The sequence below is a fragment of the Pseudomonas sp. 382 genome, from assembly GCF_002759075.1.
In the GTDB taxonomy this organism is placed as follows: Bacteria; Pseudomonadota; Gammaproteobacteria; order Pseudomonadales; family Pseudomonadaceae; genus Aquipseudomonas; species Aquipseudomonas vlassakiae.
On the sequence record NZ_PEMX01000016.1, the window covers coordinates 52,295 to 109,965 of the forward strand.

At 61.8% G+C, this 57,671-nt stretch carries 50 protein-coding genes and 2 tRNA genes (2 of these 52 running past the window's edge); 32 read left to right on the forward strand and 20 right to left on the reverse strand.

The window, feature by feature from the left end; translation table 11 throughout:
• Positions 1 to 278 carry the 5' portion of an outer membrane protein assembly factor BamE gene (locus tag CQW31_RS18530; protein WP_054885652.1) on the reverse strand. 256 nt of this gene lie to the left of the window's left edge, so the window shows 278 of its 534 coding nt (coding positions 1-278); it begins with the start codon at positions 276 to 278; its stop codon lies off the left edge, out of view.
• Positions 279 to 375: 97 nt separating this feature from the next.
• Between CQW31_RS18530 and fur the strand changes: the two genes are divergently transcribed.
• Complete coding sequence (fur, locus tag CQW31_RS18535; protein WP_046788147.1) at positions 376 to 780, forward strand: ferric iron uptake transcriptional regulator; 405 nt, start codon at positions 376 to 378, stop codon at positions 778 to 780.
• 201 nt (positions 781 to 981) lie between these two features.
• On the opposite strand, the gene recN is transcribed toward fur, so the two are convergent.
• On the reverse strand, positions 982 to 2,655 hold the full coding sequence (gene recN, locus CQW31_RS18540) for a DNA repair protein RecN (protein ID WP_099815136.1): 1,674 nt from the start codon (positions 2,653 to 2,655) through the stop codon (positions 982 to 984).
• Positions 2,656 to 2,827: 172 nt separating this feature from the next.
• On the opposite strand from recN, the gene grpE reads away from it, so the two are divergent.
• The 8 genes from grpE to CQW31_RS18580 all read left to right on the forward strand — a co-directional run bounded on the left by grpE (position 2,828) and on the right by CQW31_RS18580 (position 13,254).
• Positions 2,828 to 3,400, forward strand: a complete 573-nt coding sequence (gene grpE, locus CQW31_RS18545; protein ID WP_143524237.1) for a nucleotide exchange factor GrpE — start codon at positions 2,828 to 2,830, stop codon at positions 3,398 to 3,400.
• Positions 3,401 to 3,504: 104 nt separating this feature from the next.
• Complete coding sequence (dnaK, locus tag CQW31_RS18550; protein WP_054885649.1) at positions 3,505 to 5,430, forward strand: molecular chaperone DnaK; 1,926 nt, start codon at positions 3,505 to 3,507, stop codon at positions 5,428 to 5,430.
• A 197-nt stretch (positions 5,431 to 5,627) separates the two neighbouring features.
• Complete coding sequence (gene dnaJ, locus CQW31_RS18555) at positions 5,628 to 6,746, forward strand: molecular chaperone DnaJ (protein WP_054885648.1); 1,119 nt, start codon at positions 5,628 to 5,630, stop codon at positions 6,744 to 6,746.
• A gap of 14 nt (positions 6,747 to 6,760) precedes the next feature.
• Complete coding sequence (gene dapB, locus CQW31_RS18560; RefSeq protein WP_054885647.1) at positions 6,761 to 7,564, forward strand: 4-hydroxy-tetrahydrodipicolinate reductase; 804 nt, start codon at positions 6,761 to 6,763, stop codon at positions 7,562 to 7,564.
• A gap of 328 nt (positions 7,565 to 7,892) precedes the next feature.
• On the forward strand, positions 7,893 to 9,029 hold the full coding sequence (gene carA / locus CQW31_RS18565) for a glutamine-hydrolyzing carbamoyl-phosphate synthase small subunit (RefSeq protein ID WP_010955364.1): 1,137 nt from the start codon (positions 7,893 to 7,895) through the stop codon (positions 9,027 to 9,029).
• A gap of 106 nt (positions 9,030 to 9,135) precedes the next feature.
• Complete coding sequence (carB, locus tag CQW31_RS18570) at positions 9,136 to 12,357, forward strand: carbamoyl-phosphate synthase large subunit (RefSeq protein ID WP_054885645.1); 3,222 nt, start codon at positions 9,136 to 9,138, stop codon at positions 12,355 to 12,357.
• Positions 12,354 to 12,836, forward strand: a complete 483-nt coding sequence (gene greA, locus CQW31_RS18575) for a transcription elongation factor GreA (RefSeq protein WP_082433603.1) — start codon at positions 12,354 to 12,356, stop codon at positions 12,834 to 12,836. The genes carB and greA overlap by 4 nt, the downstream gene beginning before the upstream one ends.
• Positions 12,814 to 13,254: a hypothetical protein gene (locus CQW31_RS18580; RefSeq protein ID WP_054885644.1), complete on the forward strand. Its 441-nt coding sequence runs from the start codon at positions 12,814 to 12,816 to the stop codon at positions 13,252 to 13,254. Before greA ends, CQW31_RS18580 begins: the two co-directional genes overlap by 23 nt.
• A gap of 135 nt (positions 13,255 to 13,389) precedes the next feature.
• Here the strand turns inward: CQW31_RS18580 and yhbY are convergent, their stop codons facing one another.
• On the reverse strand, positions 13,390 to 13,698 hold the full coding sequence (gene yhbY, locus CQW31_RS18585; protein ID WP_054885643.1) for a ribosome assembly RNA-binding protein YhbY: 309 nt from the start codon (positions 13,696 to 13,698) through the stop codon (positions 13,390 to 13,392).
• Between the two features lie 102 nt (positions 13,699 to 13,800).
• Between yhbY and rlmE the strand changes: the two genes are divergently transcribed.
• The 16 genes from rlmE to CQW31_RS18670 all read left to right on the forward strand — a co-directional run bounded on the left by rlmE (position 13,801) and on the right by CQW31_RS18670 (position 29,781).
• Positions 13,801 to 14,427, forward strand: a complete 627-nt coding sequence (rlmE, locus tag CQW31_RS18590) for a 23S rRNA (uridine(2552)-2'-O)-methyltransferase RlmE (protein WP_054885642.1) — start codon at positions 13,801 to 13,803, stop codon at positions 14,425 to 14,427.
• 201 nt (positions 14,428 to 14,628) lie between these two features.
• On the forward strand, positions 14,629 to 16,533 hold the full coding sequence (ftsH, locus tag CQW31_RS18595) for an ATP-dependent zinc metalloprotease FtsH (protein WP_099815137.1): 1,905 nt from the start codon (positions 14,629 to 14,631) through the stop codon (positions 16,531 to 16,533).
• A gap of 8 nt (positions 16,534 to 16,541) precedes the next feature.
• Positions 16,542 to 17,393: a dihydropteroate synthase gene (gene folP, locus CQW31_RS18600; RefSeq protein WP_054885640.1), complete on the forward strand. Its 852-nt coding sequence runs from the start codon at positions 16,542 to 16,544 to the stop codon at positions 17,391 to 17,393.
• A gap of 16 nt (positions 17,394 to 17,409) precedes the next feature.
• Positions 17,410 to 18,750 carry a phosphoglucosamine mutase gene (gene glmM, locus CQW31_RS18605; RefSeq protein WP_054885639.1) on the forward strand — a complete coding sequence of 447 codons (1,341 nt, stop codon included), beginning with the start codon at positions 17,410 to 17,412 and terminating at the stop codon, positions 18,748 to 18,750.
• Positions 18,751 to 18,816: 66 nt separating this feature from the next.
• Positions 18,817 to 19,572 carry a triose-phosphate isomerase gene (gene tpiA / locus CQW31_RS18610; RefSeq protein WP_099815138.1) on the forward strand — a complete coding sequence of 252 codons (756 nt, stop codon included), beginning with the start codon at positions 18,817 to 18,819 and terminating at the stop codon, positions 19,570 to 19,572.
• Between the two features lie 4 nt (positions 19,573 to 19,576).
• Positions 19,577 to 19,972, forward strand: coding sequence for a preprotein translocase subunit SecG (gene secG / locus CQW31_RS18615; protein WP_054885637.1), 396 nt, complete (start codon positions 19,577 to 19,579; stop codon positions 19,970 to 19,972).
• A 21-nt stretch (positions 19,973 to 19,993) separates the two neighbouring features.
• A tRNA-Leu gene (locus tag CQW31_RS18620) sits at positions 19,994 to 20,079 on the forward strand.
• Positions 20,080 to 20,179: 100 nt separating this feature from the next.
• Positions 20,180 to 20,256, forward strand: a tRNA-Met gene (locus CQW31_RS18625).
• A gap of 132 nt (positions 20,257 to 20,388) precedes the next feature.
• Entirely contained in the window at positions 20,389 to 20,847 is a 459-nt protein-coding gene (gene rimP, locus CQW31_RS18630; RefSeq protein WP_054885662.1) for a ribosome maturation factor RimP, read from the forward strand.
• A gap of 59 nt (positions 20,848 to 20,906) precedes the next feature.
• Positions 20,907 to 22,388, forward strand: a complete 1,482-nt coding sequence (nusA, locus tag CQW31_RS18635) for a transcription termination factor NusA (RefSeq protein WP_099815139.1) — start codon at positions 20,907 to 20,909, stop codon at positions 22,386 to 22,388.
• A 27-nt stretch (positions 22,389 to 22,415) separates the two neighbouring features.
• Positions 22,416 to 24,956 carry a translation initiation factor IF-2 gene (gene infB, locus CQW31_RS18640; RefSeq protein ID WP_054885635.1) on the forward strand — a complete coding sequence of 847 codons (2,541 nt, stop codon included), beginning with the start codon at positions 22,416 to 22,418 and terminating at the stop codon, positions 24,954 to 24,956.
• Positions 24,957 to 25,072: 116 nt separating this feature from the next.
• Entirely contained in the window at positions 25,073 to 25,471 is a 399-nt protein-coding gene (rbfA, locus tag CQW31_RS18645) for a 30S ribosome-binding factor RbfA (RefSeq protein ID WP_054885634.1), read from the forward strand.
• A gap of 3 nt (positions 25,472 to 25,474) precedes the next feature.
• Positions 25,475 to 26,392, forward strand: coding sequence for a tRNA pseudouridine(55) synthase TruB (gene truB, locus CQW31_RS18650; RefSeq protein WP_054885633.1), 918 nt, complete (start codon positions 25,475 to 25,477; stop codon positions 26,390 to 26,392).
• Between the two features lie 149 nt (positions 26,393 to 26,541).
• The gene (gene rpsO / locus CQW31_RS18655; RefSeq protein WP_003249971.1) at positions 26,542 to 26,811 is read left to right on the forward strand and encodes a 30S ribosomal protein S15; all 270 of its coding nucleotides are present in this window, start codon (positions 26,542 to 26,544) and stop codon (positions 26,809 to 26,811) included.
• A gap of 250 nt (positions 26,812 to 27,061) precedes the next feature.
• Entirely contained in the window at positions 27,062 to 29,167 is a 2,106-nt protein-coding gene (gene pnp / locus CQW31_RS18665) for a polyribonucleotide nucleotidyltransferase (protein ID WP_099815140.1), read from the forward strand.
• Between the two features lie 263 nt (positions 29,168 to 29,430).
• On the forward strand, positions 29,431 to 29,781 hold the full coding sequence (locus CQW31_RS18670) for a BON domain-containing protein (protein ID WP_054885631.1): 351 nt from the start codon (positions 29,431 to 29,433) through the stop codon (positions 29,779 to 29,781).
• A 78-nt stretch (positions 29,782 to 29,859) separates the two neighbouring features.
• Here the strand turns inward: CQW31_RS18670 and CQW31_RS18675 are convergent, their stop codons facing one another.
• On the reverse strand, positions 29,860 to 30,162 hold the full coding sequence (locus CQW31_RS18675; protein WP_099815141.1) for a putative quinol monooxygenase: 303 nt from the start codon (positions 30,160 to 30,162) through the stop codon (positions 29,860 to 29,862).
• 60 nt (positions 30,163 to 30,222) lie between these two features.
• On the opposite strand from CQW31_RS18675, the gene CQW31_RS18680 reads away from it, so the two are divergent.
• Positions 30,223 to 30,636 carry a VOC family protein gene (locus tag CQW31_RS18680; RefSeq protein ID WP_054885629.1) on the forward strand — a complete coding sequence of 138 codons (414 nt, stop codon included), beginning with the start codon at positions 30,223 to 30,225 and terminating at the stop codon, positions 30,634 to 30,636.
• 132 nt (positions 30,637 to 30,768) lie between these two features.
• On the opposite strand, the gene CQW31_RS18685 is transcribed toward CQW31_RS18680, so the two are convergent.
• From CQW31_RS18685 to dksA, 13 genes are all read right to left on the reverse strand, one after another.
• Entirely contained in the window at positions 30,769 to 33,705 is a 2,937-nt protein-coding gene (locus CQW31_RS18685; protein ID WP_099815142.1) for a DUF748 domain-containing protein, read from the reverse strand.
• A gap of 79 nt (positions 33,706 to 33,784) precedes the next feature.
• The gene (locus CQW31_RS18690; protein WP_099815143.1) at positions 33,785 to 34,654 is read right to left on the reverse strand and encodes an oxygenase MpaB family protein; all 870 of its coding nucleotides are present in this window, start codon (positions 34,652 to 34,654) and stop codon (positions 33,785 to 33,787) included.
• 42 nt (positions 34,655 to 34,696) lie between these two features.
• A complete protein-coding gene (gene acs / locus CQW31_RS18695) occupies positions 34,697 to 36,631 on the reverse strand; it encodes an acetate--CoA ligase (protein ID WP_099815144.1) in 1,935 nt (644 codons plus the stop codon).
• Between the two features lie 192 nt (positions 36,632 to 36,823).
• Positions 36,824 to 38,488, reverse strand: coding sequence for a glucose-6-phosphate isomerase (gene pgi, locus CQW31_RS18700; RefSeq protein ID WP_099815145.1), 1,665 nt, complete (start codon positions 38,486 to 38,488; stop codon positions 36,824 to 36,826).
• A gap of 142 nt (positions 38,489 to 38,630) precedes the next feature.
• Complete coding sequence (panC, locus tag CQW31_RS18705) at positions 38,631 to 39,494, reverse strand: pantoate--beta-alanine ligase (RefSeq protein WP_054885625.1); 864 nt, start codon at positions 39,492 to 39,494, stop codon at positions 38,631 to 38,633.
• A complete protein-coding gene (gene panB / locus CQW31_RS18710; RefSeq protein ID WP_054885624.1) occupies positions 39,491 to 40,291 on the reverse strand; it encodes a 3-methyl-2-oxobutanoate hydroxymethyltransferase in 801 nt (266 codons plus the stop codon). The genes panC and panB overlap by 4 nt, the downstream gene beginning before the upstream one ends.
• Before the next feature lie 262 nt (positions 40,292 to 40,553).
• Positions 40,554 to 41,033, reverse strand: coding sequence for a 2-amino-4-hydroxy-6-hydroxymethyldihydropteridine diphosphokinase (folK, locus tag CQW31_RS18715; protein ID WP_099815146.1), 480 nt, complete (start codon positions 41,031 to 41,033; stop codon positions 40,554 to 40,556).
• A complete protein-coding gene (locus CQW31_RS18720; protein WP_054885622.1) occupies positions 41,030 to 42,421 on the reverse strand; it encodes a polynucleotide adenylyltransferase PcnB in 1,392 nt (463 codons plus the stop codon). The genes folK and CQW31_RS18720 overlap by 4 nt, the downstream gene beginning before the upstream one ends.
• 810 nt (positions 42,422 to 43,231) lie before the next feature.
• Entirely contained in the window at positions 43,232 to 44,674 is a 1,443-nt protein-coding gene (locus CQW31_RS18730) for a sigma-54 dependent transcriptional regulator (protein ID WP_054885621.1), read from the reverse strand.
• A gap of 4 nt (positions 44,675 to 44,678) precedes the next feature.
• Complete coding sequence (locus CQW31_RS18735; RefSeq protein ID WP_176509684.1) at positions 44,679 to 47,654, reverse strand: sensor histidine kinase; 2,976 nt, start codon at positions 47,652 to 47,654, stop codon at positions 44,679 to 44,681.
• Complete coding sequence (locus CQW31_RS18740) at positions 47,638 to 47,814, reverse strand: hypothetical protein (RefSeq protein WP_003250005.1); 177 nt, start codon at positions 47,812 to 47,814, stop codon at positions 47,638 to 47,640. Before CQW31_RS18740 ends, CQW31_RS18735 begins: the two co-directional genes overlap by 17 nt.
• Positions 47,815 to 48,058: 244 nt before the next feature.
• Entirely contained in the window at positions 48,059 to 48,946 is an 888-nt protein-coding gene (gene gluQRS, locus CQW31_RS18745) for a tRNA glutamyl-Q(34) synthetase GluQRS (protein ID WP_099815157.1), read from the reverse strand.
• Positions 48,947 to 49,009: 63 nt separating this feature from the next.
• Complete coding sequence (gene dksA / locus CQW31_RS18750; protein WP_054885619.1) at positions 49,010 to 49,456, reverse strand: RNA polymerase-binding protein DksA; 447 nt, start codon at positions 49,454 to 49,456, stop codon at positions 49,010 to 49,012.
• 211 nt (positions 49,457 to 49,667) lie between these two features.
• Between dksA and CQW31_RS18755 the strand changes: the two genes are divergently transcribed.
• Together CQW31_RS18755 and sfsA are read left to right on the forward strand one after the other, a co-directional pair.
• Complete coding sequence (locus CQW31_RS18755) at positions 49,668 to 50,840, forward strand: pyridoxal phosphate-dependent aminotransferase (RefSeq protein WP_099815148.1); 1,173 nt, start codon at positions 49,668 to 49,670, stop codon at positions 50,838 to 50,840.
• Positions 50,841 to 51,554, forward strand: coding sequence for a DNA/RNA nuclease SfsA (sfsA, locus tag CQW31_RS18760; RefSeq protein ID WP_054885617.1), 714 nt, complete (start codon positions 50,841 to 50,843; stop codon positions 51,552 to 51,554).
• On the opposite strand, the gene CQW31_RS18765 is transcribed toward sfsA, so the two are convergent.
• Positions 51,544 to 51,861: a Rieske (2Fe-2S) protein gene (locus CQW31_RS18765; protein WP_054885616.1), complete on the reverse strand. Its 318-nt coding sequence runs from the start codon at positions 51,859 to 51,861 to the stop codon at positions 51,544 to 51,546. The genes sfsA and CQW31_RS18765 overlap by 11 nt on opposite strands.
• A gap of 148 nt (positions 51,862 to 52,009) precedes the next feature.
• Between CQW31_RS18765 and CQW31_RS18770 the strand changes: the two genes are divergently transcribed.
• The 4 genes from CQW31_RS18770 to CQW31_RS18785 are packed head-to-tail and all read left to right on the forward strand — an operon-like array spanning position 52,010 to position 55,586.
• On the forward strand, positions 52,010 to 52,885 hold the full coding sequence (locus CQW31_RS18770) for a hemin ABC transporter substrate-binding protein (protein WP_099815149.1): 876 nt from the start codon (positions 52,010 to 52,012) through the stop codon (positions 52,883 to 52,885).
• Positions 52,886 to 52,935: 50 nt separating this feature from the next.
• Positions 52,936 to 53,919: an iron ABC transporter permease gene (locus tag CQW31_RS18775; RefSeq protein WP_178075580.1), complete on the forward strand. Its 984-nt coding sequence runs from the start codon at positions 52,936 to 52,938 to the stop codon at positions 53,917 to 53,919.
• The gene (locus tag CQW31_RS18780; protein WP_054885613.1) at positions 53,919 to 54,686 is read left to right on the forward strand and encodes a heme ABC transporter ATP-binding protein; all 768 of its coding nucleotides are present in this window, start codon (positions 53,919 to 53,921) and stop codon (positions 54,684 to 54,686) included. The genes CQW31_RS18775 and CQW31_RS18780 overlap by 1 nt, the downstream gene beginning before the upstream one ends.
• A 12-nt stretch (positions 54,687 to 54,698) precedes the next feature.
• Positions 54,699 to 55,586: a ChaN family lipoprotein gene (locus CQW31_RS18785; RefSeq protein WP_099815151.1), complete on the forward strand. Its 888-nt coding sequence runs from the start codon at positions 54,699 to 54,701 to the stop codon at positions 55,584 to 55,586.
• Positions 55,587 to 55,787: 201 nt separating this feature from the next.
• On the opposite strand, the gene CQW31_RS18790 is transcribed toward CQW31_RS18785, so the two are convergent.
• Both CQW31_RS18790 and CQW31_RS18795 read right to left on the reverse strand, forming a co-directional pair.
• Complete coding sequence (locus CQW31_RS18790; RefSeq protein ID WP_099815152.1) at positions 55,788 to 56,063, reverse strand: TfoX/Sxy family protein; 276 nt, start codon at positions 56,061 to 56,063, stop codon at positions 55,788 to 55,790.
• Between the two features lie 248 nt (positions 56,064 to 56,311).
• Positions 56,312 to 57,671, reverse strand: partial view of a bifunctional aminoglycoside phosphotransferase/ATP-binding protein gene (locus CQW31_RS18795; RefSeq protein WP_054885610.1) — the 3' portion only. 203 nt of this gene lie beyond the right edge of the window; the window shows 1,360 of its 1,563 coding nt (coding positions 204-1,563); its start codon lies off the right edge, out of view; the stop codon is at positions 56,312 to 56,314.

Sequence of the window (57,671 nt, forward strand, 5' to 3'; positions counted from 1 at the left end):
ATGCTCATGCGCTCCTGCTGACGTGTGCCGCCACCAGGTTGCAGGCTGTACAGATAGTCCCAACGATTGGTGTTGAAAGTGTCCTGCAGCAGCGGGTTGCCCATGATAAACCTTACTTGCCGACGGGTCATTCCGGGGCGTAATTGGTCTATCATGTCTTGCGTGACGACATTGCCCTGCTGGATGTCGATTTTGTAAACCCCGGGAAACGAGCAACCGGCGAGTGCGAGCAGTCCCGCGAGGGCGAGGCTGTTTAGCAAGAGCTTGGTGTTTTGCATCGGTGGGCGACTTCCACTATCTTGGCTGGACAACGTAAACCCCGATCATACCCGTATTAAGAGAAGCTGCGAAGCAGCATCGGCGAGAAAGCTGACCATGGTTGAAAATAGCGAATTGCGCAAAGCCGGTCTCAAGGTGACACTGCCTCGAGTCAAGATCCTTCAGATGCTCGACTCGACCGAGCAACGTCACATGAGCGCCGAGGATGTCTACAAGGCGCTGATGGAGGCTGGCGAGGACGTCGGTCTGGCAACCGTCTATCGCGTACTGACCCAGTTCGAAGCGGCGGGTCTGGTGGTGCGCCACAACTTCGACGGTGGCCACGCGGTGTTCGAGCTGGCTGACGGCGGTCACCACGACCATATGGTCAACGTGGATACCAGTGAAGTTATCGAGTTCATGGATGCCGAGATCGAACGCCGCCAGAAAGAGATCGTGGCCGAGCATGGCTACGAGCTCGTGGACCACAACCTGGTCCTTTATGTGCGTAAGAAAAAGTAACGATTTAGCTCGTTATGAATGACAAAGGCGACCTTCGGGTCGCCTTTGTGCTTTGTAGGGTGCTGAATGCGTGTTGGCCTTGCTGGCCCTTTCGCGGTGGTTCGACGCTTCGATAAACCCGCTTCCACAGGGTCTGCACAGACCTTGAGCCTTGCGAAATCCTGTGGGAGGGGTTTACCCGCGAAGAGGCTGAAGGTGCTCTCAAGCCTTGCCGGAAACCACCATCTTGCGCGCATGGGCCAGGGATTCCTTGGTCAGGTCGATGCCGCCCAGCATCCGCGCCACTTCTTCGACCCGCTCGCGTTTGCCCAGGCTGGCGACTGCGGTGTGGGTGGTATCGCTGTTGCGCACTTTGTGCACGAACAGATGATGGTGCCCTTGCGCGGCCACTTGCGGCAGGTGAGTCACGGTCAGTACCTGGCCACGCTCGCCCAGGCGGCGCAGCAACTGGCCGACGATTTCGGCCGTAGGGCCACCGATGCCGACGTCCACTTCGTCGAATACCAGGGTCGGAATGCGCGAGGTCTGAGCTGTGATCACCTGGATCGCCAGGCTGATACGGGAGAGCTCGCCCCCGGACGCCACCTTGGCCAGGCCCTTGAGTGGCTGCCCGGGGTTGGCGCTGACCAGCAATTCGATCTGTTCCAGTCCGTGGGGTGACAGGTCGTTGCCTTCGTTGGGGGTAAGTTCGATGCAGAACCGCCCACCCGGCATACCCAGGCGCTGGATTTCCTGCTCCACGGCGACGGCCAGCTGTTTGGCTGCCTGCTGGCGCAGTGCGCTGAGCTCCTGTGCCTTCTGTTTATAGTGCTGGGCATAGGCGCCAAGTTCCTCGGTCAGGCGTTCGATCGACTCGTCGCTGGCGTTCAGGCCTTCGAGTTCATCCATCAGCTGTTGCTGCAAATGTGGCAGCTCAGTGGGGTGCACGCGGTGCTTGCGCGCCAGGGTGTAAATCGTGTCGAGGCGCTCTTCCAGGGCTTGCAGGCGCATGGGGTCGGCGTCGAAGTTGTCGAGGAAGCGATTGAGTTCGCCCACCGCTTCTTCAACCTGAATCTGTGCGCTGGCGATCATGTTGGCGGCTTCGCCCAGCGCACGCGGGGCGTTCGTTGCAGCGCCGAGGCGGTTGAGGCTGGCGGTGAGCGCGCTGAGCACATTGCCAGAATCGCTTTCGCTGCACTGGTCGATGACCTGGCGGCAGATGCCGAACAGGGCCTCTGCGTTGGTCAGGTTCTTGTGTTCCTGCTCCAGTTGTTCCAGTTCGTTTTCGCCCAGGCCGAGATTGTCCAGCTCTTCCAGCTGGTAGCTGAGCAGTTGGTGGCGGGCGCGTTGCTCGTCGCCGGAATTGCTCAGCCGCTCGAGTTCCAGGCGGGTCTGGTTCCAGCGTTTGGCGGCAAGCTGCACCTGGCGGGAGAGGTCGATGGCGCCGGCGTATTCGTCCACCAAACGGCGGTGGGTGTCGGTCTTCAGCAGTGACTGGTGTTCATGCTGGCTGTGGATGTCGATCAGCAGCTCGCCCAGCGCCTTGAGGTCGCCGAGCGGGCAGGGGGTGCCGTTGATGTAGCCGCGGCTGCGCCCTTCGGCGGTGATGACGCGGCGCAGAATGCACAACCCGTCGTTGTCCAGATCGCGCTCGGCCAGCCAGGCATGGGCTTCGGGGATGTCCACCAGGTCGAACGTGGCAAGGATGTCTGCCTTGTCGGTGCCGGGACGCACCACGCCGCTGTCGGCACGGTCGCCCAGGGCCAGGCCGAGGGCGTCGAGCATGATCGATTTGCCCGCACCGGTCTCGCCGGTGATCACCGACATGCCACGGGCGATTTCAAGGTCGAGGTGCTCGACGATGGCGTAGTTGTGAATGGACAGGTGCACCAGCATGGGGGCGGCTCCCGAAGTTCAGATCTGGTTATTTATACAGTACTTTTTTCTGCCCTGCCAATGCCCTCTGGCGGATTCTGTTGCGACCGGCAAAACCCACGTGCCCCTTGAAGCTGGTTTTTCCGGCCCCATATAGCCGGCAGACACGGCGAGCTTTGCTCGTACAACCGAAATTGCGGAGGAGAGACCCATGGCTGACGAACAGCTGAATGAACAAGACCTTAATGCCGAAGAGGCAGGTGCAGTGGATAACGGCGCCCGCGTTCAGGAGCTCGAGGAGCAGCTGGCCGCCGCCAAGGATCAGTCCCTGCGTGCCGCTGCCGAAGCGCAGAACAGCATTCGTCGCGCCGAGCAGGAAGTCGACAAGGCCCGCAAGTTCGCGCTCGAGAAGTTTGCTGGCGACCTGCTGCCGGTGATCGACAGCCTGGAAATGGCCCTGGCGCACCTCAAGCCCGACGACGAACAGGTCAAGAGCACGCGTGAAGGCGTCGAGCTGACCCTGAAGATGTTCCAGGACACCCTCAAGCGCTACAACCTCGAAGCCATCGACCCGCACGGGCAGCCGTTCAACCCTGAGCACCATCAGGCCATGGCCATGCAGGAAAACGCCGAGGTCGAGCCTAACAGCGTGCTCAACGTGTTCCAGAAGGGCTACCTGCTCAACGGTCGCCTGCTGCGCCCTGCCATGGTGGTGGTCAGCAAGGCGCCAGCGGCACCGCAACCTTCTATCGATGAGAAGGCTTGAAATCCTCCGGGGCATCCCCATCTAGGTGTCAAGCGTTCAAGTATTACCGCAGTTGGCCACGACCGTAGCCGCTGCCGCCAAATTCAAGTTTCGGGAGAGTAAACATGGGCAAAATCATCGGTATCGACCTGGGGACCACCAACTCGTGCGTCTCCATTCTGGAAAACGGTAACGTCAAGGTCATCGAAAACGCCGAAGGCGCGCGCACTACCCCTTCGATCGTGGCCTACGCCAACGACGGTGAAATCCTGGTTGGCCAGTCGGCCAAGCGCCAGGCCGTCACCAACCCGCACAACACCCTGTTCGCAGTGAAGCGCCTGATCGGTCGTCGCTTCGAAGAAGATGTCGTGCAAAAAGACATCAAGCTGGTGCCCTACAAGATCGTCAAAGCCAATAACGGCGACGCCTGGGTCGAAGCCAGCGGCAAGGAAATGGCGCCTCCGCAGATCAGCGCCGAAGTACTGAAGAAAATGAAGAAGACCGCCGAAGACTACCTCGGCGAGTCCGTGACCGAAGCGGTAATCACCGTTCCGGCGTACTTCAACGACAGTCAGCGTCAGGCCACCAAGGATGCCGGCCGCATCGCTGGCCTGGACGTAAAACGTATCATCAACGAGCCGACCGCCGCTGCACTGGCTTACGGCATGGACAAGGCCAAGGGCGACCACACCGTCATCGTTTATGACCTGGGTGGTGGTACCTTCGACGTTTCGGTCATCGAAATCGCCGAAGTCGACGGTGAGCACCAGTTCGAAGTGCTCGCCACCAACGGCGACACCTTCCTGGGTGGCGAAGACTTCGACATGCGCCTGATCGACTACCTCGTCGACGAGTTCAAGAAAGAGTCCGGCATGGACCTGAAGAACGATCCGCTGGCCCTGCAGCGTCTGAAAGAAGCTGCTGAAAAGGCCAAGATCGAGCTGTCCTCGGCGCAGTCGACCGATGTCAACCTGCCGTACATCACTGCAGACGCCACTGGTCCTAAGCACCTGAACGTGAAGATTTCCCGCGCCAAGCTGGAGTCGCTGGTCGAAGACCTGGTCAAGCGCACCATCGAGCCTTGCCGCATCGCCCTGAAAGACGCGGGCATCGACGCCAGCAAGATTGACGACGTGATCCTGGTCGGCGGCCAGACCCGTATGCCGATGGTGCAGAAGGCGGTTGCCGACTTCTTCGGTAAAGAAGCGCGCAAGGACGTCAACCCGGACGAAGCCGTGGCCATGGGTGCTGCCATTCAGGGCGCCGTGCTGGCCGGTGACGTGAAGGACGTGCTGCTGCTGGACGTCAGCCCGCTGACCCTGGGTATCGAAACCATGGGCGGCGTGATGACCGCGCTGATCGAGAAGAACACCACCATTCCGACCAAGAAGTCGCAGGTGTTCTCGACCGCCGACGACAACCAGAGCGCCGTGACCATTCACGTGCTGCAAGGCGAGCGCAAGCAGGCGGCGCAGAACAAGTCGCTGGGCAAGTTCGACCTGGCCGAGATTCCGCCAGCGCCTCGCGGCGTACCGCAAATCGAAGTGACCTTCGACATCGACGCCAACGGCATCCTGCACGTGGGCGCCAAGGACAAGGCCACCGGCAAGACCCAGTCGATCGTGATCAAGGCCAACTCCGGCCTGTCTGACGAAGAAATCGAGCGCATGGTGCGTGACGCCGAGGCCAACGCCGAGGAAGACCGCAAGTTCGAAGAGCTGGCCACTGCCCGTAACCAGGGTGATGCGCTGGTGCACTCGACCCGCAAGATGGTTGCGGACGCCGGTGACAAGGTTACTGCTGAAGAGAAGGCCGCGATCGAAGCTGCCGTGGTTGCCCTGGAAGCCGCTGTCAAAGGCGACGACAAGGCCGCCATCGACGCCAAGGTCGAAGAACTGTCCAAGGTATCGGCTCCGGTTGCTCAGAAGATGTACGCCGAGCAGCAGGCCGAACAGCCTCAGGGTGGCGCACAGCAAGCCGAGCCGGAAGCCAAGCACGATGACGTGGTTGACGCCGAGTTCGAAGAAGTGAAAGGCGACGACAAGAAGTAATCGTTGCCTGCTGTCGACCCGTTCACTGGTTGCTGCCGGTGAGCTGGTAGGATGTCGCCGCGCGGGGGCTTGCTCCCGCGTTGGCGTATCTGGAATTCGAGATTTTTTACAGCATTTGTCGGGGCCATTCGTGGTGTGCAGGCAGGTGCTGATGGCGCGGCGCAGATGCCTGACGCCCAACAAGGTGCAAATGACCTATGTCCAAGCGTGATTATTATGAGGTCCTGGGTGTCGAGCGCGGCGCCAGCGAAGCTGACCTCAAGAAGGCTTACCGCCGACTGGCGATGAAGTACCACCCGGACCGCAATCCGGGCGATAAAGAGTCGGAAGACAAGTTCAAGGAGGCCAACGAGGCCTACGAAGTACTGTCAGATGCGAACAAGCGTGCGGCGTTCGACCAGTACGGTCATGCCGGCGTCGACCCGAGCATGGGTGGCGGTGGTGCCGGCTTCGGCGGCGCCAACTTCTCCGACATTTTTGGCGACGTTTTCAGTGACTTCTTCGGCGGCGGTCGCGGTGGTGGACGTGGCGGTGCCCAGCGCGGCAGCGACCTGCGCTACACCCTGGAGCTGAACCTGGAAGAAGCGGTGCGCGGCACCACGGTCAGTATCCGCGTGCCGACTCTGGTCAACTGCAAACCGTGCGACGGCTCCGGCGCCAAGAAGGGGTCGACCCCGTCGACTTGCCCGACCTGCGGTGGCATCGGCCAGGTGCGCATGCAGCAAGGCTTCTTCTCGGTGCAGCAGACCTGCCCACGCTGCCACGGCCAGGGCAAGATCATCACCGACCCATGCACCTCGTGCCATGGCGAGGGCCGTGTCGAGGAATACAAGACCCTGTCGGTCAAAGTGCCGGCGGGCGTCGATACCGGCGACCGCATCCGTCTGTCCGGCGAGGGCGAGGCGGGCACCCATGGTGGTCCGACTGGCGATCTGTATGTGGTGATCAACGTGCGCGAGCACGAGATCTTCCAGCGTGACGGCAAGCACCTCTATTGCGAAGTGCCGATCAGCTACACCGATGCCGCACTCGGTGGCGAGCTGGAAGTGCCGACCCTCGATGGTCGCGTGAAGCTCAAGATTCCGGAAGGTACACAGACCGGCAAGCAGTTCCGCTTGCGTGGCAAGGGTGTCGCCCCGGTTCGCGGTGGTGGTGCCGGTGACCTGCTGTGCCGCGTAGCGGTTGAGACCCCGGTCAACCTGACCCGTCGCCAGCGCGAATTGCTCGAAGAGCTGCGCAGCTCGCTGGAAGGTGACAACTCGCCCAAGGCCAGCGGCTGGTTCGATGGCGTTAAGCGCTTCTTCGGCGATCTCTGACAAGGAAAATGGCTATGCGACGTATTGCAGTGATGGGCGCGGCGGGGCGGATGGGCAAGACCCTCATCGAAGCCGTTCAGCAAACCCCGGGCGCGGGGCTGACGGCGGCGATCGATCGTCCGGACAGCTCGCTGGTCGGGGCGGATGCCGGCGAGCTGGCAGCGCTCGGTCGTATCGGTGTACTGCTGTCGGACGACCTGGCCAAGGTTGCCGACGAATTCGACGTGCTGATCGACTTCACTCACCCGTCGGTGACGCTGAAGAACCTGGCGTTCTGCCGCAAGCACGGCAAGGCGATGATCATCGGTACCACCGGTTTTACCGCCGAGGAGAAGCAACTGCTTGCCGAAGCGGGCAAAGACATCCCGATCGTGTTTGCCGCCAACTTCAGCGTTGGTGTCAATCTCAGCCTCAAGCTGTTGGACATGGCTGCGCGGGTTTTGGGTGACGATGTCGACATCGAGATCATCGAGGCGCACCACCGGCACAAGGTCGATGCCCCGTCGGGGACCGCGCTGCGCATGGGTGAAGTGGTTGCCAATGCGCTGGGGCGCGATCTGCAGGAAGTGGCGGTGTATGGCCGTGAAGGCCAGACCGGCGCGCGTGATCGCCAGACCATCGGCTTTGCCACCGTGCGTGCCGGCGATGTGGTCGGTGATCACACCGTGCTGTTTGCTGCTGAGGGCGAGCGCCTGGAAATCACCCACAAGGCCTCCAGCCGTATGACCTTCGCCAAGGGCGCGGTGCGAGCGGCGCTGTGGCTCGATGGGCGCAAGCCGGGCCTGTACGACATGCAGGATGTGCTCGACCTGCGCTAAGCCGTTCGAGCGGTGCTGGCGTCTTCGCGGGGCGCGCCCGCTCCCACAGGATTTGTGCAAGGCTCAGGCTCTGTGCGGTCGTTGTGGGAGCGGGCATGCCCGCGAAGCAGGCGCCGCAAATGTCAGTCTGTCGCAATCATGTGTTTTAGAGGCACATATGCGGTAGACCGAAAACGCACTTTTCTGTAAGCTACAGCTTTAGTGTGTCCACTAAAAGCGCGCAGCGAATTGAATTCAGCACATGAAAGCGGGGTGACGTGTCCATACGTCACTCCGCTTTTTTGCAACCTGCGATCGCCCTTTCATGCTTGACTTACGGGAGGTCTTCTTGACAAAGCCAGCCATACTCGCCCTTGCCGACGGCAGTATTTTCCGCGGTGAAGCCATCGGTGCCGACGGTCAGACCGTTGGTGAGGTGGTATTCAACACCGCTATGACCGGCTACCAGGAAATCCTTACAGACCCTTCCTACGCGCAGCAAATCGTCACCCTGACCTACCCGCACATCGGCAACACCGGTACTACGCCGGAAGATGCCGAGTCGAGCCGTGTCTGGTCCGCTGGCCTGGTTATCCGCGACCTGCCGCTGCTGGCCAGCAACTGGCGTAATACCCAGTCGCTGCCTGAGTACCTCAAGGCCAACAACGTCGTCGCCATCGCCGGTATCGACACCCGTCGCCTGACCCGCATCCTGCGCGAAAAAGGCGCTCAGAACGGCTGCATCCTGGCGGGTGACAACATCAGCGAAGAAGCCGCCATCGCAGCCGCCCGTGGCTTCCCTGGCCTGAAGGGCATGGACCTGGCCAAGGTCGTTTCCACCAAGGAACGCTACGAGTGGCGCTCCAGCGTTTGGGAGCTGAAGACCGATAGCCACCCGACCATCGACGCTGCCGACCTGCCGTACCACGTGGTCGCCTTCGACTACGGCGTCAAGCTGAACATCCTGCGCATGCTGGTCGCCCGCGGCTGCCGCGTGACCGTGGTGCCTGCCCAGACCCCGGCCAGCGAAGTGCTGGCACTGAATCCGGATGGTGTGTTCCTGTCCAACGGCCCTGGTGATCCGGAGCCATGCGACTATGCGATCCAGGCGATCAAGGAAATCCTCGAAACCGAGATTCCGGTATTCGGCATCTGCCTCGGCCACCAGCTGCTGGCCCTGGCCTCCGGCGCCAAGACCGTGAAGATGGGCCATGGCCACCACGGTGCCAACCACCCGGTCCAGGACCTGGACACCGGCGTGGTCATGATCACCAGCCAGAACCACGGTTTCGCCGTTGACGAAGCCACCCTGCCGGGCAATGTCCGCGCCATCCACAAGTCGCTGTTCGACGGCACCCTGCAGGGTATCGAGCGCACCGACAAGAGCGCGTTCAGCTTCCAGGGCCACCCTGAAGCGAGCCCAGGCCCGACCGACGTCGCGCCACTGTTCGATCGTTTCACCGATGCCATGGCCAAGCGCCGCTGAGCATCCTGCATCAAGGCCCCGGGCCGGCTCACGCCGCGCCCGGAAGCGCCTGACCCAGATTGTTCAAGACGGCTTGCCGACTGACCCGCGGATTTGAGTGACAACCATGCCAAAACGTACAGACATCAAAAGCATCCTGATTCTCGGCGCTGGCCCGATCGTGATCGGCCAGGCCTGCGAATTCGACTATTCCGGCGCCCAGGCCTGTAAAGCCCTGCGCGAGGAAGGTTTCCGCGTCATCCTGGTGAACTCCAACCCGGCCACCATCATGACCGACCCGGCCATGGCCGACGCCACCTACATCGAGCCGATCAAGTGGCAATCGGTGGCCAAGATCATCGAAAAAGAGCGCCCGGACGCGGTACTGCCGACCATGGGTGGTCAGACTGCATTGAACTGCGCCCTGGACCTGGAGCGCCACGGCGTGCTGGAAAAGTTCGGCGTAGAGATGATCGGCGCCAACGCCGACACCATCGACAAGGCCGAAGACCGTTCGCGCTTCGACAAGGCCATGAAGGACATCGGCCTGGAGTGCCCGCGCTCCGGTATCGCCCACAGCATGGAAGAGGCCAATGCAGTGCTCGAGAAGCTCGGCTTCCCGTGCATCATCCGCCCATCGTTCACCATGGGCGGCACTGGCGGCGGTATCGCCTACAACCGCGAAGAATTCGAAGAAATCTGCACCCGTGGCCTGGACCTGTCGCCGACCAAAGAGCTGCTGATCGACGAATCGCTGATCGGCTGGAAGGAATACGAGATGGAGGTGGTCCGCGACAAGAAGGACAACTGCATCATCGTTTGCTCCATCGAGAACTTCGACCCGATGGGCGTGCACACCGGTGACTCGATCACCGTGGCGCCGGCGCAGACCCTGACCGACAAGGAATACCAGATCATGCGCAACGCCTCGCTGGCGGTGCTGCGTGAAATTGGTGTGGAAACCGGCGGCTCCAACGTGCAGTTCGGTATCTGCCCGAACACTGGCCGCATGGTCGTGATCGAGATGAACCCGCGTGTTTCGCGTTCGTCCGCCCTGGCTTCCAAGGCCACCGGCTTCCCGATCGCCAAGATTGCCGCCAAGCTGGCCATTGGTTACACCCTCGACGAGCTGCAGAACGACATCACCGGCGGCCGCACCCCGGCGTCCTTCGAGCCGTCGATCGACTACGTCGTGACCAAGCTGCCACGCTTCGCCTTCGAGAAATTCCCGAAAGCCGACGCCCGCCTGACCACCCAGATGAAATCGGTGGGTGAAGTCATGGCCATCGGCCGCACCTTCCAGGAGTCCCTGCAGAAAGCCCTGCGCGGTCTGGAAGTCGGCGCCTGCGGCCTCGACCCTAAAGTCGACCTGGCCAGCCCGGAAGCCGCCGGCATCCTCAAGCGCGAACTGACCGTGCCGGGTGCCGAGCGCATCTGGTACGTGGCTGACGCCATGCGTTCGGGGATGACCTGTGAAGAGATCTTCGCACTGACCGGCATCGACATGTGGTTCCTGGTGCAGATGGAAGACCTGATCAAGGAAGAAGAGAAGGTCAAGACCCTGGCGCTGTCGTCGATCGACAAAGACTACATGCTGCGCCTCAAGCGCAAGGGCTTCTCGGACCAGCGCCTGGCCAAGCTGCTCGGCATCACCGACAAGAACCTGCGTCGTCACCGCCACAAGCTGGAAGTGTTCCCGGTGTACAAGCGCGTCGACACCTGCGCCGCCGAATTTGCCACCGACACCGCCTACCTGTACTCGACCTACGAGGAAGAGTGCGAGGCCAACCCGTCGACCCGCGACAAGATCATGATCCTGGGTGGCGGCCCGAACCGTATCGGCCAAGGTATCGAGTTCGACTACTGCTGCGTACACGCTGCACTGGCGCTGCGTGAAGACGGTTACGAGACCATCATGGTCAACTGCAACCCGGAAACCGTCTCCACCGACTACGACACCTCCGACCGCCTGTACTTCGAGCCGCTGACCCTGGAAGACGTGCTGGAAGTCTGCCGCGTCGAGAAGCCGAAGGGTGTCATCGTTCACTACGGCGGCCAGACCCCGCTGAAACTGGCTCGCGCCCTGGAAGAAGCCGGCGTACCGATCATCGGTACCAGCCCTGACGCCATTGACCGTGCCGAAGACCGTGAGCGCTTCCAGCAGATGGTTCAGCGCCTGAGCCTGCTGCAGCCGCCAAACGCCACCGTGCGCAGCGAAGAAGAAGCCATCAGCGCTGCTGGCGGCATCGGTTACCCGCTGGTCGTGCGCCCATCCTACGTACTGGGTGGCCGCGCCATGGAAATCGTCTACGAGCTGGACGAGCTCAAGCGCTACCTGCGTGAAGCCGTACAGGTTTCCAACGACAGTCCAGTGCTGCTCGACCACTTCCTCAACTGCGCCATCGAGATGGACGTGGATGCGGTTTGCGACGGCACCGACGTGGTGATCGGCGCGATCATGCAGCACATCGAACAGGCCGGCGTTCACTCCGGTGACTCGGCGTGCTCGCTGCCACCTTACTCGCTGAGCAAGGAAGTGCAGGACGAAGTCCGCGTACAGGTCAAGAAAATGGCCCTGGAACTGGGTGTTGTCGGCCTGATGAACGTGCAGCTGGCCCTGCAGGGCGACAAGATCTACGTGATCGAAGTCAACCCGCGTGCGTCGCGTACCGTACCGTTCGTGTCCAAGTGCATCGGCACCTCCCTGGCCATGATCGCTGCCCGCGTGATGGCTGGCAAAACCCTGAAAGAGCTGGGCTTCACCCAGGAAATCATCCCGAACTTCTACAGCGTCAAGGAAGCCGTCTTCCCGTTCGCCAAGTTCCCAGGGGTTGACCCGATCCTCGGCCCTGAGATGAAATCGACCGGTGAAGTCATGGGCGTCGGCGACAGCTTCGGTGAAGCGTTCGCCAAGGCCCAGATGGGTGCCAGTGAAGTGCTGCCGACCGGCGGTACCGCGTTCATCAGCGTGCGTGACGACGACAAGCCGCAAGTGGCTGGCGTTGCCCGCGATCTGATCGCCCTGGGCTTCGAAGTGGTTGCAACTGCAGGCACCGCCAAGGTCATCGAAGCGGCAGGCCTGAAAGTGCGCCGTGTGAACAAGGTGACCGAAGGTCGTCCGCACGTGGTCGACATGATCAAGAACGACGAAGTGTCGTTGATCATCAACACCACCGAAGGTCGCCAGTCGATCGCCGATTCCTACTCGATTCGTCGCAATGCGCTGCAGCACAAGATCTACTGCACCACTACCATTGCGGCTGGTGAAGCCATCTGCGAGGCGCTGAAATTCGGTCCCGAGAAGACTGTTCGTCGCCTGCAGGATCTGCATGCAGGACTCAAAGCATGAGCATTACCAAGTACCCGATGACCGTCCAGGGCGCCCGCGCCCTGGAAGAGGAGCTGGCCTTCCTGAGCAAGACCGAGCGCCCACGCCTGAGCCAGGCCATTGGCGAAGCGCGTGAGCTGGGCGACCTCAAGGAAAACGCTGAATACCATGCTGCCCGTGAAGAGCAGGGCATGGTCGAAGCGCGTATCCGCGATATCGAAGGCCGTCTGCAGAACTCGGTGGTGATCGATGTCACCACCATCGCCCACACCGGCAAAGTGATTTTCGGCACCACCGTGGTGCTGGCCAACACCGAGACCGATGACGAAGTGACCTACCAGATCGTTGGCGAAGATGAAGCTGACGTGAAAATAGGCAAGCTTTCGAGCAGTGCACCGATTGCCCGTGCCATCATTGGCAAGGAAGAAGGTGACACCGTGGTGGTGAAGACGCCAAGCGGTACGGTCGAGTACGAGATTGTCGAAGTCAAACACATCTGACCGGCGCCTGCGGGCGCCATCCCTCGAGGGGATTCTCTGGCAACTGGCCCAGGTTTTCTGGGTCGGTGGCTTATGGGTGTTCCATGTAGGGCTGGTGCCGGCGCTGAAAGTCAGTGGCCTGGCACCTTTGCTGGTGCAGGACGTCGCCGGGCAGATCGACCGCTGGTTGATCGGTGTGGCGTTGCTTGGCTTGTTGACCCAGCTGGCGGTGCTGGCGAGGGTGGACGGCCTGGTGGCCTGGTGGCGGCAGTTTCGCGGTCAGATGCTGTTGTTGGGCTTCGCAGCCTGTGTAGGGTATTACACCTTGCGCTACGGCATCTCGGTCGGCGAGCGCTGGCAGATGTTCTGTTTTCTCGTGTTGGGCTTCTCCGGCATCGTGCTGGTGGCCCAACCGGTCCCGGTCAGGGCGCGCCGCTAGCCAGTACGGAGCCTTGTGGGAGCGGCCTTGTGTCGCGAAAGGGTCGCAAAGCGACCCCAGGATGTCAGCTTTATCGCAAATACCGCTGGGGCTGCTTTGCAGCCCTTTCGCGACGCAAGGCCGCTCCCACACCCGTCACTTGTAACGGTGGATGTTGGACAGCTGCTTGTTCGGCTGCGGATTCTTGCGATAGATCAGTGCCTTCTTGCCGATGGTCTGTACCAGTTCGGCGCGGCCGGCCTTGCACAGTTCGGCAATGACGACGGCGCGCTCTTCGCGATCTTCCGAGCGGATTTCGACCTTGATCAGTTCGTGATCGACCAGCGCGCGCTCCAGTTCGGCGATAACGCCTTCGTTCAAGCCGTTGCCAGCGACGATCAGGACCGGCTTCAGGTCATGACCAATGGACTTGTATTGCTTCTTCTGCTCGTTATTGAGCGGCATAATCTGACCCTTTCCGTCTGATTCTGTAAAATTGACCGGCATTTTACCCGAGGGCCACCGGCTCCGCCCAGTCAATCACGACGCATATCATCGAGGTGCCCCGTGGTACAACGTTCCAAAAGCAGCGCAAACTGGCTGCGAGAGCATTTCAACGATCCTTTTGTGAAGCAAGCGCAGAAGGATGGCTACCGTTCGCGTGCGAGCTACAAACTGCTGGAGATTCAGGAGAAAGACCGCCTGATCCGGCCTGGCATGAGTGTGATCGACCTCGGCGCGGCCCCCGGAGGCTGGTCGCAGGTGACCAGTCGTCTGATTGGTGGTCAGGGTCGCTTGATCGCCTCCGACATCCTGGAGATGGACTCGATCCCCGACGTGACCTTCATTCAGGGCGACTTCACGCAGGATGAAGTGCTGCAGCAGATCCTGCAGGCGGTCGGTGATTCGCACGTAGACCTTGTGATTTCCGACATGGCCCCCAATATGAGTGGTACGCCTGCGGTGGATATGCCGCGAGCCATGTTTCTCTGCGAGCTGGCCCTGGACCTGGCGACCCGCGTGCTCAAGCCGGGCGGGGACTTCCTGATCAAGATCTTCCAGGGTGAAGGTTTCGACATGTACCTCAAGGACGTGCGCAGCAAATTCGACAAGGTGCAGATGCGCAAGCCGTCGTCTTCGCGGGACCGCTCCCGCGAACAGTACCTGCTGGGCAGGGGTTTCAAGGGAGCATGAGGCGTATTGCGGGGTGGCTGATAGTTAATTCCAATCGGCTGCCCCGTCTGGATTGTCCGAACTTCGTGTAGTCTAGGTTTCACAAAGGGTTACAGACGGTGCCTGCGGATGCGTAGGTAATGTAGTAAGTTAGGGCGATGAATATCATGCGAGGCACGGCTGCGTCGTGCGCCGGCCTCAGAGGGTAGCGAATTGAACGACATGGCAAAGAATCTGATCCTGTGGTTGATCATCGCAGCTGTCCTGGTGACGGTGATGAACAACTTCTCCAGCCCTAACGAGCCGCAGACCCTCAACTATTCCGACTTCATCCAGCAGGTCAAGGATGGCAAGGTCGAGCGTGTGACCGTCGATGGCTACATCATTACCGGCAAGCGCGCCGACGGTGACAACTTCAAGACCGTGCGCCCGGCCATTACCGACAATGGCCTGATCGGCGACTTGGTCGACAACCATGTAGTCATCGAAGGCAAGCAGCCGGAACAGCAGAGCATCTGGACTCAGCTGTTGGTGGCAAGCTTCCCGATCCTCGTGATCATCGCCGTGTTCATGTTCTTCATGCGCCAGATGCAAGGTGGTGCGGGGGGCAAGGGCGGGCCGATGAGCTTCGGCAAGAGCAAGGCGCGCCTGCTTTCCGAAGACCAGGTCAAGACCACCCTGGCTGACGTCGCCGGTTGCGACGAGGCCAAGGAAGAGGTCGGCGAACTGGTCGAATTCCTGCGCGACCCGGGCAAGTTCCAGCGCCTGGGTGGTCGTATCCCGCGCGGCGTGCTGATGGTCGGCCCGCCTGGTACCGGTAAGACCCTGCTGGCCAAAGCCATTGCCGGTGAAGCCAAGGTCCCATTCTTCACCATCTCCGGTTCCGACTTCGTCGAGATGTTCGTCGGTGTAGGTGCAAGCCGGGTGCGTGACATGTTCGAGCAGGCCAAGAAGCATGCTCCGTGCATCATCTTCATTGATGAGATCGACGCTGTTGGTCGCCACCGTGGCGCCGGCATGGGCGGTGGTCACGACGAGCGCGAGCAGACCCTCAACCAGTTGCTGGTTGAAATGGACGGCTTCGAAATGAACGATGGGATCATCGTCATTGCTGCCACCAACCGCCCGGACGTGCTCGACCCTGCGCTGCTGCGCCCTGGTCGCTTCGACCGTCAGGTCGTCGTCGGTCTGCCGGATATTCGTGGCCGTGAGCAAATTCTCAAGGTGCACATGCGCAAGGTGCCGATCGGCGAAAACGTCAATCCGGCCGTCATTGCCCGTGGTACCCCAGGCTTCTCCGGTGCCGACCTGGCCAACCTGGTCAACGAGGCTTCGCTGTTTGCCGCTCGCGCCAACAAGCGCCTTGTCGAAATGAAAGAGTTCGAACTGGCCAAGGACAAGATCATGATGGGTGCCGAGCGCAAGACCATGGTCATGTCCGAGAAGGAGAAGAAGAACACCGCCTATCACGAGGCCGGTCACGCCATTGTCGGTCGCCTGGTGCCTGAGCACGATCCGGTCTACAAGGTTTCGATCATCCCCCGTGGTCGTGCCTTGGGTGTCACCATGTTCCTGCCGGAAGAAGACCGCTACAGCCTGTCCAAGCGTGCGCTGATCAGCCAGATCTGCTCGCTGTACGGCGGTCGGATCGCCGAGGAGATGACCTTGGGCTTCGATGGCGTTACCACGGGTGCGTCCAACGACATCATGCGAGCCAGCCAGATCGCTCGCAACATGGTCACCAAGTGGGGCCTGTCGGAAAAACTCGGTCCGCTGATGTACGCCGAAGAGGAGGGCGAGGTATTCCTCGGTCGCAGTGCCGCCAGCCAGCACGCCAGCGTTTCTGGCGAGACGGCCAAGCTGATCGACTCTGAAGTGCGTAGCATCATCGACCAGTGCTATGCCACGGCCAAGCAGTTGCTGATCGACAACCGCGACAAGCTGGAGGCGATGACCGAAGCCTTGATGAAGTACGAGACCATTGATGCCGATCAGATCGATGACATCATGGCAGGTCGTACGCCGCGTGAGCCCCGTGACTGGGATGATGACAAGGATTCGGGCGCGCCGACTGCCCAGAATGATCGCCCGGAATCGCCGATCGGCGGCCCCGCAGCTCAACACTAAGGGCATCTATGAGCTCAGTGCAGTACCCGACCCGGTTGCCTTGTGGCAACCGGGTTCTTGATCTTTCCCGTACCCATGTCATGGGTATCCTCAATGTCACTCCCGACTCCTTCTCCGATGGCGGGCGCTTCAGTCAGCGCGACGAAGCGTTGCGCCATGCCGAGGCGATGATCGCGGCAGGGGCCACGCTGATCGACATTGGTGGAGAATCGACCCGCCCCGGTGCGCGTGCGGTTTCGGTCACCGAAGAGATCGAGCGCGTGGCGCCGATGGTCGAGGCCATCAACAGTCGCTTCGACGTGGTCATTTCGGTCGATACTTCAACGCCTGCGGTCATTCGCGAGTCGGCGCGGTTGGGTGCCGGCCTGATCAACGACGTGCGTGCGCTGGAGCGCGATGGCGCTCTGGATGCGGCGGCGGACACCGGCTTGCCGGTTTGCCTGATGCACATGCGCGGCGAGCCCGGGAACATGCAGGACGATCCGCATTACGACGATGTGACTGCCGATGTAACGCGCTATCTTGAACAGCGGATGGCCGCTTGCGCGGCGGTGGGTATCCCTGCCGAACGCATCATTCTTGACCCAGGCTTCGGTTTCGCCAAGACACTCGCGCACAACCTCAGCTTGTTCAAACACATGGAAGCGCTCTATCGCCTGGGGCGCCCGCTGCTGGTGGGCGTTTCGCGCAAGAGCATGATCGGCCTGACGCTGAATCGTCCGGTCGGTGAGCGACTGTATGGCAGCCTCGCGCTGGCGGCTCTGGCCATGACCAAGGGGGCCAGCATCCTGCGCGTCCATGACGTGGCCGAGACCGTCGACGTGGTGCGCATGATTGCCGCAGTACAGAACGCCGAATAAGAACATTGGAGTCCCTATGAGCAGAAAATATTTTGGTACCGACGGGATTCGTGGCCGCGTCGGCGAGTATCCGATCACGCCGGATTTCATGCTGAAGCTGGGCTGGGCGGCTGGCATGGCCTTCCGCAAGCAAGGCAATTGCCGAGTACTGGTGGGCAAGGACACGCGTATTTCCGGTTATATGTTTGAATCCGCGCTCGAGGCCGGCTTGTCTGCAGCCGGTGCTGACGTCATGCTGCTCGGGCCTATGCCGACGCCGGCCATCGCTTACCTGACCCGCACTTTCCATGCTGAAGCGGGCATTGTCATCAGTGCCTCGCACAACCCGCATGACGACAACGGCATCAAGTTCTTCTCCGGGCAGGGCACCAAGCTGCCCGACGAAGTCGAACTGATGATCGAAGAGTTGCTCGATCAGCCAATGACCGTGGTCGAATCGAGCAAGCTGGGCAAGGTTTCCCGTATCAACGATGCGGCCGGCCGCTATATCGAATTCTGCAAGAGCAGCGTGCCGAGCAGCACCAGCTTCGAAGGCCTCAAGCTGGTGGTCGACTGCGCTCACGGTGCCACCTACAAGGTTGCCCCGAGCGTGTTCCGTGAATTGGGTGCCGACGTGACCGTGCTGCATGCGCAGCCGGACGGCCTGAACATCAACGAGGGCTGCGGCTCGACCCACATCGAGTCGCTGCAGGCTGCCGTACTGGTAGGGCATGCCGACCTGGGCATTGCCTTCGACGGCGATGGCGACCGGGTACTGATGGTCGACCACACCGGCGCCATCGTCGACGGCGACGAGTTGCTGTTCATCATCGCTCGTGACTTGCAGGAGCGTGGCAAGCTGCAAGGCGGCGTGGTCGGCACACTGATGAGCAACCTGGGCCTTGAGCTTGCCCTCAAGGATCTGGATATTCCTTTCGTGCGGGCCAAGGTCGGCGATCGCTACGTAATGGCAGAACTGCTCGAGCGCGATTGGCTGCTCGGGGGCGAAAACTCCGGGCACGTGGTGTGCTGCAACCACACCACCACCGGTGACGCGATCATTGCTGCCCTGCAGGTGCTGATGGCGCTCAAGCGCCGCGGCGAAACCCTGGCGCAGGCGCGTCAAGCCCTGCGCAAATGCCCGCAGGTCCTGATCAATGTGCGTTTCGGGGCGAGCAAGGTCGACCCGCTGGAGCATCCGGCGGTCAAGGAAGCCAGCGCCAAGGTCACCGAAGCCATGGCGGGGCGTGGGCGTGTGCTGCTGCGCAAATCCGGTACCGAGCCCTTGGTGCGGGTAATGGTCGAAGGCGACGACGAAAATCAGGTGCGTGGGCATGCCGAAGCCTTGGCCAAGCTGGTCGCAGAAGTTTGTGCCTGAAAGAGGCTTGCCAGCGCAGATCGGGTTGGGTAAGATCTGCGCCCACTTTGACCGACGAGGTAAAGCATGCGTCGCCCCATGGTAGCTGGTAACTGGAAGATGCACGGTACCCGCGCCAGCGTCGCTGAGCTGATCCTGGGCCTGGGCAATATGTCCGTGCCAAGCGGTGTTGAAGTCGCGGTGTTTCCGCCGACGCTGTTCATCAATCAAGTGGTTGATGGTCTGCAGGGTAGCGGGATCGCTGTCGGAGCACAGAATTCTGCGATAAAGCCCGAGCAGGGCGCGCTGACCGGTGAAGTTGCACCGAGTCAGTTGGTTGAAGCAGGTTGCAAGTTGGTCTTGATTGGTCACTCGGAGCGTCGTCAGATCATTGGCGAAAGTGAAGAAGTACTGAAAGAGAAGTTTGCAGCCGCTCAACTTAGTGGTTTAATGCCGGTGCTCTGCGTAGGGGAAACTCTTGAAGAGCGCGAGGCAGGCAAGACACTCGAAGTTGTCGGGCGTCAACTAAGCAGTATCATCGACGCGTTCGGTGTTAAGGCTTTTGCCAAGGCTGTAATTGCCTACGAGCCGGTTTGGGCTATTGGCACAGGTTTGACGGCTTCGCCTCAACAGGCTCAGGATGTGCATGCAGCCATCCGTGCCCAGTTGGCGGCCGAAGACGCCGAAGTTGCCGCAAGCGTGCAGCTTCTCTACGGCGGCAGCGTGAAGGCGGCCAATGCGGCCGAACTGTTCGGCATGCCGGATATCGATGGGGGGCTCATTGGTGGAGCGTCCCTGAACGCAGACGAATTCGGTGCAATTTGTCGCGCCGCAGGAAACTGAACAAATGCTGGAAACAGTTATCGTTGTTTTTCATCTGTTGGCAGCGCTGTCGCTTGTAGTGCTGGTTTTGCTGCAACAGGGTAAGGGTGCGGAAGCAGGTGCATCTTTCGGCGCAGGTGCCTCAAACACTGTGTTCGGAAGCCAAGGTTCTGCTACCTTCCTGAGTAAATTGACTGCTATACTCGCTGCCACTTTCTTTTTGACAGCACTTGGGTTAGGATACTTCGCGAAGCAACAAGCTCACCAGCTTAGCCAAGCAGGTCTTCCAGATCCAGCGGTGCTAGAAGTGAAAGAGCCGCAGAAACCGGCAGTTAATGATGATGTACCGGTGCTCCAGGAACAGAAGAGTGACACCACCACTAAAGGTGATGTACCTCCTCCGGCCGAAGAGCAGAAGTAACGGGTTTCAAGTTGTAGTATTGCCGAGGTGGTGGAATTGGTAGACACGCAACCTTGAGGTGGTTGTGCCCATAGGGTGTAGGGGTTCGAGTCCCCTTCTCGGTACCAATTAAAGCTTGAGAGCCCGCTTTAGCGGGCTTTCTTGCAGGTGAAGGTTTGGGTTTGACCCATAAGCAGGTTAAGACTTATACTTTCGCCCCAGCTTTGTCGCGGGGTGGAGCAGCTTGGTAGCTCGTCGGGCTCATAACCCGAAGGTCGTTGGTTCAAATCCAGCCCCCGCAACCAGCTTCAGCGGAGCCCCTTTTCAGGGGCTTTTTGCTAGCTGAACGAAATTTACGGCGTCGTTGTCCTACGGCGCTTTCAGGGATGGGCGCTTCGCCCATTTTTTATTTGCACAGCATGCACGAGGGGGTTCAGGTGTCGAGCAAGCTAGAACAGTTGCAGGCCTTGTTGGCCCCGGTGGTCGAGGGTCTGGGCTATCAGTGCTGGGGGATCGAATTCGTATCCCAGGGTAAGCATTCGGTACTGCGCATCTATATCGACAAGGAAGACGGCATCCTGGTGGACGACTGCGAAGCGGTCAGCCGTCAGGCCAGCGCGATCCTCGATGTGGAAGATCCGATCAGCAGCGAATATACCCTTGAGGTCTCCTCTCCAGGCATGGATCGCCCACTGTTCACTCTGGAACAGTTTGCCTCGCATGCCGGCGAACAAGTGAAGATCAAGCTGCGTTCACCCTTCGAGGGGCGTCGTAACTTCCAGGGCCTTCTCCGCGGTGTGGAGGATCAGGACGTGGTGGTCCAGGTGGACAACCAGGAGTTCCTGCTGCCGATCGACTCGATCGACAAGGCCAATATTATTCCCAGTTTTGACTGAGACGTGCCGGGCCCGGCGGACTATCCGGGCCTAATGGCTTGCGCAAGGCGAGGCGTACGATGAGCAAAGAAGTACTGCTGGTTGTTGAATCGGTATCCAACGAAAAAGGTGTACCGCCCGGCGTCATTTTCGAAGCGCTGGAAGTGGCCCTGGCTACTGCAACCAAAAAACGTTTTGAGGACGAAGTCGATCTGCGTGTGGAAATCAACCGCCACACCGGTAGCTATGAGACGTTCCGTCGCTGGACCGTGGTCGACGAGAACGACCTGGACGATCCGGCGATCGAAACCTGGCTCGACAAGATCAAGGACACTCACCCTGAAGCGAAAGTCGGTGACGTGATCGAAGAAAAGATCGAGTCCATCGAATTCGGCCGTATCGCCGCGCAGACCGCCAAGCAGGTCATCGTGCAGAAGGTTCGTGAAGCCGAGCGCGCCCAGGTGGTTGACGCCTACCGCGAGCGGGTCAACGAGATCATCTCCGGCACCGTCAAGAAAGTCACCCGTGACAACGTCATCGTTGATCTGGGTAACAACGCCGAGGCCCTGCTGGCCCGCGAAGACATCATTCCACGTGAGACCTTCCGTGTTGGCGTGCGCCTGCGTGCGCTGCTCAAGGAAATCCGCACCGAGAACCGCGGTCCTCAGCTGATCCTGTCGCGCACCGCGCCGGAGATGCTGATCGAGCTGTTCCGCATCGAAGTGCCGGAAATCGCCGAAGGACTCATCGAAGTCATGGCTGCATCCCGTGATCCGGGGTCGCGTGCCAAGATCGCCGTCCGCTCCAAGGACAAGCGCATCGACCCGCAAGGTGCCTGTATCGGCATGCGCGGTTCGCGCGTCCAGGCCGTATCCGGCGAGCTGGGTGGTGAGCGCGTGGATATCGTCCTGTGGGACGAGAACCCGGCGCAATTCGTCATCAACGCCATGTCGCCGGCTGAAGTCGCGGCGATCATCGTTGATGAAGATGCCCATGCAATGGACATCGCCGTTGCCGAAGACAACCTGGCACAAGCCATTGGCCGTGGTGGTCAGAACGTTCGCCTGGCCAGTCAGCTGACTGGCTGGACCCTGAATGTGATGACCGAAAAGGACATCCAGGCCAAGCAACAGGCTGAAACCGGCGACATCCTGCGTAATTTCATCGAAGAGCTGGAAGTCGACGAGGAGCTGGCCCAAGTGCTGGTCGACGAAGGCTTCACCAGCCTCGAAGAGATTGCCTACGTACCGTTGGAAGAAATGCTCAACATCGATGGCTTTGACGAAGAAATCGTCAATGAGCTGCGCGCTCGTGCCAAGGACCGTTTGTTGACCAAGGCCATCGCTACCGAAGAAAAACTGGCAGACGCCCATCCGTCCGACGACTTGCTCTCCCTTGAGGGCATGGACAAGGACCTGGCAGCGGAACTGGCGGTGCGCGGCGTGGTTAACCGCGAAGACCTGGCCGAGCAGTCGATTGACGACCTGCTCGACATCGACGGCATCGACGAAGAGCGTGCCGGCAAGTTGATCATGGCCGCCCGAGCCCACTGGTTCGAGTAATTAGGCGCGGCCTGAGGAGAGAAGTGCATGACGCAAGTCACGGTGAAAGAACTGGCCCAAGAGGTCGAGGCACCGGTAGAGCGCCTGCTGCAGCAGATGCGTGAGGCAGGTCTGCCGCACACCGACGCCGGTCAGGTAGTGACCGACAATGAAAAGCAGACTCTGCTGACCCATTTGAAGAGCAGCCACAAGAGCAAGGCGGAAGAGCCGCGCAAGATTACCTTGCAGCGCAAGACCACCAGCACCCTGCGTGTCGCCGGTAGCAAGAGCATCAGCGTAGAAGTACGCAAGAAGAAAGTTTTCGTTCAGCGCAGCCCGGAAGAAATCCAGGCCGAGCAGAAGCGTGAGCTGGATGAGCGCCGCGCGGCTGAAAATGCCGCTCGCGAAAAGGTCGAGGCCGAAGTTCGCCAGCGCAACGAAGAGCAGGCTCGCCGTCAGGCGGCCGATGCTGCTGCTGCAGCGCCAGCTCCGGCGCCTGTGGCAAAGGCCGAACCAGCGCCTGCTCCGGCCCCGGTAGTCGCCGACGCCCCAGCGTCCGAAGACGCCGCCGCCCGTGCTGCCGAGCGCAAGAAGGACGAAGCCCGTCGCAACGAAGGCCGCACCCGTGACGAAGACCGTCGTGGTGGCGAGCGTCGTGGCGAAGCGCCGCGCGTGTCGATCAAGGTCAAGGTCAAGGAGAAGGAAAAGGCTCCGACTCCTCGTGCCGCACCGCGCACCACCGACGAAGAGAGCGATGGCGCTCGTCGTGGCCGTGGTGGCAAGAGCAAGCTGAAGAAACGTAACCAGCACGGCTTCCAGAACCCGACCGGCCCCGTCATTCGTGACGTGACCATCGGCGAGACCATCACCGTCTCCGAGCTGGCCAACCAGATGTCCGTCAAGGGCGCCGAAGTGGTCAAGTTCATGTTCAAGCTGGGTACCCCGGTTACCATCAACCAGGTGCTCGACCAGGAAACCGCTCAGCTGGTCGCAGAAGAGCTGGGTCACAAGGTCACCCTGATCAGCGATACCGCTCTGGAAGACTCCCTGGCCGAATCGCTGAAGTTCGAAGGGCAGACCGAGTCGCGTGCGCCGGTAGTTACCGTCATGGGTCACGTCGACCACGGTAAGACCTCGCTGCTCGACTACATCCGTCGTGCCAAGGTTGCTGCTGGCGAAGCCGGTGGTATTACCCAGCACATCGGTGCCTACCACGTGGAAACCGATCGCGGCATGGTCACCTTCCTCGATACCCCGGGCCACGCTGCGTTTACCGCCATGCGTGCCCGTGGTGCCAAGGCCACCGACATCGTCATCCTGGTGGTGGCGGCGGACGACGGCGTGATGCCGCAAACCCGCGAAGCCGTTCAGCATGCCAAGGCTGCTGGCGTTCCGCTGGTGGTTGCAGTGAACAAGATCGACAAGCCGGGTGCCGACCTCGATCGCATCCGCAACGAACTGGCCGTCGAAGGCGTGACCTCCGAGGACTGGGGTGGTGACACGCCGTTCGTCAAGGTTTCGGCGAAGATGGGTACCGGTGTCGACGAATTGCTCGAAGCCGTTCTGCTGCAGGCCGAGATCCTCGAGCTGACCGCCACCCCGACCGCTCCAGGTCGTGGCGTCGTGGTCGAATCGCGCCTGGACAAGGGCCGTGGCCCGGTGGCGACCATCCTGGTTCAGGACGGTACCCTGCGTCAGGGCGACATGGTCCTGTGCGGCTCCAACTATGGCCGCGTGCGTGCCATGCTCGACGAGAACGGCAAGCCTGTGAAGGAAGCCGGCCCGTCGATCCCGGTCGAGATCCTCGGCCTGGACGGTACCCCGGAAGCCGGTGACGAGCTGTCCGTGGTTGCCGACGAGAAGAAGGCCCGTGAAGTTGCCCTGTTCCGTCAAGGCAAATACCGCGAGGTCAAGCTCGCCCGTGCTCACGCCGGCAAGCTGGAAAACATCTTCGAGACCATGGGTCAGGAAGAGAAGAAGACCCTCAACATCGTCCTCAAGACCGACGTGCGGGGCTCCCTGGAAGCACTGCAGGGCTCGCTGTCTGGTCTGGGCAACGACGAAGTTCAGGTGCGCGTGATTGGTGGCGGCGTCGGTGGTATCACCGAAAGCGACGCCAACCTGGCGCTGGCTTCGAATGCAGTACTGTTCGGCTTCAACGTGCGTGCCGATGCGGGCGCGCGCAAGATCGTCGAGCAGGAAGGTCTGGATATGCGTTACTACAACGTGATCTACGACATCATCGAAGACGTCAAGAAAGCCCTGACCGGCATGCTCGGCAGCGATGTTCGCGAGAACATCCTGGGCGTCGCTGAAGTCCGTGACGTGTTCCGTTCGCCGAAGTTCGGCGCCATCGCTGGCTGTATGGTCATCGAAGGTACCGTGTACCGCAACCGTCCGATCCGCGTACTGCGCGAAGACGTTGTGATCTTCGAAGGTGAACTGGAATCGCTGCGTCGCTTCAAGGACGACGCTTCCGAAGTGCGTTCGGGCATGGAGTGCGGTATTGGCGTCAAGAGCTACAACGACGTCAAGGTCGGCGACAAGATCGAAGTCTTCGAGAAAGTCCAGGTTGCTCGTACCCTTTAAGGGTGAGCAGGGCGCCAGCCCCCGCCGCAGGGCGGTGGGCAGCGCCTCAGTAGGTAGCGCCCGGTCAGGCTTAAGCCTCACCGGGCGTTTGCCGCTTTAAGTTACAGGTAGCAAGAATGGCCAAAGAATACAGCCGTACCCAACGTATCGGTGATCAGATGCAGCGTGAGCTGGCCGAGCTGATCCGCCGTGAAGTCAAGGACCCACGCGTCGGTCTGGTGACCATCACCGCTGTGGATGTCAGCCGCGACCTGGGCCATGCCAAGGTCTTCATCACCGTCATGGGCGAAGAAGCGCCAGACGCCGTCCAGCAGTCGCTCAAGGCCCTGAACAGCGCCGCAAGCTTCCTGCGCCTGCACCTGGGCCGCTCGATGCAGCTGCGCAGCGTGCCGCAGTTGCACTTCCACTTCGATGAAAGTGTCAGCCGTGGTGTCCACCTCTCGGCGCTGATCGAGCGTGCAGTGGCCGAAGACCGCCTGCACAAGGATGCCGACGAGTCGGACGCCAAGGAGTAAGCGGTGGCCCAGGTCAAACGTATCCGCCGCAACGTCAGCGGCATCATCCTGCTCGACAAGCCGCTTGGTTTCACCTCCAACGCCGCGCTGCAGAAGGTCCGTTGGTTGCTCAATGCCGAGAAGGCCGGCCACACCGGCAGCCTCGACCCGCTGGCCACCGGCGTGCTGCCGCTGTGCTTTGGTGAGGCGACCAAGTTTTCGCAGTACCTGCTCGATTCCGACAAGGGCTACGAAACGGTCATGCAGCTGGGGCAGACTACCAGCACCGCAGACGCTGAAGGTGAAGTCCTGCAGACCCGCGAGGTGACCGTTGGTCGCGCCGATATCGAAGCGGTGATCCCGCGTTTTCGCGGTGAAATCCTTCAGGTACCGCCGATGTACTCAGCGCTCAAGCGTGACGGCCAGCCGCTGTATAAACTGGCGCGTGCAGGAGAGGTAGTGGAGCGCGAGGCGCGTTCTGTTACTATTGGCCGCTTGGAGTTGCTCGAGTGCGAAGGCGCCCGTGCACGGTTGTCGGTTGGCTGCAGCAAAGGCACCTATATCCGCACCCTGGTGGAGGATATCGGCGAGGCCCTTGGCTGTGGCGCCTATGTCGCCGAGTTGCGCCGGACCCAGGCCGGGCCTTTTGCCCTGGCCCAGACGGTGACCCTCGAGGAACTCGAGCAGGCCCATGCCGAAGGCGGCAACGAAGCGCTCGATCGCTTCCTGATGCCGTCCGACAGCGGGCTGCAGGACTGGCCACTGGTGTGCCTGTCCGAGCACAGCGCGTTTTACTGGCTGCATGGCCAGGCAGTGCGTGCGCCGGATGCACCGCAGTTTGGCATGGTCCGCGTACAGGATCACAATGGCCGCTTCATCGGTATCGGTGAAGTGAGCGAAGACGGGCGCATTGCGCCGCGTCGATTGATTCGGTCGGAATGACCGAAACCACAGGTCGAGGCTTTGGCTGAAACCGGTGGAACGAGGGTGGCTGTCAGTAGGCACGGTCACAGCTCATTTTATTAATACAGGGTTTTGTCCCTGGCCTATTGGAACCCGCTTGCGGGATCCGTTTGATTTGGAGAAGCCTCATGGCCCTCAGCGTTGAAGAAAAAGCTCAGATCGTTGCCGAATACCAGCAAGCCGCCGGCGATACCGGTAGCCCGGAAGTGCAGGTTGCTCTGCTGACCGCCAACATCAACAAGCTGCAAGGCCACTTCAAGGCCAACGATAAAGACCACCACTCCCGTCGTGGTCTGATCCGTATGGTCAACCAGCGTCGTAAGCTGCTGGACTACCTGAAGGGCAAAGACACCACTCGTTACAGCGCCCTGATCGGTCGCCTGGGCCTGCGTCGCTAATAGCGGCCTGGTCAGTGGTGTGCATGGCGTGTCGCAAGCTTCGGCTATGCTGCTTTGCAGCATCGTCGTCGGGCACGCCACGCGTATCTCCGAGGTTGGCAGCCTGGTTTTGCTGAGCGGTTTACCGCGCAGCAGCCAGGCTCCCAACCTCGTGTTGTATCTGGACGGTCAACGGGGCCGATTCCCCGTTCTGCCCAAGAATTCGCAAGAAACCAGTTCCCCCAGAGCCACTGAAAAAAGGTAGGAAACCGTGAACCCGGTAATCAAGAAATTCCAGTTCGGTCAATCGACCGTTACTCTCGAAACGGGCCGTATCGCCCGTCAGGCAACCGGCGCCGTGCTGGTGACCGTCGACAACGACGTCACCGTGCTGGTAACCGTGGTCGGTGCCAAGCAGGCCGACCCAGGCAAGGGGTTCTTCCCGCTGTCGGTCCACTACCAGGAAAAGACCTACGCCGCCGGCAAGATCCCGGGTGGCTTCTTCAAGCGTGAAGGCCGTCCTTCCGAGAAAGAGACGCTGACCTCGCGCCTGATCGACCGTCCGATCCGCCCGCTGTTCCCAGAAGGGTTCATGAACGAAGTGCAGGTTGTCTGCACCGTGGTTTCCACCAGCAAGAAGACCGATCCGGACATCGCTGCGATGATCGGTACCTCGGCTGCCCTGGCCATCTCCGGCATTCCGTTCGAAGGCCCGATTGGCGCTGCCCGTGTTGCCTTCCACGAAAGCACCGGCTACCTGCTGAACCCGACCTACGAGCAGCTGGCTGCTTCGAGCCTGGACATGGTCGTTGCCGGTACCTCCGACGCCGTTCTGATGGTTGAGTCGGAAGCTCAAGAGCTGACCGAAGACCAGATGCTGGGCGCCGTGCTGTTCGCCCACGACGAGTTCCAGGCTGTCATCCAGGCTGTCAAAGAGCTGGCCGCCGAAGCGGGCAAGCCGACCTGGGACTGGAAACCTGCCGTTGCCAATACCGAACTGTTCAACGCCATCCGTGCAGAGTTCGGCGAAGCCATTTCCCAGGGCTACACCATCACCGTCAAGGCCGACCGCTACGCGCGCCTGGGCGAGCTGCGCGATCAGGCCGTTGCCAAGTTCTCTGGTGAAGAAGGCCAACCTTCGGCTGCTGAAGTCAAAGAAATCTTCGGCGAAATCGAATACCGCACCGTTCGCGAAAACATCGTCAATGGCAAGCCACGTATCGATGGTCGCGACACCAAGACCGTACGTCCGCTGAACATCGAAGTCGGTGTGCTGCCCAAGACCCACGGCTCGGCCCTGTTCACCCGTGGCGAAACCCAGGCCCTGGTCGTCGCGACCCTCGGTACTGCGCGTGATGCCCAGCTGCTGGACACCCTCGAAGGCGAGAAGAAAGACCCGTTCATGCTGCACTACAACTTCCCGCCGTTCTCGGTGGGCGAGTGTGGTCGCATGGGGGGGGCCGGTCGCCGCGAAATCGGCCACGGCCGTCTGGCCCGTCGTTCGGTTCAGGCCATGCTGCCATCTGCCGACGTGTTCCCGTACACCATCCGTGTGGTATCGGAAATCACCGAATCCAACGGTTCCAGCTCCATGGCTTCGGTCTGCGGTGCTTCCCTGGCTCTGATGGATGCCGGTGTACCGATGAAGGCGCCGGTTGCCGGTATCGCCATGGGCCTGGTCAAGGAAGGCGAGAAATTCGCAGTCCTGACCGACATCCTCGGTGACGAAGACCACCTCGGCGACATGGACTTCAAGGTTGCGGGTACCGCCAAAGGCGTTACTGCACTGCAGATGGACATCAAGATCAACGGCATCACCGAAGAGATCATGGAAATCGCCCTGGGCCAGGCCCTGGAAGCGCGCCTGAACATCCTCGGCCAGATGAACCAGATCATTGGCGAGTCGCGTACCGAGCTGTCGGCCAACGCCCCGACCATGATCGCGATGAAGATCGACACCGACAAGATCCGTGATGTCATCGGCAAAGGCGGCGCTACCATTCGCGCCATCTGCGAAGAAACCAAGGCTTCGATCGACATCGAAGACGACGGCTCGATCAAGATCTTCGGCGAAACCAAGGACGCGGCAGACGCAGCCAAGCAGCGCATCCTGGGCATCACTGCCGAAGCCGAGATCGGCAAGATCTACGTCGGCAAGGTCGAGCGAATCGTCGACTTCGGCGCCTTCGTCAACATTCTGCCTGGCAAGGACGGCCTGGTTCACATCTCGATGCTGAGCGACGCTCGCGTAGAGAAGGTGACCGACGTACTGAAAGAAGGTCAGGAAGTCGAAGTGCTGGTACTGGACGTGGACAACCGCGGCCGTATCAAGCTGTCGATCAAAGACGTTGCCGCTGCCAAGGCTTCGGGCGTCTAAGCGACTGAAATGCGACAGGAAAAAGGGCCCCTCCGGGGCCTTTTTTTTATGGGTTGGGGAACCTTTTGCGGACTTGCATCTTGCATGCAGGTTTTTCGCACTGATTGCAAAATGCACGAATGTCGGTTGCTGCCTTGTTCTTTAAGTTGTTGATTTATAAGGAAACAAGCGAAGCGGACAAACTGGCACAGCGCATGCAACTACAGTGTTACCTGCCGCCAGGACATACGGCGCAGACCTTTCGACAAACAGGAGTGACCCAAATGAAGAAGTTCGCCATTGCTGCCGCTACTGCTACCGCTCTGACCCTGACCATGGCCAACGGTGCCTTCGCTGCCCAGCCAACTCAGGCTCCGGTCATGTTGGCTGCCAATACCGTGGACAACGCCAAGCAGGAAGGCTCTGACACCTGGATCACCACCAAGGTCAAAGCTGACCTGATGACCGAGAAAGGCGTACCGGGTAGCGATATCAAGGTGGAAACCAGCCACGGTGTTGTTTCGCTGTCGTCTGACGTGAAGGTGACCGAATCGCAGAAGGCTGAAGCTGTTCGCATCACCAAAAATATCAAAGGCGTGAAAAGCGTGATGGCTGATGGCTTGAAAGCCGAATAAGGAATGTCCCGTCGGCCAAACGGATTTGGCCACCTCTATCAAAGCCCCGGCTACTGCCGGGGCTTTTTCATGTTGGCCTCAGTGCACAGGGTTACGAGCGATCACATTACTTTCAAAGCACTCCTGCTCTACGATCAGCGGTTCGACCAGCGGGCGACTATCGCGAAAGTGGGCGGTCTGGGTATGTGCCTCGTACGCATTATCGTCGCGGTAGATCTCGTACAAGTAGATCACGTCTGGATCCATGCGGTCCTGGGATACATCGAACACCAGGCAGCCGGGCTCGGTAGCGACAGAGGCAGCGGCATTGACCTTGATGGCAGCGAGAAATGCTTCGGCGCAGCCGGCTTGGACGCGGGTCTTGATGAACAGGCTATACACAGGGCGTTCCTTTTGTTTTAAATTCAGCTATGAATTGTATACAAAAATGGAGTTACACCAATGTCCGAATTGCCTGCCCGTCCTGGCCGCCTGAATGGTCTGCGCCATATCGCCTTGCTGGTGCCCAACCTCGAAGAGTGTGAACGTTTCTATGTCGATGTGATGGGCATGGAGGTGCTGAACCGGGCTAATGAGGACCTGGTTTATCTGACCTGTGGTAATGACAACCTGTCGCTGGGGCGTGGGGCAGGGGCGGCCAATGGCCTGCAGACCCTCGACCATTACGGGTTCATCGTAGATAGCGTGGAGGAGCTGGAGGCCTGGTACCAGTACTTCAAGGCGCGGGGCGTGACCTTGCTCGATAAACCGTTCAACCATGGGGATGGTGCGCGCAGCTTCCACCTCCTGGACCCGGCCGGGAACAAGGTGCAGCCGCTGTATCACCCATCGGTATCAGGGCAGCGGCTGGTGTAGGAGCGGCCTTGTGTCGCGAAAGGGCCGCAACGCGGCCCCTCGATCTCCGCACCAACATTGAATACCAGGGGCCGCTGTGCGGCCCTTTCGCGACACAAGGCCGCTCCTACAGGGCGCACGCAGGTTTGTTGACTACTCGGCATCCAGGTGCATCGGCGTAATCACCCGCCCATCGCTCTCGGCCTGCCCAAGGTTGGTATCGATGAAGTACACCCGGTCATCCTCGAGCTTGCCCTTGTCGACCAGGTAGTCCTTGATGCTGCTGGCCCGCTCCTGGCCAAGGGTACGCAGCAATGCAGTGCTTTCAGCCCAGGACTTGATCACCGCCTCGCGCAGCTTGGCGGTGCGCTCGTCACGGCTCAACTGCTCCCACTCGGCGGGAGGTTGTTGCTTCAGGCGGGTCCGGTAGATGCCTTCGAGCATCGCCGGCTTGTCGCGCTCATCGACCTGCAGCATCGAGGCATTGGCCGGTACCTTGTCGCCACGGCGTTGCAGGATCTTGTACCAGTTCGCCTGGTATTCACGTTCCAGACGTTGCTGAGCAATCAATGGGCCGTCGCTGCTCTGGGCACTGGTGCCTTCGATCTCCAGGCGCAGCTCCGGGCGTTCCTTGAGGGCGGACGCGAGCTTGTCCAGTGTCGACTGCGCATCGCCACTGAGTTCACTTGAGCCTGGGGCGAACGCCACGGTACCGAGGTCTTCCGAGCCACCACCGGAAATCAGCCCACCGATGAACTTGAACGGCGCCTGCGCCGCACGCAGTACCAGGTTGCGCAGGGTCTGCCAGACGATCGGCATGACGCTGAACTGCGGGTTGTTCAGGTCACCGGAAACTGGCAGTTCGATGGAGATCCGCCCCTCAGTGTCTTTCAGCAGCGCGATCGCCAGGCGGATCGGCAGGTCCACGGCATCCGGGCTGTCGACCTTCTCACCCAGTTGCAGCTGCTCGACCACCACCTTGTTCTCGGCCTTGAGCTGACCGTTGGTGATCAGGTAATGCAGGTCAAGGTTCAGCCGCCCCTTGCGGATGCGGAAGCCGGCGAACTTGCCGGAGTAGGGCGTCAAGGTGGTCAGTTCGACGCGCTTGAAGCTGGTGGCGATATCCAGGCTGGCCAGCGGGTTGAACGGGTTGAGTGCGCCCTTGATGGTGACCGGGGCATAACGGTCGACCTTGCCTTTGACGTCGACCTTGGCCGGGGTCGGCTTGCGGTTGTCGATGGTGCCTATCTGGCCGTTGAGCTGCTGGATGGCGGTGGCAAAGTTCGGGGTGAGGATCAGGTCGGCGAAGTTGGCCGAGCCATCGTTGATGTCGATCTGGCCGATGCGGATGCCCAGTGGCTTGCCGGCAGTGGCACTGGCCGGCTTGGCCGGGCTGCTGGCAGGCGCGCCGGCCGGTTGCGGGATCAGCAGGTCGTCGACGCTGGTGGTGCGGTCTTCGTTGATGATGAAGCGTGCGTAGGGCTGCAGCAGGGTCACCTTGTCGATCGATAGGGCATCACCGTGCACGTATGACAGGCCATCTACGTTCACTTGCTGCCATTTGACGAAGTCACGGCCCTTGATGGTGTCCAGGGTGTGCAGCTGGTTGACCTGAGCCTTGCCTGCAACGCTGAAGGCCAATGGCTCGGTGCTCGTGAGGTTGACCTTGAGGTCGCTGGCGAGCATGCCACTGCGCAGCTCAAGGCGAATGAACGGGCTGATGTAGGCTTGGGCGACGCGCAGGTCGATGTCACGGGTGCTGACATCGAGCTTGGCCGTGACCGGCGCCAGATTCACTTCACCTGCCGCCTGCAGCTTCCCTTGCTTGCCAATGCCGGTGTCGAGCTTGAGGGTGAAAGGCGACTGGTTGAGGCTGTCGAAACCTTGCATATCGAGGTTCAGCGGGCCCACGTCCAGCGCCACCGGCTCCTTCTGGCTGCGGTCGGCGAGGTGAGCCTGATAGTTGCGCAGTTGCACGTCCTTGAGCAGTACCTGCCAGGGCTTGCTCGGCGCTTTGGCGGCCTTTTCATCTGCGCTGGGCTCGGCAGTCGCCGGCTCGGCTTTTTCTTTCGGGGTGGGCTTGGCCGGCTGGCTGGCGAACAGCTTCTGCCAGTCGAGCTGGCCGTCCTTTTCCAGGGCTGCCCAGGTTTCCAGTTTTTCGCTGCGGACTTTGCCGACGGTGACCAGCTGCCTGGCCAGGTCGATGGACGTCTCACTCACCTCCAGGTTGGCCAGGCGCACCAATGGCCGGCCATCGGGTGCCTTGATGGCGAACGGCGCGACTTTGACCGAGGTGTTGTCCAGCAACAGCTCGGTTTCCTTGGACAGGTTGAGCGTGTAGTGGGTATCGAGGTTGACCACGCCGTCTTCGAGTACAAGGGGCAGGGCATCGCGGACATAGGGCCAGAACAGCTTCATCTTGCCGTCGGTGACTTTCAGCGTGCCTTTCGAGGCGATCGGCGCCAGGCTGAGGGTGCCGTTCCAGTCGACGCGGCCACCATTGGGACCGAGCGCCACCAAGGTCATGTCGGCGTTGTCGTCGGGCAGGGTACTGAGATTCTTCAGCTCCAGGTTCATGTCGTCGTAGAGGAACTCGATCGGTTCGCTCGGGCGCACGTCCTCGAAATGCAGGTAGCCGCCGCTGATCCTGATGCTGTCGATACGCAGCGGGAAGGGATCGCCGGCGGGAGTGTCCGGTCTGGGCTCGCTGGCTGGCAACTTGAACAGTTGGGTCAGGTTGAGCGTGCCGTCCTTGGCGAACAGCACCTCGTTGCGGGGCTTGTCGAGTTCGATCGCCTGCAGGTGCAGTGCACGTTTCCACAGGCTGTCGAGTGCCAGGTTCGCGTATAGCCGTTCGAAGCCGACCTGCTCCTTGCCGGGCTCGCCGAGTTGCAGTCCCCACAAGGTCAGCTCGAGGCTGAAGGGGTTGAGTTCGATGCGTTGCAGATGCGCCGGCACGGTAGCGTATTGCGCCAGCTGCTGGTTGGCGATCCGCAGGGCGACACCAGGGAGGATGAGGAAGCCGAGCAGGCTGTAGAGGGCCACGAGAGCCAACAGGGCGCCGAGGGCGCGAGTCAATCCTTTGTACATGTGTCGCTTCGTCTGTCTAAGCAGGAGTGCTTGGAGTATGGCACGTTAAATCGGTTCCGCTGAGGCGACCAGTTTCCCCTCACTCGATACCCATGCGCCGCCTGGCCCGGTGCGCCGAACCGTCACGCATGGCCCAGCGCAGGATCGGTGCCGTGCGCTGCAGGCCAAGGCGGATCATGTGTCGTTGCAGCGGCCCCTGTTGAAGGCCGAGCAGGGCCTGGGCCCAATCCGGCAGCAGGTCGATACCCGCCTGCAGCATCAACTTGCCCACTGGCTCGGCAAGGCGACTGGGTGCGGGGGCTTCGAGCAGGATCCCGACCACTTCCAGGCTACGGGCGCTGCATTGCAGCTGTGGGCGCATCTGCTGCAGATAGTCCTCGACCTGTTGGCAGGAGCGTGGCACCCCACGGGCACCGAGGCGTTCGGCAATCAGGGCGATCTCGGCGTAGTAAGCGTCCTGATCGGCGCGTGACAGTTGCGGATCACGGTAGCGCAGGTGGGCAGCAAGGAAGCTGCTGACTTCGGCCACATGCACCCAAGTCAGCAGGTCGGGGTCGCTGGCAGCGTAGGGACGGCCGTCCGGTGCAGTCCCGGTCACCTGCACGTGGATGGTCCGCACCTTGTCGATCAACCACTCGGCATCCCGGGTGGAGCCGAACGTGGTGCCGGAGATGAACTGGCTGGTGCGACGCAGGCGACCGAGCAGGTCTTCGCGAAAATTGGAATGGTCCCACACTCCGGCCAGGGCCAGCGGGTGCAACAGTTGCAGCATCAGGGCGCTGATCCCGCCAACCAGCATGCTCGGAAAGTCGCCATGCACCCGCCAGCTGATGCTGTGGGGGCCGAACAGGCCGGGGTCACCTTTGGGGGATTCAAGGTCGAGCTGGCCGAGGGCCAACCCGGTGAGGCTCATGAGCTGGGTTTCGATGCGTCGGCGTAGGGCTTCCATGGCGTCCTGTGGGTCAGGACGGCCAGGGAAAGTGGCCGCCCGCTATTGATTGAGGCGTTTGTCGATCAGTCCCTGGACTACGCTCGGGTCGGCCAGGGTCGAGGTGTCGCCGAGATTGTCCAGTTCGTTGCAGGCGATCTTGCGCAGTATACGCCGCATGATCTTGCCCGAGCGGGTCTTGGGCAAGGCCGGGGCCCACTGAATCAGCTCTGGCTTGGCGAAACTGCCGATCTCCTTGCTGACCAGCGCCAGCAACTCGGCCTTGAGCGTATCGTCCGGGGTAATGCCATTCATGGGCGTAACGAAGGCATACACGCCCTGGCCCTTGAGGTCATGGGGATAGCCGACCACGGCAGCCTCGGCGACGCTGTCGTGCAGCACCAGCGCGCTTTCCACCTCGGCGGTGCCGATGCGGTGCCCGGAGACGTTGATGACATCATCGATGCGGCCGGTGATCCAGTAGTCACCGTCGGCATCGCGGCGGGCGCCGTCACCGGTGAAATAGTAGCCGGGCATGGGTTTGAAGTAGGTGTCGACCATGCGCTGGTGGTCGCCGTAGACGCTGCGTATCTGCCCTGGCCAACTGGCCTTGATCACCAGCAGCCCGGCGCCGGGGCCTTCGACCAGTTTGCCTTGTTCATCCAGCAGCGCAGGTTGCACGCCGAACATCGGCTGGGTGGCGCAGCCGGGCTTGAGCCGTTGTGCCCCGGGCAGCGGCGTGAGCATGATGCCGCCGGTCTCGGTCTGCCACCAGGTGTCGACGATGGGGCAACGCTTTTGTCCGACCTCTTCGAAATACCACTCCCAGGCTTCCGGATTGATCGGCTCGCCTACGCTGCCGAGCAGGCGCAGGCTTTTGCGCGAGGTTCCCTGCAGCGGCGCCGAGCCTTCGCGCATCAACGCGCGCAGCGCAGTGGGCGCGGTGTAGAAGATGTTCACCTGATGCTTGTCCACCACCTGCCAGAAGCGCGAGGTGTCTGGGTAGTTGGGGACGCCTTCGAACATCAGCGAAATCGCGCCGTTGGCCAGCGGCCCGTAGACGATGTAACTGTGACCGGTGACCCATCCAACGTCTGCCGTGCACCAGAACACCTCGCCGTCGCGGTAATCGAACACCACCTTGAAGGTCATCGCCGCCTGCAACAGGTAGCCAGCGGTGCCATGCAGCACCCCTTTGGGTTTTCCGGTACTGCCGGAGGTATACAGGATGAACAATGGGGCTTCGGCGTCCATCGGTTCGGGCGGGCAGTCTTCGCCGGCCTTTTCGGTCACTTCGTGATACCAGAGGTCGCGGCCTTCGCTCCAGGCGACATCGCCACCGGTACGACGTACCACGAACACGCTGCTGACCGCAGGGCAACTGCTCAGGGCCTTGTCGACGTTGTGCTTGAGCGGGATGCGTTTGCCGCCGCGTACGCCTTCGTCGGCGGTGATCACGGTGCGGCAGTCGGCATCGAGAATGCGGTCGCGCAGGGCATCCGGCGAGAAGCCGCCGAACACCACCGAGTGGATGGCACCGATGCGTGTGCAAGCGAGCATGGCATACGCGGCTTCTGGAATCATCGGCATGTAGATGCACACCCGGTCGCCCTTGTGCACACCTCTTGCCTTCAGCGCATTGGCCAGGCGGCAGACCTGGCGGTGCAGCTCACGGTAGCTGATGGCCTTGGAGTCCTTGGGGTCGTCACCCTCCCACAGCAGGGCGGTTTGCTCGCCGCGCTGGGCCAGGTGACGATCGATGCAGTTGAAGCTGACGTTGAGCTGGGCACCGTCGAACCAGCGGGCGCTGCCGGTCTTCAGGTCGCATTGCTGCACGCTCGACCAGGGTTTGATCCAGTCCAGGCGTTTGGCCTGTTCGGCCCAGAAGGTGTCGGGATCATCGACCGACTGGCGGTAGAGGCGCTGGTAGTCGTCGGGGGAAAGGCTGGCGGACTGGCTGACGGCCAGGGCCTGGGGATACTGCTTGATATCGAACATGGCGGGTGGTCCTGCTCTTGTCGGAGGGACGGCAACGGCTATTCGATGGACAGTGTAGCTGGGGAGAGTGTTCAACCTGCCCCGGCCTCTTCGCGGGTAGACCCGTTCCCACAGGTTTTGCACACATTTGAAGTATTGTGCAGTACCTGTGGGAGCGGGTTTACCCGCGAAGAGGCCGGGGCAGGTTAAAGGTCAACCGCGGTGACGGCCGCGGAAGTAGTTGATCAGGCCTTGGGTGGAGCCATCTTCGGCGCTGTCTTCGAGGCTTCCCACAAGACGCTGGTAAACACCTTTGCCCAGCTCCTTGCCCAGTTCCACGCCCCACTGGTCGAAGGCGTTGATGCCCCAGATCACGCTTTGCACGAACACCTTGTGTTCGTACATCGCCACCAGAGCGCCCAGGCGGCGCGGGCTGATGCGTTCGACTACCAGGGTGTTGCTCGGGCGGTTGCCCGGAATCACCTTGTGCGGCGCGAGCTTTTCGATGTCCGCGTCGTTCAGGCCCTTCTGTCGCAGTTCGGCTTCGGCTTCTTCACGGGTCTTGCCGAGCATCAGCGCCTGGCTCTGCGACAGGCAGTTGGCGTACAGCCACTGATGGTGGTCCGCCACCGGGTTGAAGCTGACCACTGGCACGATGAAGTCGGCCGGAATCAGCTGGGTGCCCTGGTGCAGCAACTGGTGGTAGGCATGCTGGCCGTTGCAGCCGACGCCGCCCCAGATCACCGGACCGGTATCGGTCTTCACCGGGGTGCCATCCTGCAGCACGCTCTTGCCGTTGGACTCCATGTCCAGCTGCTGCAGGTGCTTGGTGATGTTGCGCAGGTAATGGTCGTACGGCAGGATCGCGTGGCTGCTGGCGCCCCAGAAGTTGCCATACCAGATGCCCAGCAGGGCCAGCAGCACGGGCATGTTCTTGTCGAACGGCGCGGTCTGGAAGTGCTGGTCCATGGTGTAGGCACCGGACAGCAGTTCCTTGAAGTTGGCGGTCCCGATGGCCAAGGCGATCGGCAGGCCGATAGCGGACCACAGCGAGTAGCGCCCGCCTACCCAGTCCCACATCGGGAAGATGTTCTCTTCACGCATGCCGAAGGCCACGGCAGCGGCCTTGTTGCTGGAAACCGCGATGAAGTGGCGGTACAGCTCGGCTTCCGAGCCGCCTTGAGCAAGGTACCAGGTGCGCGCGGCCGTCGCATTCTTCAGGGTCTCGAGGGTGTTGAACGACTTCGACGAGACGATGAACAGCGTGGTTTCGGCGCGCAGGTTGGCCGATAGCTCATGGAACTCGCTGCCGTCGATATTGGCCAGGTAATGGCAACGCACGCCGCGCTGGGCGTAAGGCAGCAAGGCTTCAGAGACCAGCTCGGGGCCTAGGAATGAGCCACCGATGCCGATGTTGACCACATCAGTGATCGGCTTTTCGCTGTAGCCACGCCACAGGCCGTCATGGATTCGGCCGACCAGCTCGGTAATCTGGTTGAGTACCTTGTGGACTTCCGGCATCACGTTGACACCGTTGACGTTGAGCTTGTCGCCGACCGGACGGCGCAGTGCAGTGTGCAGCACCGGACGGCCTTCCGAGGCGTTGATGATCTCGCCGCTGAACATCGACTTGATTGCATCCTCCAGGCCAACCTGTTCGGCCAGGCTGACCAGGAGTCCACGGGTTTCGTCGGTAATCAGGTTTTTCGAATAGTCGAGGAACAGCCCGCAGCTACTCAGGGAGAACTGGTCGAAGCGCTTGGCGTCGGCGGCAAAGGCTTCGCGCATGCTGAAGCCTTGCATGGCGTCGCGGTGTGTTTGCAGGGCCTGCCAGGCAGGCAGGGCCGTAACATCGTGGGGTGTACGGTAATACGCCATTGCGCGGAATTCCTTGATGCGAGATGTGCCTTGGACAGGGCAGTCATTGCCGGGTTCAGGCTGGCCATCATTATAGGCAAAGGCCGCGGGCAGGGAATGGGTATGCAGGGGGAATTTGGGGCTGCGAAGCAGCCCCGGAAGGTTATGCGGTCTTCTCGTCCAGGTGAAGATACAGGTTGTCGATCAACCGGGTGTTACCCAAGTAAGCAGCAACCAGAATCACCAGGTCCCGGTCACCGAACGCTGCCGGGCGCAGGTTCACAGCATGGCGCACTTCCAGATAATCCGGGCGCAGGCCGGCAGCGCTCAGCTGTGCCTTGCCTTGCTCGATCAATGCTGCGAAATCCACCTGGCCGCGGCCGAGCGCCTCACCGATCTGCTGCAGGGTGCGATACACCACTGGCGCCGTGGCGCGTTGCTCAGGCGTCAGGTAACCGTTGCGTGAAGACAGCGCCAGGCCATCTTCGGCGCGCACGGTCGGCTCACCGATGATCTGGATCGGCATGTTCAGGTCGCGCACCATGGCGCGGATTACCGCCAGTTGCTGGTAGTCCTTTTCGCCAAACACGGCCAAGTCTGGCTGGACCATGTTGAACAGCTTGCTGACCACGGTCGCCACGCCTTCGAAATGCCCAGGGCGGCTGGCACCGCACAGGCCTTCGGACAGGTTGGGCACGCTGACTCGTGTCTGCACGCTCATGCCGTCCGGGTACATCTCTTCCACGGTGGGTGCGAACAGCAGATTGCAACCGGCCTGCAGCAGGCGCTCCTGGTCGGCGGCGAGGGTGCGCGGGTATTTGTCGAGGTCTTCGTTGGCACCGAACTGCAAGGGGTTGACGAAGATGCTGGCGACCACGAAATCGGCACGTTGGGCAGCCTTGGTCACCAGCGCGGCATGGCCGCTGTGCAGGTTGCCCATGGTCGGCACGAAGCCGATGCGCTTGCCTTCGCCGCGTGCACGAGCGACGGCGGCACGCAGTTCGCGGACGGTCTTGACTGTGTTCATGCGCTGAATCCGTGTTCGGCAGCGGGGAAGGCAACGTCTTTGACGGCCTTGACGTAGGCGGTGAGGGCGCTCTGGATATCGGGCTGGCCTTGCATGAAATTCTTCACGAACTTCGGCACCCGGCCACTCAGCGACAGGCCGAGCATGTCGTGCAGGACCAATACCTGGCCATCGGTAGCGCTACCGGCACCGATGCCGATCACCGGAATGCTCACTGCCTGGGTGATTTCTGCGGCCAGTTCGCTCGGTACGCATTCGAGCAGCAGCATCGCCGCGCCGGCTTGCTCCAGCGCAATGGCGTCGGCGCGCATCTGCCGGGCTTGCGCTTCCTGACGGCCTTGGACCTTGTATCCGCCCAGGACGTTGACGGTTTGCGGCGTCAGGCCCATGTGCGCGCACACTGGCACGCCGCGTTCGGCCAGCAGGCGGATGGTTTCGGCCAGCCAGGCGGCGCCTTCGAGCTTGATCATGTGGGCGCCGGCCTGCATCAGCGTGGCGCAGTTGGCAAACGCCTGCTCGGGAGTGGCATGGGCCATGAACGGCAGGTCCGCCAGGATCAGCGCGCCATCATTGCCGCGTTTGACGCAGGCGGTGTGGTAGGCCATCTCTGCAGTGGTGACGGGCAGTGTGCTGTCATGGCCCTGCAGGACCATGCCCAGGGAGTCGCCCACCAGCAACACGTCGACGCCAGCCTGGCTGCAGGCCTTGGCGAAGGTTGCATCGTAGCAGGTCAGCATGGTGATCTTTTCACCCTTGGCCTTGAGGCCATGCAGGGTGGTCAGGGTTACTTCAGGCATGTAGGAAAATCCTCGTTCAGGCGCTGTGAAAAACGACTGCATACAACGCGTGTAGTCATCTTCCGGAGCGGCACATCATCGCGCGTGATGTTCGGGCACAGGTCCGTCCGGGCCTAAATACGGGTATGCGGCACTTTGGTGCCACACGGGACGCCTATAGTCGTGAGCGAGGTGGGGGAAGTCAATCACCCTGTTACCGCATTGTTACTAACAGGGTGTTACTTGCGTTACCGTGCCTGAGTGACTATCTCAAACGCCCGGTTTACAGGCGTTCCAGGCCGACGAATGGGCAGGCTTGGAGCAGTTCGGCGAGGGCGCGGCCATCGGCCAGACAGAAGTCGTCTGCCACCAGCTCGGCCAAGGGGTACAGCACGAAGGGGCGCGCATGCATGTGGTAGTGCGGCACCTGCAGGCGTGGCAGATCGATGACCTGGTCGCCGAACAGCAGGATATCCAGGTCGAGGGTGCGCGGGCCCCAGCGTTCCTTGCGCACGCGGCCCTGGTCGTTCTCGATGGCTTGCAGGGCGTCGAGCAGTTGCAGTGGTGCCAGGGTGGTGTCGAGGGCGGCTACCGCGTTGGTGTAACGCGGCTGGCCGGGCAGCAGCGAGTCGCTGGTGTACAGCGCCGAAGCGCCCACCAGGCGGCTGTCGGCAATCTGGTCGAGCGCCTGCAGGGCGCTGCGCAGTTGTTCTGCGGGGGCGTCCAGATTGCTGCCGAGGCCGATGAAGGCGCGCGTGGTCACTCGAACGCCTCGTCACCACCGCTGCGCTTGCGCTTGCCGCCACTGCGCTTGCGTTTGCGCGGGCCGGCAGCAGCGCCTTCGTCACGGCTGCCAAGCTCACGGATCATCTCGCGGCGCTCGCTGTCATTGGCATCCTGATAGTCGGTCCACCACTGGCCCAGATCGTCGGTTTCTTCGCCGGCGCTTTCGCGCAGCAGCAGGAAGTCGTAACCGGCACGGAAGCGCGGGTTGTCGAGCAGCAGGTCGGCGCGCTTGCCACTGCGGCGCGGCAGGCGTTCCTGCATGTCCCAGATCTCGCGGATGGGCAGGGTGAAGCGTTTCGGAATGGCGATGCGTGCGCACTGCTCGGCGATCAGGTCGTGGGCTGCGCCGTTCATGGCCGGAATCGGCGGCACGCCTTGGCTCTGCAGGTGCAGTACCCGGCTTGGCAGGGCTGGCCAGAGCAGGGCGGCGAACAGGAAGGCCGGGGTTACCGGCTTGCCCTGCTTGACGCGCAGGTCGGTGTTGTTCAGCGCCTGGCTGATCAGGGTATGGGTGTAGGTCGGACGCTCTTCCAGGGCATGGGCACTGGCCGGGAACAGCGGTTCGAACAGCTCCAGGTCGACCAGCATCTCGAATGCGATGGCCCCTTGGCCGGAGAGGAACAGCTTGAGGCATTCCTCGAACAGGCGTGCGGGCGGGATCTCGCGCAGCAGCGGGGCCAGTTTGCGGATCGGCTGGAAGGTGTGCTTCTCGATACCGAAGTCCAGCTTGGCGGCAAAGCGCACTGCGCGCAGCATGCGCACCGGGTCTTCCTGGTAGCGGTGGGTCGGGTCGCCGATCAGACGCAACAGACGGTTGCGGATGTCGTGCACGCCATTGGCGTAGTCGAGAATGCGCTCGCTGACCGGATCGTAGTACAGGGCGTTGATGGTGAAATCGCGGCGCTGCGCGTCTTCTTCCAAAGTGCCGTATACGTTGTCACGCAGGATGCGACCGCTGGCGTTGTGGGACGAACGGTGGCTGTCACCCTGGTCGTCTTCGGAGTGGGGCGCACGGAAGGTGGCGACTTCGATGATCTCACGGCCGAAATGCACGTGGACCAGCTTGAAGCGCCGACCAATGATGCGCGCGTTGCGGAACTCGGCACGCACCTGCTCGGGCGTGGCGCTGGTGGCGACGTCGAAGTCCTTGGGCGTGATGCCCAGCATCAGGTCGCGGACACAGCCACCGACCAGATATGCCTGGTAGCCAGCGCTCTGCAGGCGCTCGACGATGTTCACCGCGTGGCGGCTGAACTGGTGGCGCTGCAACGAGTGTTGGCTCTTGTTGATCACCTCAGGCGTGGTGCGCCTGTGGTGCTGGCCCGGTACGGGAGGGCGGAACGACTGGAACAGCTTCTTCAGCATGGGATGCACTGTTTGAAGGAATGTTCGGCCAAGAATAGGAGAATGGCCGCATGATGGGCGGGGATTCTAGCATTTACTCGGGGAATGGTGTAGGCGGTAGCAGGAGGCCCTGCCGAGGGGGAGAAACGACAAGGGGAGCCTAAGCTCCCCAAGAAGTCGTTGCGTGCTCTTATTGTTTTTTTACTGGGCTTCTTGTTTTTGTTGAGTGCCCTGTCCACAAATCTCGAAGCTTGTGGACGACCCCCAATCCAGGGGTAAAGAGCAAACGGATTGCTTTGGTCGCTGACGTCATGTTGATCGTTCGATCCAACCAGTTCAGGCGCTGCTTTGAAGTGCAGTTTTTGTTGTTCTCTGCCTGGTCGTGGGGCAAGCCCCAAACACGCATCCTCTCCAAAAGAATCAGTTAGCTGCGCCTCCGCCGTCTTGTTCTTATTGTGCGTGAGCCGTTTCGTCTTGTTCTTATTCTGAGTTGCTGTGCTTGTTATTGTTCTTGTACCAGACATATAGCAGGTGCCGTGCCAACTTTTCAAAACCCAGTGAAATCAAGGGTTTGGCGAAATTTTGCGTTTGGCGGCGGGCTGGAAATGTGGATTTTTCGTTACCGTACGCCTCGTGAACTGTTACGGCGGAAAGGTTGGGTAACAGATTTGTGCGGGAACTGAGGTGTTACCCGGTGTGTGTGCATTGGCTTTGCCGGCCCATTCGCGGGCAAGCCCGCTTCCACAGGATCACGCAGTGTCAGAGACTGTGTAAATCCTGTGGGAGCGGGCTTGCCCGCGAAGAGGCCGGTAAGGCCAACGGAGATCAGAATCAGTTGTCGCTGGTCGCGTTGCTCTTGCGCCGTGGGATGCCCAGGCGCTGGCGCCGTTCCCACAGGCACTTGCGGCTGACTCCGAGCTTGCGTGCCAGCTCGGTCTCGGTCATGTGGTCCTGGTGCTCGAGTACGAAGTGCTGGAAGTAGTCCTCCAGCGACAGGTCCTCGGTCGGTTCATGGCTGGCACTGCTGGCGCTGGCCGCGACCAGAGCATTGTCGAGGATGTCATCCTCCTCGAGGTCGCTCAGCTCGATGTCGATGCCCAGCATGTCGGCGGAAATTTCCGCACTCTCGCTAAGGATCACCGCACGCTCCACGGCGTTTTCCAGTTCGCGCACGTTGCCCGGCCAGCTGTAATGACGAATGGCTTGCTCGGCCTCGGCCGAGAAGTGCAGGTCGTCACGACCGATGCGCGCGCTCTGGCGGGCGAGGAAGGCATTGGCGATCTCGTTGACATCACTGCCGCGCTCGCGCAGGGCCGGCAACTTCAGGGCGATCACGTGGAGGCGGTAATACAGGTCTTCGCGGAACTGCCCGGCCTTGGCCAGGTTCTTCAGGTCGCGGTGGGTCGCGGCGATCAGGCGCACGTCGACTTTTTGCGACTGTACCGAACCGACCCGGCGAATCTCGCCTTCCTGCAGCACGCGCAGCAGGCGTGCCTGGGCTTCGAGCGGGAGTTCACCGATTTCGTCGAGGAACAATGTGCCACCGTCGGCGGCTTCTACCAGGCCAGCACGGCCGGCACTGGCGCCGGTGAATGCCCCTTTTTCATGGCCGAACAGTTCCGATTCGATGAGGGTCTCCGGAATGGCCGCACAGTTCACCGAAATCATCGGCGCCTTGGCGCGCCGTGACAGGTTGTGCAGGGCGCGGGCGACCAGTTCTTTGCCGGTGCCCGACTCACCCTGGATCAGCACGTTGGAGTCGGTCGGTGCCACCTTGCGGATCTTGCTGTACATGTCCTGCATGGGCGGGCACGAACCGATGATGCCGATCTCGCCATTGGCGGCGGCACCTTTGTCAGCTGGCGCGGCCTTGCCGTTGGCCCGCGGTTCGGCGGCCGGGGCCGGCGCGGCTGCCGGCGCGTTCTGGCGGTCACGCAAGATGCGCGCCACGGCCTGAAGCATTTCATCGTGATCGAAGGGTTTGGCGATGTAGTCCACCGCGCCCATCTTCATCGAGTCCACCGCCGATCGCAGGCTGGCGTAGCTGGTCATGATCAGCACCGGCGTGCCCTGGCCAAGCTTGATCAGCTCGGTGCCCGGGGCACCCGGCAGGCGCAGGTCGCTGACGATCAGGTCGAAGGTGGCAATGCTGAAGCGTTCCTGGGCTTCCTGTACCGAGCCGGCTTCGCTGACCTGGTACTGATTGCGTTCGAGCAGCCGACGCAGGGCCGAGCGGATGATGGTTTCGTCTTCGACGATCAGAATGTGCGGCATTGATTCAATTCTCTCGACGGTCTCGAATTTCAGGGGACGTCGCTACGACATGCCGGGGCAGGGTCACGCGGATCCGGGTGCCACGTTGCCGTTCGATATCGGCCGGGCTGTCGATGGTGATTTGCCCATAATGCTCTTCCACGATGGAATAGACCAGAGCGAGCCCCAGTCCGGTTCCTTCGCCCGGGTCCTTGGTGGTGAAGAACGGTTCGAACAGGCGGTCCATGATGTTCTTCGGGATCCCGCTGCCTTCGTCCTCGACGATCAGGTCGACGGTGTGCTCGCTGACTTCGCTGCGCACCCGCACGGCGCTGCCAGGCGGCGAGGCGTCGCGGGCATTGGACAGCAGGTTGATCAACACCTGGGCGAGGCGCTGCGGATCACCCTCGGCCCAATGGTCCGGGTCGCAGAGATTGAAGAACTGTACTTCGAAGTTGCGCCGGTTCAACGCCAGCAGACCGATGGCGTCTTGTGCCACCTCGGCCAGGCATACCGGCTCTTCACTGTTCTGATGGCTGCCGCCGGCGTGGGCGAAGCTCATCAGCGACTGGACGATGCGCGACACGCGCTTGGTCTGCTCGAGGATCTGGCTGGACAGCTCGATGATTTCCCCATCGCCTTCACGCTCCTCGCGCAGGTTCTGCGCCAGGCAGGCAATGCCGGTAATCGGGTTGCCGATTTCGTGGGCCACGCCAGCGGCCAGGCGGCCGATGCTGGCCAGGCGCTCGGAATGCACCAGTTTGTCTTCCAGGGCCTGGGTTTCGGTGAGGTCCTCGACCAGCAGCACCAGGCCGCTGTTGCCGGGCGCCAGGGGCTCGTCGATGGCCGCCTTGTGCAGGTTCAGCCAGCGCGGTTGACCGTCCAGCGCCAGGCGCTGCTTGTGCAAATGTTCGTCGGGCACGTTGATGAAGCCCTGCAGCAGGCCGCGCCAGGGTTCGCTGATGGTCACCAGGCGCGAGCCGACCACATGCTTGGCGGCAATGCCGGTCAGCTCTTCCATGGCCTTGTTCCACATCAGGATTTCCTGGTCCTTGGCCAGCGAGCAGACGCCCATGGGCAGCTCTTGCAGGGTCTGGCGGTGGTAGCGGCGCAGGGCGTCGAGTTCGGCGGCAAGGCCGGTAAGGCGCGAGTGGTAGTCTTCCAGGCGGCTCTCGATGAAATGGATGTCCTCGGTGACGTAGTTCTCGTTACCGGACTTGTACGGCAGGAAGGTCTCGACCATGTCCTGCGCCACGCTTGGCCCCATCAGGCCCGAGAGGTTGGCCTCGATACGGTCGCGCAGGCGGCGCAAGGCATAGGGGCGGCGCTCATCGAACGGCAGATAAAGGTCTCGCAGGGCCTGTTCGACCTCCTTCTGCGCCGCCTTGGCGCCAAGTGGTTTGGCCAGTTGGGTGGCGAATTCCTGTGGCGATGCGGCGTGCAGCTCGCGGCGCTGCGGCCGGCGCACGTTGTCCACGGCGCAGGCCTCGGCGGCGCTGACTTCCTCAGTGCTGGCGTTGGTGAACAACGAAATCAGCGTGAACAGCAGCACGTTGGCCGCCAGCGAGGCAATTGCCGCCATGTGCCAGCTGGTGTCGTCTAGCACATAGATCATGTCCAGCAGCGGGATATAGAAGCCCTGCAGGTTGCCCAGCAGCGGCAGCAGCATGGTCACCAGCCACACCACGGTCCCGGCCAGCAGACCGGCGATGAAGCCGCGGCGGTTGGCGGTCGGCCAGTACAGCACCGACAGCACGCCTGGCAGGAACTGCAGTGTGGCGACGAAGGCCACGATGCCCAGGTTGGCCAGGCTCTGGTGGTTGTTCTGGGTCAGGTAGAAGACGAAGCCGGCAGTGATGATGGCGACGATCAGCGCCCGGCGGGTCCACTTCAGCCAGCGGTAGATATTGCCTTCGGCAGGCGGCTGGTAAAGCGGCAGCACCAAGTGGTTGAGGGCCATGCCCGACAACGCCAGCGTGGTGACGATGATCAGCCCGCTGGCGGACGCGAGCCCGCCAACGTAGGCCAGCAAAGCCAGCGCCTGGTTGTTGGCGGCGATCCCCAGGCCCAGGGTGAAGTACTCGGGGTTGGTGCTGGCGCCCAGGCGCAGGCCGGCCCACAGCACCAGCGGCACGGCCAGGCTCATCAGCAGCAGGAACAGCGGCAGGCCCCAGCTGGCGCTGACCAGCGAGCGCGGGTTGAGGTTTTCGGTGAAGGCCATGTGGTACATGTGCGGCATGACGATGGCCGAGGCGAAGAACACCAGCAGCAGGGTGCGCCATGGGCCTTCCTGCAAGGGGGTGTGCAAGGCTGCCAGGGCCGTCTGGTTCTGCAGCAGCCACACTTCCAGTTGGTGCGGCCCGCCAAACACACCATACAGCGCATACAGGCCGATGCCGCCCAGGGCCAGCAGCTTGATCACCGACTCGAAGGCGATGGCGAACACCAGGCCTTCGTGTTTCTCACGGGTGGCGATATGGCGCGAGCCGAAGAAGATGGTGAACAGGATGATCAGCGCACAGAAGGCAAAGGCCACCCGGGCCTTGACCGGTTCGCCGGTAAGGATACTGATCGAGTCGGCCACTGCCTGGATCTGCAGGGCAAGCAGGGGCAGCACGCCGATCAGCATGATGAGGGTGGTCAGCGCGCCGGCCCAGGTGCTGCGAAAACGGAACGCCAGCAGGTCGGCCAGTGACGATAACTGGTAGGTGCGGGTAATCTTGAGGATCGGGTAGAGCAGCACCGGCGCCAGCAGGAATGCACCGGATACCCCCAGGTAACAGGCGAGGAAGCCGTAGCCATACTGATAGGCCAGGCCTACCGAACCATAAAAGGCCCAGGCACTGGCGTAGACGCCCAGCGACAAGGTGTAGGTCAGCGGGTGGCGAATGATGGAGCGCGGGATCAGCCCTCGCTCGCTGATCCAGGCCACGCCGAACAGCACCATCAGGTACGCGGCGCTGATCAGGATCATCTGGGTCAGGCTAAAGCTCATCGGCATCTCGTTGGCTCTGCAGGATGAAGGTGACGACGATCAGGATCAGCCAGAGCAGGTAGGGGCGGTACCAGGCACCGGTCGGTTCGATCCACCAGTCCATGATGGCCGGGGAGAACAGGTAGATCCCCACGACCAGAAGCAGGACCAAACGATAGATGTACATGCTGGCCTCGATGGTTGGGCGCTGCGGGCTTGGACTTATTATTGGCGCAATTGACTGTGGCGATGCTAGCGGTAATCCATAGGGTTCGCCAAGAGTCTGAATTTATTACGCTTTTGAATTTGAGCGGTATTTGCCTGTGCCGTCCTCTTCGCGGGTGAACCCGCCCCCACAGGTACTGCACAGGTCCCGGGCATTGCACTGCTCCTGTGGGCGCGGGTTTACCCATGAACAGGCCATGCCTGCTTCAGTGCAAATCAGCCTCTGGCACCGTCAACTGCCGGGCAATGGCTTCTGGTCGCCACTGCTCGCGTGCTACCGCCAGCACTTCGGCGGGTGTTGCCAGCAGCAGTTCGGCATCGGTTTCCTGCCCCAGCGCCCGCAACGCGCGCAGCAGCAAAGGCGTCGCCTGCTGCGCCTGCAACGGCGGCGAACGATAGGACTTGCCCAGCTTGTGCCCGTCAGGCTGGACGATCAGTGGAATGTGCAGATAGCGCGGTTGCGAAAAGCCCAGCAATTCCTGCAGGTACAGTTGGCGCGGCGTGTTGTCGAGCAGGTCGGCCCCGCGCACGATATCGGTGATGCCTTGCCAGGCATCGTCCAGCACCACCGCCAGTTGATAGGCATAGAGCCCATCGCGTCGCTGGATGATGAAGTCGCCCACTTCGCGCCCAAGATGCTGCTGGAACTCGCCTTGCACCCGGTCGCTGAAGCGGTAGATCAGTTCGGGTACCCGCAGGCGGATCGCCGCGCCTTCCCGGGCATGGCCCGCGTTACGGCAATAGCCTGGGTAGATGCCATTGTGCCCCTCCAGCTGCTTGCGCGAGCAGGTACAGGCGTAGGCCAGGCCCATGCTGAACAGGCGGTCGACCACGGCGGCATAGGCTTCGTGGCGCTGGCTTTGATAAACCACTTCGCCATCCCACTCCAGGCCGTAGCGCTCGAGGGTCTGCAGTATCGCGTCGCGGGCGCCTGGCATTTCCCTGGGTGGGTCGGTGTCTTCCATGCGCAACAGCCAGCGGCCGTCCACGGCGCGGGCATCGATCCAGGAGGCCAGGGCGGCAACCAGCGAGCCGAAGTGCAGGAAGCCGCTTGGGGTGGGGGCGAAGCGTCCGATATAACGGGAGTCTTTCATGGCATTGCCGGGCATATAAATGAAACGGGGCGCATGATGCGCCCCGTTCGGATGGAAGACGTGTCAGCCTTTGCCGACGGTCTTTTCCTTTTTCTCCGCGATTTCCTTGCAGTCGAAGCATAGGTCGGCGGTAGGACGGGCTTCAAGGCGGCGCAGGCCGATCTCGATGCCGCACGATTCGCACCAGCCGTATTCTTCGTCCTGGATCTTCTGCAAGGTCTTGTCGATCTTCTTGATCAGCTTGCGCTCGCGGTCGCGGTTACGAAGCTCCAGGGCAAATTCTTCTTCCTGGCTGGCGCGGTCGGCCGGATCGGGGAAGTTCGCAGCTTCATCCTTCATGTGGTCTACGGTGCGGTCGACACTCTGCATGAGCTCGCTTTTCCAAGCATTGAGCAGCTTGGTGAAGTGATCCCTCATGCGGTCGTCCATGTAATCTTCGCCCGTGCCCTCTTGATAGGGCGCGACACCGTACATGGTCTGACCGGTTTTTTGCTTTTCTACGGTGGACATGAATAGACCGCCTCTCACTCATCTGATCCAATGCGCAGGCTGCTCCATCTCCGGCACCCGCCGGCCCTGCGACTGCGAGCCGCCGAACTTACCAGATAGATCGGGGGTTGCGCTAGCCCGCCCGATCCTAGGTGTTGACCGCAGCGCGCGGCGCACGTTCGGTGCGCTGCAAAGGTAGAATCAACAGTTTAGACCCAATTGAGAGAAGGTCATGGCCCACCCCTACAGCGTGCGCAGCCGCGCCATCGAACCCTTCCACGTCATGGCGTTGCTGGCGCGGGCCAACGAGCTGCAAGCAGCCGGCCATGACGTGATCCACCTTGAAATCGGCGAGCCGGACTTCACCACCGCCGCACCGATCGTCGCTGCCGGCCAGGCCGCGTTGGCCGCCGGGCATACCCGCTATACCGCCGCCCGTGGCCTGCCAGCGCTGCGCGAGGCCATCGCCGGTTTCTATGGCCAGCGTTATGGCCTGCAGATCGACCCTGAGCGGATTCTCGTCACGCCGGGCGGCTCCGGGGCGTTGCTGCTGGCCAGCAGCTTGTTGGTCGACCCCGGCAAGCACTGGCTGCTGGCTGACCCGGGTTACCCGTGCAACCGCCACTTCCTGCGCCTGGTCGAAGGCGGCGCGCAGCTGGTCCCAGTCGGGCCAGAGGTCAACTACCAGCTCACCGCCGACCTGGTCGAGCGTTACTGGGACAAGGACAGCGTCGGCGCCCTGGTCGCCTCGCCAGCCAACCCGACGGGCACCGTGCTGGGCCGCGAGGAGCTGGCCAGCCTGTCCAAGGCCACCCGTGAACGCCATGGTCACCTGGTCGTGGACGAGATCTACCACGGCCTGACCTACGGCATGGATGCGCCGAGCGTGCTGGAAGTGGATGACTCGGCGTTTGTCCTCAATAGTTTTTCCAAGTATTTCGGCATGACCGGCTGGCGGCTCGGCTGGCTGGTGGCCCCGCCCAATGCCGTGGCCGATCTGGAGAAGCTGGCCCAGAACCTCTACATCAGTGCACCGAGCATGGCCCAGCATGCGGCGTTGGCCTGCTTCCAGCCGGAATCGCTGGCGATTTTCGAAGCGCGTCGCGCCGAATTCGCCCGTCGCCGCGACTACCTGTTGCCGGCGCTGCGTGAATTGGGCTTCCGCATTGCCGTCGAGCCGCAGGGCGCGTTCTACCTGTATGCCGATATCAGCGCGTTCGGTGGCGATGCCTTTGCTTTCTGCCAGCATTTCCTTGAAACCGAGCACCTGGCCTTTACCCCAGGCCTTGACTTCGGCCGCCATTTGGCCGGCCACCATGTACGGTTTGCCTATACCCAGGGCCTGCCGCGCCTGGAGCAGGCGGTCGAGCGCATCGCCCGTGGGTTGCGGAGCTGGCAAGGCTGAATGGTGTTTTTTCCTCCACTTGAACAAGGGCGCCTGCTGCGTCGCTACAAGCGCTTCCTGGCCGATATCGAATCGGCCAGTGGCGAGCAACTGACCATCCACTGCCCGAACACCGGTTCCATGCTTAATTGCATGCGCGAAGGCGGGCAGGTGTGGTTCAGCCGCTCCAACGACCCCAAGCGCAAATTGCCAGGCACCTGGGAAATCAGCGAAACGCCCCAGGGCCGCCTGGCTTGCATCAACACCGGGCGCGCCAATGCGCTGGTTGAGGAGGCGTTGCGTGCCGGAGTGATCCACGAGCTGGCCGGGTTTACCGCGCTGAAACGTGAGGTGGCTTACGGCGAAGAACGCAGCCGGGTGGATTTTCGCCTGGAGTTTGCAGCCGGGCCAGCCTATATCGAGGTCAAGAGCGTGACCCTGGGTTACCCGGATACTGCCGTGGCGGCGTTCCCGGATGCCGTGACCCAGCGCGGTGCCAAGCACTTGCGCGAGCTGGCGGCTTTGGCCCGCCAGGGCATTCGTGCGGTGCAGCTGTACTGCGTGAACCTGACCGGCATCGAGGCGGTACGCCCAGCCGATGAAATCGACCTTGCCTATGCCAACGCCCTGCGCGCTGCGGTGGCCGACGGGGTCGAGGTGTTGGCCTACGGGGTACGCCTGGATGACGAGCAGATCATCATCGACCGCCGGCTACCGGTGTTGCTCAACCCCTGAGCCAGATGCCCTGGCTGTCCTCATGGCAGTCCAGGGCCTGCAGCATTTCGCCTTCGCAGGGGCCGGCCACGCATTCACCACTCTCGATCAGAAACAGCGCGCCATGATGGGCACAGTGGATCAGGCTGGCACTGTCGTCAAGAAAGGCATCTTGCGCCCAGTTCAGCGGGATGCCGCGGTGAGGGCAGCGGTTGCGGTACAGGTACACCTGGCCCTGACGGCGCACGCCGAACAGGTCGATGCCGTCTACGCTGAAGGCGCGGCTATGGCCCTCGGCCAGGGCCGTGGAAGGACAAAGAAAATGCATTGCAGGGAAGGCTCGTGAAACAAAGTGATGGCTTGACGCGTCAATGCGAATAATTATCAAATTGCCCGCATTTGCTGCGCCGGCTGCCTATGGTGCGCAGTTCCGCTGCCCGCCACAAGGCGTGCGGCCCGCCTTCAGAAGGAATCCGATGATGCGCCGTCCCGCTGGCTTGCTCGCCCTGTGCGTAGTTTTCGTTGCTTCCACTCAGGCCTTGGCCGCCGAATTGCCGCAGCGCTGGGTCAGCGCCGGCGGGGCGCTGAGCGAGTGGATCAGTGAACTGGGTGGCGAGCCACGCCTGGTGGGCGTCGATACCACCAGCCAGCACCCCGCGTCGCTGAAGGCCTTGCCGAGTGTTGGTTATCAGCGGCAGTTGTCGGCCGAGGGCATTCTCAGCCTGCATCCGGATGTGCTGGTGGGTACCGAGGAGATGGGGCCGCCGCCGGTGCTGGCGCAGGTGCGCAAAGCAGGCGTGCCGGTCGAGTTGTTTTCCAGTCAGGCCGATCTGGCTGCCGTTGACCAGAATCTCAAGCACTTGGGCACCTTGCTCGGTGCCGAGGACAAAGCCGCACAGTTGGCGGCGGGCTATCATCAGCAACTCGAAGCGCTGCAATCGCAGGTCAGGCAGGCCCAGCAGCATCATCAGGCGCCAGGTGTGCTGCTGCTGGTTGGGCATGCCGGCGCCCGGCCGCTGATTGCCGGGCAGGGCACTGCAGGTGACTGGGTGCTGCGCCAGGCGGGGGGGCGCAACCTTGCCGAACACCAGGGCTACAGGAATTTCTCCAATGAGGCGCTGGCAGCGCTCGACCCGGATGTCGTAGTGTTTTCCGATCGTGCGTTGAGCGGTGAGCAGGCCTTGCAGGCGTTGCTCAAAGAGAACCCTGCGTTGGCCGCTTCCCGAGCAGTGCGCGACAAGCGCCTGGTATCGCTCGACCCGACCTTGCTGGTGGGAGGTCTCGGCCCCCGCCTGCCAACCGCCATGCAGGAGCTGGCGACAGCGTTTTACCCGGCAAGCGCTGCCAAATGAAACAGCGTATCCCGCCGCGAACGCTTTTTGTTTGCCTGGCTTTGCTGTGCCTGCTGGCCATCTGGCTGTCGCTGGCCCTTGGGCCGGTAAGCCTGCCGCCAGGGGATACCTTGCGCGCCGGCCTGCGTTTGCTCGGGCTGCCAATTGCCGCTGACGGCCTGGAACAGGCAGACATGATCCTTGGCCAGATCCGCATGCCCCGTACGCTGCTGGGGCTGGCCGTGGGCGCTGTGCTGGCGCTTTCCGGAGTGGCCATGCAGGGCCTGTTCCGCAACCCGTTGGCCGACCCCGGCCTGGTCGGTGTCGCCAGTGGTGCGGCGCTGGGGGCGGCGGTGGCGATTGTCGGCGGCAGCTGGCTAGGGGGTGTCCCGGAAGGGCTTGCCCCGTACCTGCTGTCGGCCTGCGCTTTCATCGGCGGGCTGGGCGTCACGGCGCTGGTGTACCGATTGGGACGGCGTGAGGGGCAGACCAACGTCGCCACGATGCTGCTGGCCGGCATTGCGCTGACAGCGCTCGGCGGCTCGGCGGTGGGGCTGTTTACCTACCTGGCCGATGACGCCACGCTGCGCACGCTGACCTTCTGGAATCTGGGCAGCCTCAATGGAGCCAGTTACGAGCGGCTCTGGCCTTTGTTGCTGATCACTGCGGGGGTGGCGCTCTGGCTGCCGCGCCGGGCTCAGGCGCTCAATGCGTTATTGCTCGGTGAATCGGAAGCGCGACATCTGGGCATCGAAGTGGAGCGGCTCAAGCGCGAGCTGGTGTGCTGCACGGCTTTAGGGGTTGGCGCTGCAGTCGCCGCAGCGGGGCTGATCGGCTTCGTTGGCCTGGTGGTGCCACATCTGGTGCGGTTGCTGGCTGGCCCCGACCATAGGGTATTGTTGCCAGCCTCGCTGTTGGCCGGTGGGGCCTTGCTGTTGTTTGCCGACCTGGTGGCGCGCTTGGCGTTGGCCCCGGCTGAATTGCCCATTGGTATCGTGACCGCATTCATCGGTGCCCCGTTCTTCCTGTTTTTGCTGGTTCGAGGGCGTAATTGATGCTTGAGGTCCAAAACCTGCATCTGCGCCGAGGCAGCAATGAAGTGCTGCATGACATCAATCTGCAGCTGGAGCCTGGGCAGGTGCTGGGCGTGCTGGGGCCTAATGGCGCGGGTAAGAGCAGCCTGCTGGGGGCATTGTGCGGCGAGCTCACGCCAAGCCACGGGCAGGTGACCCTGCAGGGTAGAGCCCTGGCTCAATGGCCGGGCCAGGCTCGGGCACAGCGCCTGGCGGTGCTGCCACAGGTATCCAGCCTGGGCTTCGCCTTCCGTGTCGAGGAGGTAGTCGGCATGGGGCGGCTGCCCCACGGCAGTGGTCGGCAGCGTGACCGGGAGATCGTCGAGGCAGCGTTGCGTGCCGCGGATGCCTGGCACCTGGTTGAGCGCAGTTACCTGGCGCTGTCCGGTGGTGAGCGCCAACGTGTGCACCTGGCACGGGTTCTGGCCCAGCTCTGGCCGGGGGAAAAGGGGACCACGCTGTTGCTCGACGAACCGACTTCCATGCTCGATCCTTTGCATCAGCATACGACGCTGGAAACCGTACGCAGCTTCGCCGACCGTGGTGCAGCAGTGCTGGTGATCCTGCATGACCTCAACCTGGCTGCACGCTACTGCGATCGTGTCCTGCTTCTCGAAAGCGGCCGCTGCCATGCCCTGGCCAGTCCCCGGGAGGTGCTGACACCTGTGTCACTCAAGGCCGTGTTCGGCATCGACGTGCTGGTGCAGGCGCACCCGGAACGTGGCCACCCGCTGATCATTACCCGCTAGGAGGCACTGCCCATGGGTCATCCTTTGCTGTGCGTTTCATTGCTGTGCCTGGCGCTGGCGCTGGGTGGCTGTCAGGCCAACCTGCCGCCGTTGCCGGCCTGGCAAAGCAGCGAGGGGCGGGATAACGCCGAACTGGGGCAGATTCACGATCTGGCCAGTGGACAGGTGATCAGCCCCGAACAGCTGGTCGAGCGCCTGGCCCATGCGCCACGGGTGTTGATCGGCGAGAAGCATGACAACCCGGATCATCACGCCTTGCAGCTGTGGTTGATGCGTGCGCTGCAGCTGCGCCGGGCGCAGGGCAGCCTGTTGCTGGAAATGCTGCAGCCCGAGCAGCAGGCCGGCGTCGATGCGCTCGCCGGGCGAGCGCAACTGCCACAGGACCTGCCCAAGGCCCTGGCCTGGGACGACGGCTGGGACTGGCAATTGTACGGCCCTATTGTGCGAGAAGCCTTGCAACACCATGTGCCGCTGTTGGCGGCCAACCTGTCACCCACCGAGATGCGCCAGGCCTATCGGCACCCTGCGGTTATGTCGGGAACCCATTCCAATGCGCCAGCGGTACGGGCGGCACTGCTCGAACAGGTGAAGCAGGGGCATTGTGGCCTGTTACCGGAAAGCCAGCTGCCAGCGATGCTGGCTGTGCAGCAACAGCGGGATCGGCGTATCGCCGAACGGCTGCTGGCGGCGCCGCAGCCAGCGTTGCTGTTGGCCGGGTCGTTCCATGTGCGCAAGGACTTGGGGGTGCCTTTGCACCTTGCCGATCTTGGCGCGACGGGCGAGAGCAAAGTGGTGCTGCTGGCCGAAGCGGGTGAGCAGGTCAAAAGCGGGATGGCCGACTTTGTCTGGTACACGGCGGCGATGCCCGAGCAGGACTACTGCGCGCAGTTGCGCCAATAGCTAAGACGCCTCTGGGCGGGGTGAACCTGCGGGCAAAAAAAGACCCGGCAAAATGCCGGGTCAATAACCGTGATTAGCCTGATGAGGAGATAATCTGAGAGTCCGAACCAGGGGCTCTTAGTTTATCCAACCAGTCTCGCGACCAGTTGTGATAATCATAACGATTCTCATTTAATCGTCAACACCCTTCTCGCGTTTATTTCAGTTTTTTTTGGCGATAGGGCATTTCGCTTCCAGTTGTTGATTGAGCGCTTCCTTGCGTTCGGCTGGCAAATCGTTCCAGTGCATGTCCAGCAATGCACCTTCAATGGCGTACAACAGCACCTTCGACGCCCTGAACCCTCGCGTTTTCACGGCCTGATAGGCGCCCACCGCGCCGAGCCGGCGCAAGTCCGACGCGCTGTGGATACCCGCCGCATGCAACCACTGTGCAGAGGTCTTGCCAAGATTCTTCAGGTGCTGCAATTCATCGTTCATCGAGCCTCCTTGCGATGGCTGAACGGGTCTAGGGGATAAATCGCGAGCAGGTCAGAGAGGAGTGTAGCGGGGGTTGGAAAATGCGCGGCCTTTTGCCATCGGGGACGACGAGCTGACAGGGGCAGCCTGTGCCGGCCTCTTCGCGGGTGAACCCGCTCCCACAGGTACTACGCCAATCTCGATGTCGGCAGAGAACCTTGTGGGAGCGGGTTTACCCGCGAAGGGGCCAGTACACAAAAGCGGAGGACTTACAGGCCTGGCAGACGCTGGCGAATCTGGTCGATCACCTGGTCCATGCCGCTGGCTTCCTGAGTATCGATGCGGGTGCTGTTTGCCAGCTCCTGGGCATCCAGTGGCTCACGGCTGGCCTGCTGGGCCTTGACCACTTCAAGCGTGGCATCCGACGGGTCGCTGTTCTCGGCCTGGCGCTGCTCCAGCCAGCTGGCGATCACCGCTTCCGGTGCATGGCAGTCGAGGATCAGGAATGGCACGCCAGTCTCGTTGGCCACTGCTGCTGCGGCCTGGCGCTGTTCAGCCTTGAGGTAGGTGGCATCGAGCACCACCGGGAAGCCGGCACGCAAGATCGTCGCCGCCAGCGCGTGCAGGCGCTGGTAGGTGGCCACGCTGGCGTCCTGGTCATAGATCCCGGCCGCGAGTTGGCCGGCGTTCTGCGCCTGCTGTTCGCCGAACAGGCGCTTGCGCTCCACATCCGAACGCAGGCGAACCGCGCCCAGCGCCTCGACCAGGCGCATGGCCACGTGGCTCTTGCCCACTGCCGACACGCCATGGGTGATAGCAAGCAGGCGGGAAGGAATGGCGCTGTAGCTTTCCGCCAGGTTGGCGTAGTTGCGGTAGGTGCGCAGGGTCGTGGCGCGCTGCACGGCGTCGGCATCGGCCGACAGGCTGAACAGGGCGACCTTGGCCCGTACCAGTGCGCGGTAGGCCTTGTAGAAGTTCAGCAGTTCCAGGCCGGCGTAGTCGCCGGTCAGCTCCAGGTACTGGCTGATGAAGCGGCGGGCCAGGCACTTGAGGCCACGGTCTTCCAGGTCCATGGCCAGGAAACCGATGTCGGCGTAGACGTCAGTCAGGCGGAACGGCTCGTTGAACTCGATGCAGTCGAAGATCACCACCTTGCCATCGATCAGGGTGGCGTTGCCCAGGTGAATGTCACCGTGGCATTCGCGGATGAAACCATTGGCCTTGCGCGCCTGGAGCAGGCCATGCAGGCGCTCGAAGCTGCTGCGCGCCCAGGCCTGGAGGTTGTCCAGTTGCTGCAGGTCGGCTTTGTCGCTGAGGAACGGGCGGATCTGCTCGAAGTTCTGCTCGACCGGAGCCATCACGCTTTCCGGGGTGCCCAGCGGATGCTCCGGCGACACTTTCGGTGCCTGCAGGTGGAATTCGGCAATCTGCCGGGCCATCTGGTCGATGTGGCTGGTATTCAGCTCGCCATTGGCCTGCAGGGTGTTGAGCATCTGGCCTTGGGGGAACTGGCGCATCTTCAGTACATATTCGATCGCTTCACCTTCACCACCGATCTGTGGCGCTTCGGCGCTGCCGGTGATTGGCAGGACTTCAAGGTACAGGCCGTCGGTCAGGCGCTGGTTCAGG

Coding starts and splice junctions, on each gene's coding strand:
- fur (WP_046788147.1), top strand. CDS start 376: ATGGTTGAAAATAGCGAATTGCGCAAAGCCGGTCTCAAGGTGACACTG.
- recN (WP_099815136.1), bottom strand. CDS start 2,655: ATGCTGGTGCACCTGTCCATTCACAACTACGCCATCGTCGAGCACCTC.
- dnaK (WP_054885649.1), top strand. CDS start 3,505: ATGGGCAAAATCATCGGTATCGACCTGGGGACCACCAACTCGTGCGTC.
- dnaJ (WP_054885648.1), top strand. CDS start 5,628: ATGTCCAAGCGTGATTATTATGAGGTCCTGGGTGTCGAGCGCGGCGCC.
- dapB (WP_054885647.1), top strand. CDS start 6,761: ATGCGACGTATTGCAGTGATGGGCGCGGCGGGGCGGATGGGCAAGACC.
- carB (WP_054885645.1), top strand. CDS start 9,136: ATGCCAAAACGTACAGACATCAAAAGCATCCTGATTCTCGGCGCTGGC.
- greA (WP_082433603.1), top strand. CDS start 12,354: ATGAGCATTACCAAGTACCCGATGACCGTCCAGGGCGCCCGCGCCCTG.
- yhbY (WP_054885643.1), bottom strand. CDS start 13,698: ATGCCGCTCAATAACGAGCAGAAGAAGCAATACAAGTCCATTGGTCAT.
- ftsH (WP_099815137.1), top strand. CDS start 14,629: ATGGCAAAGAATCTGATCCTGTGGTTGATCATCGCAGCTGTCCTGGTG.
- folP (WP_054885640.1), top strand. CDS start 16,542: ATGAGCTCAGTGCAGTACCCGACCCGGTTGCCTTGTGGCAACCGGGTT.
- glmM (WP_054885639.1), top strand. CDS start 17,410: ATGAGCAGAAAATATTTTGGTACCGACGGGATTCGTGGCCGCGTCGGC.
- tpiA (WP_099815138.1), top strand. CDS start 18,817: ATGCGTCGCCCCATGGTAGCTGGTAACTGGAAGATGCACGGTACCCGC.
- secG (WP_054885637.1), top strand. CDS start 19,577: ATGCTGGAAACAGTTATCGTTGTTTTTCATCTGTTGGCAGCGCTGTCG.
- nusA (WP_099815139.1), top strand. CDS start 20,907: ATGAGCAAAGAAGTACTGCTGGTTGTTGAATCGGTATCCAACGAAAAA.
- infB (WP_054885635.1), top strand. CDS start 22,416: ATGACGCAAGTCACGGTGAAAGAACTGGCCCAAGAGGTCGAGGCACCG.
- rbfA (WP_054885634.1), top strand. CDS start 25,073: ATGGCCAAAGAATACAGCCGTACCCAACGTATCGGTGATCAGATGCAG.
- rpsO (WP_003249971.1), top strand. CDS start 26,542: ATGGCCCTCAGCGTTGAAGAAAAAGCTCAGATCGTTGCCGAATACCAG.
- CQW31_RS18670 (WP_054885631.1), top strand. CDS start 29,431: ATGAAGAAGTTCGCCATTGCTGCCGCTACTGCTACCGCTCTGACCCTG.
- CQW31_RS18680 (WP_054885629.1), top strand. CDS start 30,223: ATGTCCGAATTGCCTGCCCGTCCTGGCCGCCTGAATGGTCTGCGCCAT.
- CQW31_RS18685 (WP_099815142.1), bottom strand. CDS start 33,705: ATGTACAAAGGATTGACTCGCGCCCTCGGCGCCCTGTTGGCTCTCGTG.
- CQW31_RS18690 (WP_099815143.1), bottom strand. CDS start 34,654: ATGGAAGCCCTACGCCGACGCATCGAAACCCAGCTCATGAGCCTCACC.
- acs (WP_099815144.1), bottom strand. CDS start 36,631: ATGTTCGATATCAAGCAGTATCCCCAGGCCCTGGCCGTCAGCCAGTCC.
- pgi (WP_099815145.1), bottom strand. CDS start 38,488: ATGGCGTATTACCGTACACCCCACGATGTTACGGCCCTGCCTGCCTGG.
- panC (WP_054885625.1), bottom strand. CDS start 39,494: ATGAACACAGTCAAGACCGTCCGCGAACTGCGTGCCGCCGTCGCTCGT.
- panB (WP_054885624.1), bottom strand. CDS start 40,291: ATGCCTGAAGTAACCCTGACCACCCTGCATGGCCTCAAGGCCAAGGGT.
- CQW31_RS18720 (WP_054885622.1), bottom strand. CDS start 42,421: ATGCTGAAGAAGCTGTTCCAGTCGTTCCGCCCTCCCGTACCGGGCCAG.
- CQW31_RS18730 (WP_054885621.1), bottom strand. CDS start 44,674: ATGCCGCACATTCTGATCGTCGAAGACGAAACCATCATCCGCTCGGCC.
- CQW31_RS18735 (WP_176509684.1), bottom strand. CDS start 47,654: ATGCCGATGAGCTTTAGCCTGACCCAGATGATCCTGATCAGCGCCGCG.
- CQW31_RS18740 (WP_003250005.1), bottom strand. CDS start 47,814: ATGTACATCTATCGTTTGGTCCTGCTTCTGGTCGTGGGGATCTACCTG.
- gluQRS (WP_099815157.1), bottom strand. CDS start 48,946: ATGAAAGACTCCCGTTATATCGGACGCTTCGCCCCCACCCCAAGCGGC.
- dksA (WP_054885619.1), bottom strand. CDS start 49,456: ATGTCCACCGTAGAAAAGCAAAAAACCGGTCAGACCATGTACGGTGTC.
- CQW31_RS18755 (WP_099815148.1), top strand. CDS start 49,668: ATGGCCCACCCCTACAGCGTGCGCAGCCGCGCCATCGAACCCTTCCAC.
- sfsA (WP_054885617.1), top strand. CDS start 50,841: ATGGTGTTTTTTCCTCCACTTGAACAAGGGCGCCTGCTGCGTCGCTAC.
- CQW31_RS18765 (WP_054885616.1), bottom strand. CDS start 51,861: ATGCATTTTCTTTGTCCTTCCACGGCCCTGGCCGAGGGCCATAGCCGC.
- CQW31_RS18770 (WP_099815149.1), top strand. CDS start 52,010: ATGATGCGCCGTCCCGCTGGCTTGCTCGCCCTGTGCGTAGTTTTCGTT.
- CQW31_RS18780 (WP_054885613.1), top strand. CDS start 53,919: ATGCTTGAGGTCCAAAACCTGCATCTGCGCCGAGGCAGCAATGAAGTG.
- CQW31_RS18785 (WP_099815151.1), top strand. CDS start 54,699: ATGGGTCATCCTTTGCTGTGCGTTTCATTGCTGTGCCTGGCGCTGGCG.
- CQW31_RS18790 (WP_099815152.1), bottom strand. CDS start 56,063: ATGAACGATGAATTGCAGCACCTGAAGAATCTTGGCAAGACCTCTGCA.